This is a genomic window from Streptomyces tyrfis (genome assembly GCF_037034285.1).
GTDB lineage: Bacteria > Actinomycetota > Actinomycetes > Streptomycetales > Streptomycetaceae > Streptomyces.
Genome location: NZ_JBAGJZ010000023.1, coordinates 57,672 through 114,179, shown reverse-complemented (window position 1 = coordinate 114,179; position 56,508 = coordinate 57,672). Strand labels below are relative to the sequence as shown.

49 protein-coding genes and 3 pseudogenes (2 of these 52 running past the window's edge) are annotated in these 56,508 nt (G+C 72.4%); 26 read left to right on the top strand and 26 right to left on the bottom strand.

The window, feature by feature from the left end:
• The 5 genes and pseudogenes from WA762_RS19340 to WA762_RS19320 form a co-directional block, all read right to left on the bottom strand.
• Positions 1-85: the 5' portion of a MarR family winged helix-turn-helix transcriptional regulator gene (locus WA762_RS19340; RefSeq protein WP_335937118.1), read on the bottom strand. Its footprint begins 371 nt before the window's first position; 85 of the gene's 456 nt are visible here — the first part of the coding sequence; it begins with the start codon at positions 83-85; the stop codon falls past the left edge of the window.
• Positions 86-227: 142 nt separating this feature from the next.
• Positions 228-587 (bottom strand): DUF6204 family protein, encoded by a 360-nt coding sequence (locus WA762_RS19335; protein ID WP_335937117.1) that lies wholly within the window; start codon positions 585-587, stop codon positions 228-230.
• A gap of 92 nt (positions 588-679) precedes the next feature.
• Complete coding sequence (locus tag WA762_RS19330; RefSeq protein ID WP_335937116.1) at positions 680-1,474, bottom strand: DUF4253 domain-containing protein; 795 nt, start codon at positions 1,472-1,474, stop codon at positions 680-682.
• Positions 1,475-1,689: 215 nt separating this feature from the next.
• On the bottom strand, positions 1,690-2,358 hold the full coding sequence (locus WA762_RS19325) for a maltokinase N-terminal cap-like domain-containing protein (protein ID WP_335937115.1): 669 nt from the start codon (positions 2,356-2,358) through the stop codon (positions 1,690-1,692).
• A gap of 41 nt (positions 2,359-2,399) precedes the next feature.
• Positions 2,400-2,531 (bottom strand): annotated as a pseudogene (locus tag WA762_RS19320) (DUF397 domain-containing protein); the annotation flags it as partial.
• A 121-nt stretch (positions 2,532-2,652) separates the two neighbouring features.
• Between WA762_RS19320 and WA762_RS19315 the strand changes: the two are divergent.
• Positions 2,653-3,369 (top strand): tyrosine-protein phosphatase, encoded by a 717-nt coding sequence (locus WA762_RS19315; RefSeq protein WP_335937114.1) that lies wholly within the window; start codon positions 2,653-2,655, stop codon positions 3,367-3,369.
• A gap of 664 nt (positions 3,370-4,033) precedes the next feature.
• On the opposite strand, the gene WA762_RS19310 is transcribed toward WA762_RS19315, so the two are convergent.
• Positions 4,034-4,789: a hypothetical protein gene (locus WA762_RS19310; protein WP_335937113.1), complete on the bottom strand. Its 756-nt coding sequence runs from the start codon at positions 4,787-4,789 to the stop codon at positions 4,034-4,036.
• Positions 4,790-4,968: 179 nt separating this feature from the next.
• On the bottom strand, positions 4,969-5,718 hold the full coding sequence (locus WA762_RS19305; RefSeq protein ID WP_335937112.1) for a DUF4232 domain-containing protein: 750 nt from the start codon (positions 5,716-5,718) through the stop codon (positions 4,969-4,971).
• Between the two features lie 323 nt (positions 5,719-6,041).
• On the opposite strand from WA762_RS19305, the pseudogene WA762_RS19300 reads away from it, so the two are divergent.
• Together WA762_RS19300 and WA762_RS19295 are read left to right on the top strand one after the other, a co-directional pair.
• Positions 6,042-6,239, top strand: a pseudogene (locus WA762_RS19300) (helix-turn-helix domain-containing protein); the annotation flags it as partial.
• 531 nt (positions 6,240-6,770) lie between these two features.
• A complete protein-coding gene (locus tag WA762_RS19295) occupies positions 6,771-7,652 on the top strand; it encodes a transcriptional regulator (protein ID WP_335937147.1) in 882 nt (293 codons plus the stop codon).
• Between the two features lie 162 nt (positions 7,653-7,814).
• On the opposite strand, the gene argS is transcribed toward WA762_RS19295, so the two are convergent.
• Positions 7,815-9,581, bottom strand: coding sequence for an arginine--tRNA ligase (gene argS / locus WA762_RS19290; RefSeq protein WP_335937142.1), 1,767 nt, complete (start codon positions 9,579-9,581; stop codon positions 7,815-7,817).
• Between the two features lie 474 nt (positions 9,582-10,055).
• On the opposite strand from argS, the gene lysS reads away from it, so the two are divergent.
• The gene (lysS, locus tag WA762_RS19285; protein WP_335937111.1) at positions 10,056-11,831 is read left to right on the top strand and encodes a lysine--tRNA ligase; all 1,776 of its coding nucleotides are present in this window, start codon (positions 10,056-10,058) and stop codon (positions 11,829-11,831) included.
• A 258-nt stretch (positions 11,832-12,089) separates the two neighbouring features.
• On the opposite strand, the gene WA762_RS19280 is transcribed toward lysS, so the two are convergent.
• The 3 genes from WA762_RS19280 to WA762_RS19270 all read right to left on the bottom strand — a co-directional run bounded on the left by WA762_RS19280 (position 12,090) and on the right by WA762_RS19270 (position 16,062).
• Positions 12,090-13,811 carry a DUF2637 domain-containing protein gene (locus WA762_RS19280; RefSeq protein ID WP_335937110.1) on the bottom strand — a complete coding sequence of 574 codons (1,722 nt, stop codon included), beginning with the start codon at positions 13,809-13,811 and terminating at the stop codon, positions 12,090-12,092.
• Between the two features lie 294 nt (positions 13,812-14,105).
• A complete protein-coding gene (locus tag WA762_RS19275; protein ID WP_335937109.1) occupies positions 14,106-14,972 on the bottom strand; it encodes a DUF3558 domain-containing protein in 867 nt (288 codons plus the stop codon).
• Between the two features lie 223 nt (positions 14,973-15,195).
• Positions 15,196-16,062, bottom strand: coding sequence for a DUF3558 domain-containing protein (locus WA762_RS19270; RefSeq protein WP_335937108.1), 867 nt, complete (start codon positions 16,060-16,062; stop codon positions 15,196-15,198).
• A 170-nt stretch (positions 16,063-16,232) separates the two neighbouring features.
• Here WA762_RS19270 and WA762_RS19265 point away from each other — a divergent pair, with 170 nt between their 5' ends.
• Positions 16,233-17,426 carry an RtcB family protein gene (locus WA762_RS19265; protein WP_335937107.1) on the top strand — a complete coding sequence of 398 codons (1,194 nt, stop codon included), beginning with the start codon at positions 16,233-16,235 and terminating at the stop codon, positions 17,424-17,426.
• A 133-nt stretch (positions 17,427-17,559) separates the two neighbouring features.
• Here WA762_RS19265 and WA762_RS19260 read toward each other — a convergent pair whose 3' ends face one another.
• A complete protein-coding gene (locus WA762_RS19260) occupies positions 17,560-18,318 on the bottom strand; it encodes an SDR family NAD(P)-dependent oxidoreductase (RefSeq protein ID WP_335937106.1) in 759 nt (252 codons plus the stop codon).
• An 86-nt stretch (positions 18,319-18,404) separates the two neighbouring features.
• On the bottom strand, positions 18,405-18,740 hold the full coding sequence (locus WA762_RS19255) for a YnfA family protein (RefSeq protein WP_335937105.1): 336 nt from the start codon (positions 18,738-18,740) through the stop codon (positions 18,405-18,407).
• A 118-nt stretch (positions 18,741-18,858) separates the two neighbouring features.
• On the opposite strand from WA762_RS19255, the gene WA762_RS19250 reads away from it, so the two are divergent.
• A complete protein-coding gene (locus tag WA762_RS19250) occupies positions 18,859-19,461 on the top strand; it encodes a hypothetical protein (protein ID WP_335937104.1) in 603 nt (200 codons plus the stop codon).
• A 103-nt stretch (positions 19,462-19,564) separates the two neighbouring features.
• Here WA762_RS19250 and WA762_RS19245 read toward each other — a convergent pair whose 3' ends face one another.
• The gene (locus WA762_RS19245; RefSeq protein ID WP_335937103.1) at positions 19,565-21,022 is read right to left on the bottom strand and encodes an FAD-dependent monooxygenase; all 1,458 of its coding nucleotides are present in this window, start codon (positions 21,020-21,022) and stop codon (positions 19,565-19,567) included.
• Positions 21,023-21,147: 125 nt separating this feature from the next.
• Between WA762_RS19245 and WA762_RS19240 the strand changes: the two genes are divergently transcribed.
• Positions 21,148-21,720 carry a TetR/AcrR family transcriptional regulator gene (locus WA762_RS19240; protein WP_335937102.1) on the top strand — a complete coding sequence of 191 codons (573 nt, stop codon included), beginning with the start codon at positions 21,148-21,150 and terminating at the stop codon, positions 21,718-21,720.
• 106 nt (positions 21,721-21,826) lie between these two features.
• Here WA762_RS19240 and WA762_RS19235 read toward each other — a convergent pair whose 3' ends face one another.
• Together WA762_RS19235 and WA762_RS19230 are read right to left on the bottom strand one after the other, a co-directional pair.
• Positions 21,827-22,642, bottom strand: coding sequence for a Mut7-C RNAse domain-containing protein (locus tag WA762_RS19235; protein ID WP_335937101.1), 816 nt, complete (start codon positions 22,640-22,642; stop codon positions 21,827-21,829).
• A gap of 146 nt (positions 22,643-22,788) precedes the next feature.
• Complete coding sequence (locus tag WA762_RS19230; protein WP_335937100.1) at positions 22,789-23,601, bottom strand: helix-turn-helix domain-containing protein; 813 nt, start codon at positions 23,599-23,601, stop codon at positions 22,789-22,791.
• A gap of 133 nt (positions 23,602-23,734) precedes the next feature.
• On the opposite strand from WA762_RS19230, the gene WA762_RS19225 reads away from it, so the two are divergent.
• Positions 23,735-24,307, top strand: a complete 573-nt coding sequence (locus WA762_RS19225) for a TIGR03086 family metal-binding protein (protein WP_335937099.1) — start codon at positions 23,735-23,737, stop codon at positions 24,305-24,307.
• 148 nt (positions 24,308-24,455) lie between these two features.
• On the opposite strand, the gene WA762_RS19220 is transcribed toward WA762_RS19225, so the two are convergent.
• The 3 genes from WA762_RS19220 to WA762_RS19210 form a co-directional block, all read right to left on the bottom strand.
• The gene (locus WA762_RS19220) at positions 24,456-25,610 is read right to left on the bottom strand and encodes a hypothetical protein (protein ID WP_335937098.1); all 1,155 of its coding nucleotides are present in this window, start codon (positions 25,608-25,610) and stop codon (positions 24,456-24,458) included.
• Positions 25,611-25,786: 176 nt separating this feature from the next.
• Positions 25,787-26,704, bottom strand: a complete 918-nt coding sequence (locus WA762_RS19215; protein WP_335937097.1) for a universal stress protein — start codon at positions 26,702-26,704, stop codon at positions 25,787-25,789.
• A 112-nt stretch (positions 26,705-26,816) separates the two neighbouring features.
• A complete protein-coding gene (locus tag WA762_RS19210) occupies positions 26,817-27,827 on the bottom strand; it encodes an Acg family FMN-binding oxidoreductase (protein ID WP_335937096.1) in 1,011 nt (336 codons plus the stop codon).
• Here WA762_RS19210 and WA762_RS19205 point away from each other — a divergent pair.
• A pseudogene (locus WA762_RS19205) lies at positions 27,748-28,818 on the top strand (HAD family hydrolase); the annotation flags it as partial. The gene WA762_RS19210 and the pseudogene WA762_RS19205 overlap by 80 nt on opposite strands.
• A gap of 162 nt (positions 28,819-28,980) precedes the next feature.
• Positions 28,981-31,497, top strand: a complete 2,517-nt coding sequence (locus tag WA762_RS19200) for a glycoside hydrolase family 65 protein (RefSeq protein ID WP_335937141.1) — start codon at positions 28,981-28,983, stop codon at positions 31,495-31,497.
• Here WA762_RS19200 and WA762_RS19195 read toward each other — a convergent pair.
• Entirely contained in the window at positions 31,442-32,032 is a 591-nt protein-coding gene (locus tag WA762_RS19195; protein WP_335937095.1) for a hypothetical protein, read from the bottom strand. The two genes, WA762_RS19200 and WA762_RS19195, sit on opposite strands and share 56 nt — an antisense overlap.
• A gap of 283 nt (positions 32,033-32,315) precedes the next feature.
• On the opposite strand from WA762_RS19195, the gene hemL reads away from it, so the two are divergent.
• The 8 genes from hemL (at position 32,316) to WA762_RS19155 (ending at position 41,175) form a co-directional block, all read left to right on the top strand.
• Positions 32,316-33,623: a glutamate-1-semialdehyde 2,1-aminomutase gene (hemL, locus tag WA762_RS19190; RefSeq protein ID WP_335937094.1), complete on the top strand. Its 1,308-nt coding sequence runs from the start codon at positions 32,316-32,318 to the stop codon at positions 33,621-33,623.
• Complete coding sequence (locus WA762_RS19185) at positions 33,620-34,345, top strand: histidine phosphatase family protein (protein ID WP_335937093.1); 726 nt, start codon at positions 33,620-33,622, stop codon at positions 34,343-34,345. Before hemL ends, WA762_RS19185 begins: the two co-directional genes overlap by 4 nt.
• A 443-nt stretch (positions 34,346-34,788) precedes the next feature.
• On the top strand, positions 34,789-36,030 hold the full coding sequence (locus tag WA762_RS19180) for a polysaccharide deacetylase family protein (protein WP_335937092.1): 1,242 nt from the start codon (positions 34,789-34,791) through the stop codon (positions 36,028-36,030).
• A gap of 67 nt (positions 36,031-36,097) precedes the next feature.
• Positions 36,098-36,709, top strand: a complete 612-nt coding sequence (locus tag WA762_RS19175; protein ID WP_335937091.1) for a TlpA family protein disulfide reductase — start codon at positions 36,098-36,100, stop codon at positions 36,707-36,709.
• Between the two features lie 4 nt (positions 36,710-36,713).
• Positions 36,714-37,478 (top strand): cytochrome c biogenesis CcdA family protein, encoded by a 765-nt coding sequence (locus WA762_RS19170; protein ID WP_335937090.1) that lies wholly within the window; start codon positions 36,714-36,716, stop codon positions 37,476-37,478.
• Positions 37,479-37,484: 6 nt separating this feature from the next.
• Positions 37,485-39,407 (top strand): cytochrome c biogenesis protein ResB, encoded by a 1,923-nt coding sequence (gene resB, locus WA762_RS19165; protein WP_335937089.1) that lies wholly within the window; start codon positions 37,485-37,487, stop codon positions 39,405-39,407.
• A complete protein-coding gene (ccsB, locus tag WA762_RS19160) occupies positions 39,404-40,492 on the top strand; it encodes a c-type cytochrome biogenesis protein CcsB (RefSeq protein WP_335937088.1) in 1,089 nt (362 codons plus the stop codon). The genes resB and ccsB overlap by 4 nt, the downstream gene beginning before the upstream one ends.
• 158 nt (positions 40,493-40,650) lie before the next feature.
• Entirely contained in the window at positions 40,651-41,175 is a 525-nt protein-coding gene (locus WA762_RS19155; RefSeq protein WP_335937087.1) for an SRPBCC domain-containing protein, read from the top strand.
• A 124-nt stretch (positions 41,176-41,299) separates the two neighbouring features.
• Here WA762_RS19155 and WA762_RS19150 read toward each other — a convergent pair whose 3' ends face one another.
• From WA762_RS19150 to WA762_RS19140, 3 genes are all read right to left on the bottom strand, one after another.
• Positions 41,300-42,868, bottom strand: a complete 1,569-nt coding sequence (locus WA762_RS19150) for an ABC transporter substrate-binding protein (protein ID WP_335937086.1) — start codon at positions 42,866-42,868, stop codon at positions 41,300-41,302.
• Positions 42,861-45,173 (bottom strand): hypothetical protein, encoded by a 2,313-nt coding sequence (locus WA762_RS19145; protein WP_335937085.1) that lies wholly within the window; start codon positions 45,171-45,173, stop codon positions 42,861-42,863. The genes WA762_RS19150 and WA762_RS19145 overlap by 8 nt, the downstream gene beginning before the upstream one ends.
• A gap of 392 nt (positions 45,174-45,565) precedes the next feature.
• On the bottom strand, positions 45,566-45,973 hold the full coding sequence (locus tag WA762_RS19140; RefSeq protein ID WP_335937084.1) for a PLD nuclease N-terminal domain-containing protein: 408 nt from the start codon (positions 45,971-45,973) through the stop codon (positions 45,566-45,568).
• A 178-nt stretch (positions 45,974-46,151) separates the two neighbouring features.
• Here WA762_RS19140 and WA762_RS19135 point away from each other — a divergent pair, with 178 nt between their 5' ends.
• Together WA762_RS19135 and mqnP are read left to right on the top strand one after the other, a co-directional pair.
• Positions 46,152-47,609, top strand: coding sequence for a menaquinone biosynthesis decarboxylase (locus tag WA762_RS19135; protein ID WP_335937083.1), 1,458 nt, complete (start codon positions 46,152-46,154; stop codon positions 47,607-47,609).
• Positions 47,606-48,523 (top strand): menaquinone biosynthesis prenyltransferase MqnP, encoded by a 918-nt coding sequence (gene mqnP, locus WA762_RS19130; RefSeq protein WP_335937082.1) that lies wholly within the window; start codon positions 47,606-47,608, stop codon positions 48,521-48,523. Before WA762_RS19135 ends, mqnP begins: the two co-directional genes overlap by 4 nt.
• 84 nt (positions 48,524-48,607) lie before the next feature.
• Here the strand turns inward: mqnP and WA762_RS19125 are convergent, their stop codons facing one another.
• Positions 48,608-49,147, bottom strand: coding sequence for a rhomboid family intramembrane serine protease (locus WA762_RS19125; RefSeq protein ID WP_335937140.1), 540 nt, complete (start codon positions 49,145-49,147; stop codon positions 48,608-48,610).
• 379 nt (positions 49,148-49,526) lie between these two features.
• Here WA762_RS19125 and WA762_RS19120 point away from each other — a divergent pair, with 379 nt between their 5' ends.
• A complete protein-coding gene (locus WA762_RS19120; RefSeq protein ID WP_335937081.1) occupies positions 49,527-50,210 on the top strand; it encodes a UbiX family flavin prenyltransferase in 684 nt (227 codons plus the stop codon).
• Positions 50,211-50,227: 17 nt separating this feature from the next.
• Here WA762_RS19120 and WA762_RS19115 read toward each other — a convergent pair whose 3' ends face one another.
• Positions 50,228-50,437: a hypothetical protein gene (locus WA762_RS19115; RefSeq protein WP_335937146.1), complete on the bottom strand. Its 210-nt coding sequence runs from the start codon at positions 50,435-50,437 to the stop codon at positions 50,228-50,230.
• 58 nt (positions 50,438-50,495) lie between these two features.
• On the opposite strand from WA762_RS19115, the gene WA762_RS19110 reads away from it, so the two are divergent.
• From WA762_RS19110 to WA762_RS19090, 5 genes are all read left to right on the top strand, one after another.
• Complete coding sequence (locus tag WA762_RS19110) at positions 50,496-50,951, top strand: Lrp/AsnC family transcriptional regulator (protein WP_335937080.1); 456 nt, start codon at positions 50,496-50,498, stop codon at positions 50,949-50,951.
• Positions 50,952-51,043: 92 nt separating this feature from the next.
• Positions 51,044-52,207, top strand: a complete 1,164-nt coding sequence (gene mqnE / locus WA762_RS19105; protein WP_335937079.1) for an aminofutalosine synthase MqnE — start codon at positions 51,044-51,046, stop codon at positions 52,205-52,207.
• A gap of 139 nt (positions 52,208-52,346) precedes the next feature.
• Positions 52,347-52,871, top strand: a complete 525-nt coding sequence (locus WA762_RS19100) for a GNAT family N-acetyltransferase (RefSeq protein ID WP_335937078.1) — start codon at positions 52,347-52,349, stop codon at positions 52,869-52,871.
• Between the two features lie 293 nt (positions 52,872-53,164).
• A complete protein-coding gene (locus WA762_RS19095; RefSeq protein ID WP_335937077.1) occupies positions 53,165-53,461 on the top strand; it encodes a DUF4229 domain-containing protein in 297 nt (98 codons plus the stop codon).
• Between the two features lie 680 nt (positions 53,462-54,141).
• Complete coding sequence (locus tag WA762_RS19090; RefSeq protein WP_335937076.1) at positions 54,142-55,497, top strand: dicarboxylate/amino acid:cation symporter; 1,356 nt, start codon at positions 54,142-54,144, stop codon at positions 55,495-55,497.
• A 170-nt stretch (positions 55,498-55,667) separates the two neighbouring features.
• Here the strand turns inward: WA762_RS19090 and WA762_RS19085 are convergent, their stop codons facing one another.
• A protein-coding gene (locus WA762_RS19085) for an alpha/beta hydrolase family protein (protein WP_335937075.1) crosses the window boundary here: on the bottom strand, positions 55,668-56,508 show its 3' portion. 389 nt of this gene lie beyond the right edge of the window; 841 of the gene's 1,230 nt are visible here — the last part of the coding sequence; its start codon lies beyond the right edge, outside the window; it ends in the stop codon at positions 55,668-55,670.

Below are 56,508 nucleotides of genomic sequence, written 5' to 3'. Positions count from 1 at the left end.
GCCCTCCCAGGCTCGCGTCGAACCGCTTCACCAGCGCCGTCTGGGCCCTCATGAGACGCAGGGTCGCGTCCAGGGCATCGCTCATTGCCACCTCCTTGACTACTCAAATATGTACCAGTACGTGAGTAGTCAAGGAAATGAGATAAGGGCGGCCGTCGGATCGGACGTCTCTCATGCCCAGCGGTTCTTCCCGCGCGGGCGCGCTGAGGGCCCGGGCGTCTTCCGGCTCAGGTGTTCTTCTGGGTCGCGGCGCGGCGCTGCCGTTTGCCCAGCGGCGCCTGGGAGAGGTCCTCGGCCTGTGAGCGGAGGTTCTTGTAGCCGTACCCCCGGTCGGCCAGCCACGTCTTCGCCGCCTCCTCGGCGCGTTCGGTCGCCTCCAGGATGTCCTCCTCTTCCTCCCCGGAGTCCAGGAAGCGGAAGGTGAAGGCGGCGCGCGCCGTCAGGTCGTAGCTGAGGTGCCCCTCGGGCGTGAAGGCCGCGTGCAGGATGTCGTGTTCCGGTGCGCGGGCCAGGAGCTCAGCGCGCTGTTCGGCGCTGAGCCCGTCGAAGACGCCGCGGACCATGACACGGAAGGTACGAGTACTCATCCCGCGACCCTAGAGCAGGGGATCGGCGGGCCTCCACCCCGTTTCCGTCCGGGGCGACGACGGCATCGCCCCGGAGCGGGAGGGGGCGTGGCTCAGTCCCACCAGAACGCCCAGGTCGTCTGGTTCAGCAGGGACTTCCCGGCGTAGTCGTCGAGGTCGTAGGGCGGGGCCTGGTCGATGTTGTCCGGGCAGAACGCGAAGTGCTCGGCGGCGAGCGCGCGGGCCTCGTCGAGGGTGGTGGGCGGGCGGCCGACGGTGACGGTGAGGGTGTCGAAGCCGAGCATCAGGACGCGTATGCCGTAGCGGTCCTCCCAGGAGCGGAGCACCGCGCCGAGCCGGGCCACGTCGCTCTCGTAGTTGATCGGCCCCGACCAGCCGATCGCCGCGAGGATGTCCGCGCTGCGGCGGGCCGGGACGAGCGCCGCCCGCGTGTTCGGGAACCAGCCCTCCGGCCCGGTGAACAGGTCGGCCATCTCGGCGGCCAGGTCGTCGGGGGACCGGGGGGAGCCCGTGTCGGCCGGGGCGGGGGCCAGGCCCGGCCATTCGGCGTGTGCGGCGCCGAGCTCCTCGGGCGCGCACTCGGCCCAGTACGCGGCGAGCACCTCGTCGGGGTCGTGGTCGCCCGGGTACGAGGCGTCCTCCGGGATGAGGTCCCAGTCGGCGGGCCACTGGTCGCGCCGACCGCCGTCGATCAGCACGGGCAGCAGCCCGAGCGGCCGTCCGGCCGTGCGCAGCCGGGACCAGTCGCCGGGGGCCACGGGAGCGTCGGTGCACCAGAGCAGGGGTTCGTGCCAGGCGCCGTCGATCGTGGCATCCACCATCGAGCCGGGCGGAAGCTGAAGTCCTGACGCGGCCAGGGACGGGAGCGGGTTCGGAAGCATCGCCATGGTGCCGAGCGTACGGGCGGGCACCGACAGCCGTCCCCGACGAGCGTCTCCGACAGCCGGTTCCGACAGCCGTCCCCGACGAGCGTCTTTGACAGCCGGCCCCGACAGTCGTCTCCGACCGACGGCATCGACAGCCGGCCCCGACCGGTCTCAGGACTGCTCCCTGGTCCGGAGTGCGTCCGGAGCAGGGCGCGTTGTTCGTCGCGGGCGGTGGCCTACGGGCGCGGGTGGCTCACGACGGCGAACACGGCGCGCGCCGCCGTGCCGTCGGGCAGCGGCCAGCCCGCGGTGACGTGACCCAGGGCCGCCGCCTCCTCGTCGGCCTCCCGGCCGGGCCGGAGCACGCGGTTGACGCGGATGGCGAGAGGACCGCCGTCGGCCGCCGTCTCCACCAGGAGGTACGTGCCGTCCGGGTCGTCGGACACGGTCGTCGAGGTGATCGCCGACGCGCCGAACGAATCCGCGGACACAACGGTGACGGAGGGGTCGGGGGTGTGGCTCGTGCTCTGCATCTGCGGCTCGGCCTCGCCGAGGACGAGCGCGAACAGCTGAGCGACGAGGACCGGGTCACGCGTGCCGTCGTAGACCCACCGGGTCCCCAGCACCCCGTGTTCGGTGGTGCCGATCAGGGCTTCGTCGGCGCCCGCCATCGGCGCGCCGCGGTAGCTGAACGGCACCTGGTACGTGACGGGTCGGTCCCCCGAGGCGTCGGTGACCGCCATGAACTCGATGCCGACCTCGCCCTCGGGGTCGTCCAGCCGGAATCCTCCGGCCCTCTCCAGCTCGGGCCGTCCCTTGCCGAGGTACCAGGGCTGCGTGGGGAGCCAGGTGGTGAGGAGTTCCAGTTTGGTGGGCGTCAGCGTGGTGCGGTGGATGAATGCCATGCCGGTGGTGTCTCTCCTGTGGGTCAGCGGGCCCGTCGGCCGGCGACCTCGACGCACGCGCCGCCTTCGTCGCCGCTGTGGCTCGACTTGTGCCCGTCGTGGGCGACTTCGAGGCACTGCCCGCCCTCGCTGCCGCTGTAGCTGGACTTGGACCATTCAGGCGTGCTGCGCATCACCGTACCGCCCGTACGGAGAAGGCGTACGGATGCGCGTGCCGGGCGGCGGCCGACCGGTGGTGCGGGAGCCGGCGGGTCCGGGAAGCGGCGTGTTCGGGGCCGCCGCCTACAGTGAGGCGTGACCAGCATCGATGAACCCATGACGGAAGCGGAACGCGAGCGGGGCCAGGACCGGGACCGGGACCTGGAGCGGGACGTTCCGGTCGGCGTGAGGAACTTCCGCGACGCCGGGGGCGTGGGCACGCTGCCCCGGGGCGTGCTGTTCCGTTCCGCCGCGCTGCACGGCCTCGTCCCGGAGAGCGCGGAGGCGCTGCGGCGGCTGGGGCTGCGGACGATCGTGGACCTGCGCAGCGACCCGGAGGTGGCGGAGCGGCCGGACGCCGCCGACGTGGTGCGGGCGGGGCGCACCAGGTATCTGCACGTACCCGTCTTCGAGGAGCGGCGCTGGCCCGCGGACCAGACGGAGCTCTACCCGCTGATGGCCGAGCGCGCCGGGAGGGCGGCGGTGGCGGTTGTGCGGCGGCTGTCGGCGGACGACGGCGCGCCGGTGCTGGTGCACTGCGCCTCGGGCAAGGACCGTACGGGGGTCGTCGTCGCGGTCGTCCAGACCTTGCTGGGCGCTTCCGAGGAGGAGGTGCTCCAGGACTTCCTGCGCTCGAACACCGAACTGGGGCTGACCGGTTCTCCGGCCGCCGGGGCGGCGGTGGCGCACGGGTCCCTGCCCGTGCGCGCCACGCATCTGCGCCGGGCCATGCTGTGGATCCGGAGCCACCACGGCTCGGTCTCCGACTACCTTCTCGCCCACGGAGCCCGTTCCGACTTCATGCCGGGGTAGACCCCTCCGGAGAGAGGCCGGCCCCGTCGAACGCCGGGGCGTCGTCCTGGGCCGCGCGGCATGTGCGAACGCGCCGGGCTCCGGGGTTGGGGTTGTGTCCTACGTGGTGCGGCGGTTCGGCGGCAGGTGCGGTGGTGCCACCACTGGTGGGAGGTTGTCGGAGCCGCGTAGGATCCGGTCGGTCTTGAAAGGGACCTGTCGGCCTTGCCGGGCGCGGAGATCGCGAGGAAGCTCTCGATGCCTTCAATTGGCCTCAGGCGCCGCACACTTCGGGCATGAGCGGTCACACATCCCATAGGGGGACCAAGCTGTGAATTCAGTGCTCCCGACAATCATTGTCGTGTTCTTCCTCGTCGCGCTGGCGGCGTGGATCATATCCGCGTTCGCGGGCGGCCGGAAGAACGACAACGATGGCGGCGGAGGCGGCAGCTGACCGAGGACTCGCCGTCGCGCTCCGCCGCTGCGGACGACTCGTCCGCCTCGCCGAAACAGGGCGCCGCCTAGGGGCTGTCCCGTAATCCCTGGCGGGCGTGCGACGACAGCTGCGGCGCCTCGCGGCGTTGTCGGAACGCCCGCATACGTCCAGTATGCGGGCGCCCCTCCGCCTTGCGACGCACCACATCTGACGCCGCACGCTGATCCACCACGGATTACGGGACAGCCCTTAGAGCTTCTTGGCGCACAGGACGCGGTCGTTCTTGATCGGGTCGGAGTCGAAGAGCGGATTCTCCGTGAACACGGCGTCGGCCTTGTTGCCGCACGGGTCGGTGAAGCCGCCAATGACCTGGTCCTTGAGGATCTCGAAGATCTTGTGGGTCGCGCCGTTCTTCCGGCCCTTGGTCCGGCACGCGACCTCCTCGACCGCGTCACCGTTCTTGCCGTCGCTGTGCACGCAGTCCCCGACCTCGATCCTGGGGCCGCCGCCTCCGCCGGGGTCGCCGGGGTGCGGCGGCCTCAGGTTGCGCATGCAGGCGTATCCCGCGCCGGTCGCCTGGTCCTCCAGCAAAGCGAGGCTCACCGGCACGTTGATCACGAAGTCGGTGTGCGGGGCGCAGACCGTCTCGGAGAAGGGGTCGGCGCTGCCGCTCTCCAGCCGGAGGGTGACCTGCGCGGTGGCCCGGGCGTCGTCACACGGGACTTCGAGGTAGGCCCCCTTCTTTCCGGGGGCGGGGGCGGCGCACTCGTCGTCGTCGAGGTACAGCGCCCCGTAGGACGGGTTCACGCTCGGGCTCGGCGAGGCGGTCGGGGCGGGGCTGCCGGACTCCCCGCCCGTGGCGTCGTGGGAGCCGGTCGCCTTGCCGCAGCCGGCGAGCAGGAGCAGCGACACGGCTGCGGCGGCGGCTGTGACCGCGGTCCCGGCCGTGGCTCCGGCCCGTATGCGTGATGTGACGGCCGGTCCGTCGTCGTTGCTCCTGCGCACGCCGCCCTCCTCGGGTTTCGATCCTCAGATTTTACGGTCTACTGCCTGAGGAGGGCGGCGAGTTGACGGCCGGAATCGCCGGTGTCCCGGCCGGGCGAAGCGGCCGGGACACCGGTGCGTGGTCGGCAGGCGAGCGCGCGGTCGGCAGGCGAGCGCGTGGTCGGCAGGCCGGGGCGCGGTCAGTAGGTGAGGGCGAGGTCCATCTCGCTCTGCCAGTAGGTGACGAAGCCGTTGTCGCCCCAGTAGGTGTCGGCCGGGAGCTTCAGGTCGGCGGGGGAGCCGGTGGAGCCCGAGTTGCTCTTGGAGGTGAAGTACACCCCGAGACGGGAACCCTTGTGCAGGTCCTTCACGTCGTCCTCGCCGCTCAGCCCGATGGCGGCGTACGCGGACTGGCCCGGCTCCAGGGCGACCACGGCCTGCGGGATGCTGTCGCGCAGGACCGGGAACGCGGCCTGCGAGTCGTCGAACCGCAGCCCGGGCGCGTGGTACGCGTAGCAGGTGCGGGAGCCCGTGTTGGTCGCGGTGAGCAGCAGGTGGTTGATCGGGCGGCTCACCTTGCTGATGGTGACCCTGGTGTTGTCGCCGGTGCAGGTGACGGGGGAGCCCCCGCCGGTCTTGCCGGTGCCGCCGCCGGTGTTGCTCCTGCCGCCGGTGGCGGAGCCGTTGGAGCCGGAACCGGAGGAACCGGAGTGGGAGGAGCCCGCGGAGGCGGAGGCGACGTTCTCGGCGTCGGCGCCGGGCTTGCCGTCGTCGCCGTTCCCGGTGGCCTGGTCGCCGCCGGCCGTCCCGGTGGCCTGGGTCTCCGGGCTGCTGCTGCCCGTGGGCGTCGTGTTGTCGGCCAGGTCGTCGCCGTTGCAGGCGGTCAGCGACAGGGCGGCCACCAGGGCGGTGGCGGCGAGGGCGGTGGTGCGGATGAGGTTGGTGCGCATGGTGGTGCTCCCCGTTTGTGTAGGTGAGGTGGTGTCTGCTGAGGGGCCGTTCATCAACGGCAGATGAGGGCCACGACGATCGCGGTGGTCGCGATCAACACGCCGATGGCCGCGGCATCGATGGGCTCGATGCGGAAGCGGATTCGCACTGCGTCGTCCCGGTGGTCGCTGCGGTGTGGTCACAGACTGCGGGACCGCGGAATCCGGCCGCAACGCCGAACGGACCATTGGGGAAGCTGGAATGCCTGCGCGTACGCTGACCTGGGCAGATTCCATGTCCCTGGAACGGCGTTCCGGGACGGACAGGGAGGGGGGACGCCGTAGTGGCGACGCCGGAGGCCGAGGAATTCGGAGCTCTGCTGAAGAAACTGAAGGGCCGGTCCGGACTCAGTTACGGAGCGCTCGCCGGGAAGCTGCACGTCAGCACGTCGACGCTCCACCGGTACTGCAACGGCGACGCCGTGCCCAACGAGTTCGCGCCGGTGGAGCGGTTGGGGCGGCTGTGCTCGGCGAGCCCGGACGAACTGATGGAGCTGCACCGGCGGTGGATCGTGGCGGACGCGGCGAGACGACGTCCTGGTCCCGCCCCCGTTCCTGCTCCCGCTCCCCCTTCTTCACCCGCTTCTTCCGACGCCGCCGTTCCTTCTCCTGCGCCTGCGCCTCCTTCTGCGCCTGCGCCCGTGCCTGCTTCTGCCGACGGTTCCGCCCCGGGGGGCGGAGGGGAAGCGGGGGCGGTTTCCGGCCCTGTTTCCGGTCCCGCCTCCGAGGGCGTCCCGGGCGCCGACACCGGACGCGCCGACGCGCGGCGCGGGGATGACGGCAGCGGCGGCGACGGCGGCGGCGACGCGGGGCACGGGGAGGGAGACGGCGGAACGGCCGCGTCCGCATCCGGGTCCGCAGGCGTCGCCGCATCGGCATCCGCGTCCACGGTCGTCGCAGATCTCGGGACCGGGGCTGGGGCCGAGGCCGGGGCGGCGGGCCGGTCGCGGTGGCTCCGGTCCTCGCGGCGTACGCGGGTCCTGCTCGCCGCGGCGGCCGTGGTCGCGCTCACCGTGCCCACCACGCTCCTCGTCGGCAGGCTCTCGCACGGCGACGACTCAGCTCTGAGCAAGGCGCCCGCCGTGGTGGACGCATGGGGGGCCGGCGTGCCCGTCCAGCCCGGACGGGCGTCCGCGAGCGGGACCGCCTCCCCCGGCACGCCCGGTCCGCCGGCCGACCCCAGCGGGTCCGGGCCCGCGCGCACCCCGTCCTCCGAACCCATGGCGTCCCCCGGCCGACGGGCCGGGTCCGAAGCGGGGAGCGGCGCGCGGGCACCCGGCGGCGTACCGCTGACCGCCGCGATCAGCTCGTACAACTGGGAGGCCCCCTGCGACGAGTACTACGTCCTGAACCAGGCACCGGAGGACGTGCCGCCGCCTCCCACGCCGATGGACGGCCGCAGCTGGGCGCGGGCGCTCGGCGCGGTGGACGGCGCGCACCAGCTGATCGAGCTGACCGTGCAGGGGACGTCGCGTGAGCCCGTCGTGCTGAACGCGCTGCACGTACGGCAGGTCTCGAAGAAGGCGCCGCTGCCCTGGTCGGTGTACATGACGAGCCTCGGGTGCGGAAGCGGCGTCACACCGCAGTCCTTCGACATCGACCTCGACGACGACCGGCCGAGGACCCGGCCCGTCCCGGGCCAGCGGGGCGACACGGTGGTGCCGGCGAAGAACTTCCCGTTCAAGGTGACGTCCACCGACGTGGAGGTGTTCGACCTCAACGTGCATGTCGAGGGACACGAGGTCAGCTGGTACCTGGAACTGGAGTGGAGCAGCGGCGGCCGGAACGGGACGCTGCGCATCGACGACGGCGGGAAGCCGTTCCGCGTCAGCGCCATCAAGACCCGGCCGCAGTACACCTACTGGTATGACCAGGCCCGCTGGACGCCCAACTGAGCCTGCTGGACGCCGAGCCCGGCCCGCCGGGCGGCCGGCTGGGCTCGCCGGGCGGCCCGCCGAACCGGGCGTGGCCCGCCCCGCCACCGGAATCGGCGGCAGGGCGGGCCACGTGTGACGGCCGTTCGGGGGCGTCTCGGGCCCCGGGGTCGTTCAGGCCGTTCAGAGGCGCTCGGGGGTCCGGATGCCGAGCAGCTCCATGCCCTGGTGCAGAGTGCGGGCGGTGAGGTCCGAGAGGAAGAGGCGGTTCTCCGCCACGTCCTGCGGGACGTCCGACTTCAGCACCGGGCACTGGTCGTAGAACGTCGTGAACAGCGACGACAGCTGGTAGAGGTACGCGGCCAGGCGGTGCGGCTCGTACGCGGCGGCGACCTCGGCCACGACCTCGCCGAACTGGTCCAGGTGCAGGCCCAGCGCGCGCTCGGCCGGGGCCAGCCCCAGCTCCGGGTGCGGCTGCGGCTTCAGGTCGCCGGCCTTGCGCTTGATGGAGCGGGAACGGGCGTGCGCGTACTGGATGTACACGCTGGTGTCGCCGTTCAGCGAGACCATCTGGTCCAGGTCGAACTTGTAGTCGCGGGCCGCCGACGTCGACAGGTCCGCGTACTTCACCGCGCCGATGCCGACCTGCGCGGCGCGCTCCGCGATCTCCTCCTCCGTGAGGTCCTGCGCCTTCTCGCGCACGACGGCGGACGCCCGGTCGATCGCCTCGTCCAGCAGGTCCGCCAGGCGGACCGTCTCGCCCTCACGGGTCTTGAACGGCTTGCCGTCCTTGCCGAGGACCGTGCCGAAGGCGAGCTGCACGGCCTTCACGTCCTCGTTCAGCCAGCCCGCCCGGCGGGCCGTCTCGAAGACCATCTTGAAGTGCAGGGCCTGCCGCGCGTCCACCACGTAGAGCAGCGTGGACGCCTTGAGGTTCTGGACCCGGTCGCGGATCGCGGAGAGGTCGGTGGCCGCGTAGCCGAAGCCGCCGTTGGACTTCTGCACGATCAGCGGCACCGGCTTGCCGTCCGGGCCCTTGACGTCGTCGAAGAACACGCACAGCGCGCCCTCGGAGCGGACGGCGACGCCCGACTCCTCCAGCAGGCGGCAGGTCTCCGTCAGCATGTCGTTGTAGCCGGACTCGCCGACGATGTCGGCGTCGCGGATCTCCATGTCCAGCTTGTTGAAGACCGAGTAGAAGTAGATCTTCGACTCGTCGACGAAGCGCTGCCACAGGGCGAGGGTCTCCTCGTCACCGGCCTGGAGCGCGACGACGCGGTCCCGGGAGCGGGCCTTGAACTCCTCGTCGGAGTCGAAGAGCGCGCGGGACGCCTTGTAGAGGCGGTTCAGCGAGGACATGGCGGCCTCGCCGTCGCCCTCGCCGCCCTCGTGGTTCAGCTCGCCGGGGTGCTCGATCAGGTACTGGATGAGCATGCCGAACTGGGTGCCCCAGTCGCCGATGTGGTGCCGGCGGACCACGGTCTCGCCCGTGAACTCCAGGATCTGCACCATCGCGTCGCCGATCACCGCGGAGCGGAGGTGGCCGACGTGCATCTCCTTGGCCACGTTCGGCTGGGCGTAGTCGATGACCGTGGTGCCCGCGGCGGCGTTGTGCGGGACGCCGAGGCGGCCCTCGCCGTCGGCGTCGCGCGCGGCGAGGGTCTCGATGATCGCCCGGTCGCTGAGCGTGATGTTGAGGAAGCCGGGGCCGGAGACCTCGATCTCCTTGATCAGGCCGCCCGCCGGGACCGCGGCCGTGACCTGGGCGGCCAGCTCGCGCGGGTTGCCCTTGAGCTTCTTGGCCAGGGCGAGGATGCCGTTGGCCTGGAAGTCGGCCCGGTCGCTTCGTCGCAGCAGCGGGTCCGCGGCGCCGGCGTCCGGCAGGGCTGCCGTCAGGGCGTCCGCGAGCTGCTGCTGGAGCGTGGAAGCGAGGGAATTGACCGAGGCCATGGGCTGGCTGCCGTTTCCGTAGGGGTACAGGGGCACAGGGACGCAGCGCGGGGCTGCGAAGGATCACACCCAGTATTCCACGGTGGGCAAATCCGTTTCGGACAACCCGTTCCGGGTGCCGGTGGGGCGCCGGCGCGCCCGGGGCGCGTATGGCGGGCGTGCGGCGGGCGTGCGGCCGGGGACAAAGCCGTTTTCGTGCTGCCGGGGGGACCTGGGAGAATGGGGGAGGTCCCCGTACCGGTCCGCCGGGGCTCGCTTCGGCCCCGACCGTTTCCGGCGGGCTCCGAGCAAGTCCCGACAGGTTCGCCGAACAGGCCCCCGGCCGGTCCCCGGAAGGTTCCGCCGAGGGTTTCCACGGACGAGGGTTTCCGCAGAGGGGTCCGCCCCTACGAGTCCCCCGAGATCCCGCGAGTTCCACCAGATCCCGAAGATCCGACAAGAGATCCGACAACAGATCCGACAAGAGAGAAGGACGTGCAGACCGTGGCTCAGAGTCAGAGCGGCACCGAGACCGACTGGGTCTCCCGCTTCGCGGACGATGTCATCGCCGAATCGGAGCGTCGTGCGCCTGGCAAACCGGTCGTCGTCGCGTCCGGTCTCTCCCCGTCGGGCCCGATCCACCTGGGCAACCTCCGCGAGGTCATGACCCCGCACCTGGTCGCCGACGAGATCCGCCGCCGCGGGTACACCGTGCGGCACCTGATCTCCTGGGACGACTACGACCGCTACCGCAAGGTCCCGAACGGCGTCCCGGGCATCGACGAGTCCTGGGCCGAGCACATCGGCAAGCCGCTGACCTCGGTCCCGGCCCCGGCCGGGTCCGCGTACCCGAACTGGGCCGAGCACTTCAAGGCCGCCATGGTCGACGCGCTGGGCGAGCTGGGGGTCGAGTTCGACGGCATCAGCCAGACCGAGCAGTACACCTCGGGCGCGTACCGCGAGCAGATCCTGCACGCCATGCGGCACCGCGCCGAGATCGACGCCGTGCTCGACCGCTACCGGACGAAGAAGGACCCGGCGGAGGCGGCGGCCAAGGGCGGCAAGGGCGGCAAGAAGCCGCAGCAGCAGAAGAAGGTCGACGAGGCGGAGCTGGAGGCCGAGGAGGGCTCCGGCGCCGCCTCCGAGGACGACGGCAGCGGCGGCTCGGCCGGCTACTTCCCGTACAAGCCCTACTGCGGCAACTGCGAGAAGGACTTCACGACGGTCACGTCGTACGACGACGACAGCACCGAGCTGAACTACACCTGCACGGCCTGCGGCTTCGCCGAGACCGTCCGGCTGAACGAGTTCAACCGGGGCAAGCTGGTCTGGAAGGTCGACTGGCCGATGCGCTGGGCCTACGAGGGCGTGATCTTCGAGCCCAGCGGCGTGGACCACTCCTCGCCGGGCTCCTCTTTCGTGGTCGGCGGCCAGATCGTCCGCGAGGTCTTCGACGGTGCGCAGCCGATCGGCCCGATGTACGCCTTCGTCGGCATCTCCGGCATGGCGAAGATGTCCTCCAGCAAGGGCGGCGTGCCGACCCCGGCCGACGCGCTGAAGATCATGGAGGCGCCGCTGCTGCGCTGGCTGTACGCGCGCCGCAGGCCGAACCAGTCCTTCAAGATCGCCTTCGACCAGGAGATCCAGCGGCTCTACGACGAGTGGGACTCGCTGGAGCGCAAGGTGGCCGACGGCTCGGTGCTCCCGGCCGACGCCGCCGCGTACAGCCGGGCGGTCCGCACGGCCGGCGGTGAGCTGCCGCGCACCCCGCGCCCGCTGCCGTACCGCACGCTCGCCTCGGTCGTCGACATCACGGGCGGGCACGACGAGCAGACGCTGCGCATCCTGAGCGAGCTGGACCCGGAGAACCCGCTGGCGTCGCTGGACGAGGCCCGGCCGCGGCTGGACCGGGCCGAGAGCTGGATCACCACCCAGGTCCCGGCCGAGGCCCGCACCATCGTCCGGGACCAGCCGGACAAGGAGTTGCTCGGCTCGCTGGACGACCAGGGCCGGGAGTCGCTGCGGCTGCTGCTGGAGGGGCTGGACTCGCACTGGTCGCTGGACGGTCTGACCACCCTCGTCTACGGGGTGCCGAAGGTGCTGGCCGGCCTGGAGCCGGACGCCAAGCCGACGCCCGAGCTGAAGACGGCCCAGCGGTCGTTCTTCGCGCTGCTGTACCAGCTGCTGGTCGGCCGGGACACCGGGCCGCGACTGCCCACGCTGCTGCTGGCCGTGGGCGCGGACCGGGTGCGCAGGCTGCTGGGCGCGTGACGCGGTGAGGGCGCGTACCACGCCGTCGCGGTAGAGGACGCGCACGGCTTCGCGCCCGGGGCGCCGAGGGCGCTGAACGCCGATCGCCGGGTGGACCGAGAGTCTCGGGTCCATCCGGCGATCGGCGTTTTCGGTGGTACGGCTTCGGTCCGGCGCCGGTATGGCTTCGATCCGGGGCCGGCCCGGTGTGCGTCCTGCGGTCCGGCGGCGGTCCGATGTGCTTTCGGTGCCGTCGTCGGGCCGGCGGCCCGGAGGGCGTCAGGCGATGTGGTTCTCCGCCATCTCGTTGTCGAAGCGCTGCTTGAAGCCCGGCAGCAGCCTGCGGAGCAGGGCCGTGCTGCGGGGATGGTGCACGTTGTGCACGTCCGAGAGGTGTATGTCGAGGACCTCGGCACTCGGGTGGGCCTGGTGCGCGTGGGTGTACTCGGCGAAGACCTGGTAGGCGATCGCGCCGAACTCGACCTCGGACTCGACTTCGGACTCGGAGTCGGACCGGGGTTCGGGGGCGGTCTCCGGGGCGGGTGCGGACGCGGTCGCGGGTGCGCTCGTCGGCTCGGGCTCGGACTCGGGCTCGGGTGCCGGTCCGGGCCGGGCCTCGGCCTGGGGCTGCTGCTCCGGCTGGGGGTGCGGCTGCTGTTCGAGCTGTCCCTGCCGCTGTCCCTGCTGGGGGTGCGGGTGGGCCTGCTCGGGGACCGCGCCGGGGCCCGGCTGGGGCATCGGGTGGGCGGCCGGCCCGGGTTCCCCGGCGTGCGCGGCGGGGACGGAGCCGACCGTTCCCACGTTGCCCAGCGGGCGGGTCCGTCCGCCGGGGCCCAGCGGGACCATGACCGGCGTGGGTTCCAGGCCCTCGACGTACGTCGGGTCGTACGCGCTCCGGTACGCGTCGTTCGGCACCTGGGGCGCCGCGAACCAGGGGCTCTCGTGCGCGCCCGGGCCGCCCTGGGGCCACTGCTGGCCCGCCGCCGCCCGGTCGCCGGGATGCGTCTGCTGCTGCCCGTACTGCGGCTGCTGCGGCTGTCGGTCCTCCTGCGGGGGCCCCTGCTGCCCCTGCCCCTCCCCCTGCTCCTGCCCCTGTACCTGGGTCTTGTCCGCGTGCGGCCCCTGGTTCTCCTGGTCTCCCGGGTTCCCCTGGCGCTGCGGGTGCTGTTGTTCCTGGTGAGGCTGGGCGTGCCCCTGGCCCTGGGCCTGCGGGTCCGGCCCCGCCTGCGGCTGGGAACCGGCGTACGGCAGCTCGTGCGGGAACTCGTTCGCCTCCGCGGAGGCCAGGGCGGGGACCGGGGGCAGGAGCACCGGTTCGATGCCCGCCGCGGCGAGGCCCGCTCCGGCGGTCTCGGCCAGCGGGACGCCGTACTTCGCCAGGCGCAGCGGCATCAGGGACTCGACCGGCGCCCTGCGTCGCCAGGCGCGTCCGAACCGGGCCTGGAGCCGGGCCTGGTAGATCAGCCGGTCCTGTTCGAGCTTGATGACCTGCTCGTACGAGCGGAGCTCCCAGAGCTTCATCCGCCGCCACAGCCGGAACGTCGGCACCGGGGAGAGCAGCCAGCGGGTGAGGCGGACGCCCTCCATGTGCTTGTCCGCCGTGATGTCGGCGATCCGTCCCACGGCGTGCCGGGCCGCCTCGACGGCGACCACGAACAGCACCGGGATGACCGCGTGCATGCCGACGCCGAGCGGGTCGGGCCAGGCGGCGGCGCCGTTGAAGGCGATCGTCGCGGCGGTCAGCAGCCAGGCCGTCTGACGCAGCAACGGGAACGGGATGCGCAGCCAGGTCAGCAGCAGGTCCAGGGCGAGCAGGACGCAGATGCCCGCGTCGATGCCGATCGGGAAGACCAGCGAGAAGTCCCCGAAGCCCTTCTGCAGGGCCAGCTCGCGCACCGCCGCGTACGAACCCGCGAAACCGATCCCGGCGATGAGCACCGCCCCGGCGATCACGAGACCGATGAGTACCCGGTGGGTGCGTGTCAGCTGCATCGCGGCCACCCGCGTTTCCCCTCCCTCATTCGTCTGTTGACTGCGACAGCCTGGCACATGCGTGCGAGAAGGCGTGGAGCGGGAGGCGGGGAGCCCGGTTCACCAGCGTATGGGCGGGGGCCGTCGGCCGGCCCGGTTCGCGGCCGGTCCGGGGGACGGATTCCCCCGGTGCTCCCGGCTGTCCGGGCTGCCTTCCGTCGGCTTCCGGGCCCTCGTCGGTCGGTCTGCGGGCCTGCCCTTCCCCGGTGTCCGGGCTCCCCTCGGCCGGTCCGCGGGCCTGCCCCCTCGGCTTCCGGGCGGTCCTCAGCCGGCCTTCTTGTCCGTGGACGTCTCGGAGGGCTGGACCGACTTGCCGGATTCGGGCTTCTCGCCCGCCTTGGTCGGCTCGTTCGACTTCGCGGGCGTGCCGGTCTTGTCGCTCTTGGCCGGGTCCTCCGAGGCGCCCTGCTGCGCGCCGCCGGTGGCGACGGCCGCGACGGCCTCCTTGGCGGCCTTCTGGGCGCCCTTGACGATGTCGTCGGAGGACGGCGTCTTCGCGCCCGCGTAACCCGCGCCGTTGTAGGTGAGGGTGACGACGACGTTGCCCGTGCGGGCCACGACCGTGGCGTACTTGAAGTCCTCGCTCGTCTTGGCGAGGTCGTACGTGATCAGCGACGCCTGCTCGCCGATGCCGGAGACGGGCGCCTCGGCGACCTTCTTCGCGCCCTCGGCCGCCTTGACCTTGGTGACCTGCTTGGTGAAGTCCTGCTGGGCGCGCTCGGCGCCGCTGCCCAGGGTCTGGTCCGAGTCGAAGCGGGTGAAGCCGACGTCGAGCCAGTGGTACTGGGAGCCCTTCACGCCCTTGTCGTCGAGGCCGTTCCAGGAGCAGCCCGCGCGGTACGCGGTGTCGCTGGACTTGGCCGACGTACCGCCCTTGGACTTCACCCCGGGAACCAGGGAGCCGACCGTCTTCCCGCCGATCGACTTGCACGGCTCGGGCAGCTGGGCGAACTTCGCCGGCTCGACCGTCGCTTCCGGCTTCGGCGCGTCCGGCGTGGCGGAAGACGCGGCCGAACCCGAGTCCTTCTTCTCCTTGTCGCCGGCGTCCGACGAGCAGCCGGCGGCGACGAGCATCACCGGAACGGCGGCGCAGGCGAGTATGCGGGCGAGTCGCGGGGCTGAACGGTGCATGGTTCCTTCACTCGGTGGCGCGGCGTGCGGGCAGGCTGCCGGGGTTCGGACACGGTCTGCCGGGCGGCCGGGCTCGGTCGGTCGGCGGGCGCCGGACGGGTGTCCGGCGGGGTTCCGGAAGGCGTTCCGGAGGGCCACGGTACGACGGACGGGGCCCGGGCGTTGCCCCGGGCGAGGGCCCGGGGAACGCGTCCGCCGTCGGTCCGGGGCGCGTCGGTCGCGGCTATTCGCCGAACTTCTCCACCAGCCTGCGGGCCAGTGCCCGGGCTCTGTCCTGCAGTTCCTTGCTGTCCGGGATCGCCGAGGGGGTCGTCGGCTGCTCGGTGTACTCGATGGTCACGATGACGTTCGATGTGCGAAATACCACGCTGACCGTGCGGTTCTGGGCGGTGGAACCGGTGCGGACCAGCCGGTCGTCCAGGAACGCGCTGTCGCCGAGGCCGTCGAGGGTGCGGGGCAGCAGGCTCCCGTCGCCGCCGTCCGCGCCCCCGCCGGTCGTTCCGGCGCCGGTGTCCTCGGTCGGTTCCCCGCTCGCGCCCCCGTCCGCCTTCCCGCTCTTCCCGTCCTTCTTGTCGTCGGCGGGCGTCGAGCCGGACGCGTTGTGCGGGGCGGCGCCCGACGGGGGCGGCGTCTGCTTCGTGCCGCCGGGCGTGGCGGAGGGCGGGACCAGGCCGGCGGCGGCCTCCTTCTTCGTGTACACCTCGCGGGCCCGGTCGTCGTCGCTCACCGCGGGGTCGTACGACACGACGCGCTCGAAGTCGACGGCGAGGGCGTGCGAGGCGCCGAGGGCGTCGGCCTTCCACCGGCAGCCGACCCGGCGGTCCGTGTCGTAGGTGACGGCGGCCGTGCCCTTGTACGTCTTGTCCCGCTGGTCGTCCGGCAGTTCGGCCGCGCCCGGCAGCAGGTCCTTCAGCGAGGACACGGAGACGGCTCGGCAGGCGTCGAGAAGGGTGCGGTACCTGCCGGGGGCCGCCGAGGTGGCGGTCGCCTCGCCGGGCTTGCCGTCGGCGGCCGAACCACCGGTTCCGCTGCCTGCGCTGCAACCGACGACCAGCGCCGCCAGCAGTGCGGTGCCGGATACGTACGCCATTCGCCGCACGGTCCTGGGCTCCCTTCGTGCGAAAAGCGGTTGCCGCTCGACGGCGACCGGTGGAGACAATGTGTATCGCACGCGCAGCCGTGGATGCCGGTCGGCCGACTTGTTTGCCGATCTTGACACCGGTTTTGCGCTTTCAGACTTTTCGGGGGATAGGGGAACGTATGTCGTATGTAGAGGTGCCGGGCGCCGAGGTCCCGATACGGATGTGGGCCGACCCGGCGTCGGTCGAGGACGCCGCGATGCGGCAGCTGCGCAATGTGACGACCCTGCCCTGGATCAAGGGCCTCGCCGTCATGCCGGACGTCCACTTCGGCAAGGGGGCGACGGTCGGCTCGGTGATCGCGATGGAGGGAGCGGTCTGCCCGGCGGCGGTGGGGGTGGACATCGGCTGCGGAATGTCCGCGGTGAAGACCTCTCTGACGGCCAATGACCTGCCCGGCGACCTGTCCCGGCTGCGCTCCGGGATCGAGCAGGCCATCCCGGTGGGGCGCGGGATGCACGACGAGGCCGTGGACCCGCGCGGGCTGTACGGCTTCGGCGCGCCGGGCTGGAACGACTTCTGGGCGCGGTTCGACGGAGTGGCCGAGGCGGTCCGGTTCCGCCAGGAACGTGCCACGAAGCAGATGGGGACGCTCGGTTCCGGCAACCACTTCATCGAGTTCTGTCTCGACGAGTCGGGCTCGGTCTGGCTGATGCTGCACTCCGGTTCGCGGAACATCGGCAAGGAACTGGCCGACCATCACATCGAGCAGGCCCAGAAGCTGCCGCACAATCAGGACCTGGTCGACCGTGACCTGGCGGTGTTCATCGCCGGCACCCCGCAGATGGCGGCCTACCGCAACGACCTGTTCTGGGCGCAGGAGTACGCCAAGCACAACCGCGCCATCATGATGGCGATCTTCCAGAACGTGGTCCGCAAGGAGTTCAAGAAGGCCAAGGTCACCTTCGAACCGGTCATCTCCTGCCACCACAACTATGTGGCGGAGGAACGGTACGAGGGCATGGACCTGCTGGTCACCAGGAAGGGCGCGATCCGCGCGGGCTCCGGCGACTTCGGGATCATCCCGGGCTCGATGGGGACCGGTTCGTACATCGTGAAGGGCCTCGGGAACGAGAAGTCCTTCAACTCGGCCTCGCACGGCGCCGGCCGCAAGATGAGCCGGAACGCGGCGAAGCGCCGCTTCTCTACGCGCGACCTGGAGGACCAGACGCGGGGCGTGGAGTGCCGCAAGGACTCCGGCGTGGTGGACGAGATCCCGGCGGCCTACAAGCCGATCGAGCAGGTCATCGAGCAGCAGCGGGACCTGGTGGAGGTCGTCGCCAAGCTCAAGCAGGTGGTGTGCGTGAAGGGCTGACCTTCGAACCGCACCCCGGCCCGCCCGCCCCCGGGACGGCGGCCGGGGCGAGGCGCGATCGGCCGAGGACGCGGCCGGCCGGACGCGGGGGACGAGGCATGGGGGACGGCGGCCGGCCGGGTGCGATCGGTGGTCAGGCGGTGCGGTGGACCTTGGAGTTGGAGGCCTGGGCGCGGGGGCGGACCACCAGGAGGTCGATGTTGACGTGGCTGGGGCGGGTGACGGCCCAGGTGATGGTGTCGGCCACGTCGTCGGCGGTGAGCGGGGCGTCGACGCCCTCGTACACCTTGGCCGCCTTCTCGGTGTCGCCGCGGAAGCGGGTGGTGGCGAACTCGTCCGTCTTGACCATGCCGGGGGCCACCTCGATCACGCGGACCGGGGTGCCGACGATCTCCAGGCGGAGGGTCTCGGCCAGGACGTGTTCGCCGTGCTTGGCGGCCACGTAACCGCCGCCGCCCTCGTAGGTGGCGTGGCCCGCCGTGGAGGAGAGGATCACGATCGTGCCGTCGCCGCTCCCGGTGAGCGCGGGCAGCAGGGCCTGGGTGACGTTGAGCGTGCCGATGACGTTCGTCTCGTACATCTGGCGCCAGTCGGCGGGGTCGCCGGTGGCGACGGGGTCGGCGCCGAGCGCGCCGCCCGCGTTGTTGACGAGGACGGCGAGGCTGCGGAAGGCGGTGGCGAACTCGTCCACGGCGGCGCGGTCGGTCACGTCCAGGGCGTAGGCGGTGGCCTGGTGGCCCGCGGCCTTGATCTCGTCGGCGAGCGCCTCGATGCGGTCCTTGCGACGGGCGGTCAGCACCACGCGGTAGCCGGCGGCGGCCAGCTGCCGGGCGGTCGCGGCGCCGATGCCGCTGCTCGCTCCGGTGACGACGGCGATCGGGGTGGCGGCCATGGCGGGCTCCTCGGACAGCTGATCGGTACCGGGCCAGGATAGGCGGACGCGCGGGGAGCGCCGTCGGCGGTCGCCGGGGCGGGTGGTCAGTGGTTGCGCGGGGCGTACATGATCACGGCCATGCCGGCGAGGCAGATCAGGGCGCCGGTCACGTCCCAGCGGTCGGGGCGGTAGCCGTCGGCGACCATGCCCCAGGCGATCGAGCCCGCCACGAAGAGGCCGCCGTACGCGGCGAGGATGCGGCCGAACTCGCCCTCCGGCTGGAGCGTGGCGGCGAAGCCGTAGGCGCCGAGCGCGAGGACGCCCGCGCCGATCCAGGCCCAGCCCCGGTGCTCGCGTACGCCCTGCCAGACGAGCCAGGCGCCGCCGATCTCGAAGAGGGCGGCGAGGACGAACAGGACGATGGAGCGGACGACAGTCATGGACGCAGCGTTTCACGGCGAGTCGCCGGGGCGGCGGGCGCAGGGGCGGCGGGTGCGGAAGGCGCGCCGAACTAGTGGGTAAATATGGATATTTCCGGGCAATCGGTATCTTCGGGGCATGGTGATGACACGTAGGGCCGCACCCGGGTTGTCCGGCGTCGGTGTGGCCGTGGTGGTGGCTCTGGCCGTGGCCGTGGTGTTGGGAACGGGCCGTGCGGCCGCGAGCGGGACGGTGAATCAGGCCGTGAACGGTCCGGTGGGGAGCGCGGAGAGGGCGGGGAGCGCGGGGAGGCCGGTGAATGCGGCGGGTGGGCCCGGGACCGGCGGTATCGCGCCCGAGGCCGATGTGTCGCACCACGGGCATGTCTCGCTGTGGGGCACGGGTCTCGGGATCTGGGTACGGAGCCGGAACCGCGGCCCCTCGAACCTCGACAGCGTGACCGTGCGGGTGCGCACGTCCGTCCCGCTCTCCGGGCGGCAGGAACTGTCCGAAGGCTGCCTGCAGGCCGACCGGCAGACCGTGCTGTGCCGGACGGGCCCGCTGCGCGCGTACGCCGACGAGGAACGGCAACTCGCCCTCGAACTGCAGCTGACCGGCCGGCCGGACGAGGTCGTCGTGCGCATCGACACCCTGTGGAACGGAGGGGCCACCGACCGGAACCCGGAGAACAGCGAGCACGAGGTGCTGGCTCCGGCCACCGGGGACGAGTACGTCTTCTGACAGACGCGTATGTCTTCTGGCGGACGCGTACGTCTTCCGGCGCCGGAGTCGCCGGGGGTGGTTCGCTCCCTTCGCGCGCGAGGGGGGCGAGGGGCGAGGCGGCTCATTGGGCGAGGGCGGCGCGCAGGGGCGCCGGGTCGGGGTGGTCGCCGGCCCAGGCGATGTAGCCGTCGGGGCGGATGAGCAGGGCGGTGGCGCGGTCGTTCCTCCAGTGGGCGTGGACGAGTGGGGCGAGCGAGTCCGGGGTCGGGGTGTCCGCAGGGGTCACGAGGACGAACGCGCCGGCGCGGAGCAGTTCGTGGAGCCGTCCCTCCCGCAGGCTCAGGTCGGGTGCTCGTTTCGCGGTCAGGGGATGGGCTCCGCGCGGGGCCGGGTAGGAGATCGAGAGTCCGGAGACCATGCCGATGACTCTGGCGGAGGCCGGCCGGAGCGTGGACAGCGCGGTCGCGACGAGGGCGCGTCCCGCCCGCTGGAGCGGCGTTCTCGCCATGGCGAGGCGGATGAGTGCTCCGCTGGAGTGAAGCACCTGTGTGCCGACCGGGTGGCGTTCCGTCTGATAGCTGTCGAGGAGCGCCTCGGGGGAGGCCGTGCGCCCGCGCAGGACCGCGGCGAGTTTCCAGGAGAGGTTGGCCGCGTCCTGGAGGCCCGTGTTCATGCCCTGTCCGCCCGCAGGGGAGTGGACGTGCGCGGCGTCCCCGGCGAGGAAGACCCGCCCCGTGCGGTAGGCGGGCACCTGGCGCTCGTCGCTGTGGAAGCGGGAGATCCACCGCGCGTCGTGCATGCCGTAGTCCGTGCCGAGGGCGCGGCGGGCGATCCCGCGCAGCTCGTCGAGATCCACGGGGGCACTGTCGGCCGGCTGGTGCGAACGGTCCCAGCCCATGACGCGGTACCAGCCGTCGCCGAAGGGGGCGATGAAGGCGAAGGCGTCCCCGTCTCCGTCGATCGTCAGGACTTCCGGGGGCTCCTCGGTGAAGCGGACGTCCGCCAGGACCATCGACCGGATCACCGAGGCGCCGGGGAAGGGGAGGCCGAGCGCCTCGCGGACCCCGCTGTGCACCCCGTCGGCGCCGACGAGGTAGCGGGCGTCGATCGCGCTCGTGCCGCCGTCGGCCTCGCGCAGCTCGGCGGTGACGGTGTCCGACGCGGGGCTCTGGCGGAGCGACGTCAGCCGCGTCTCGTACCGGAAGCGGACGCCCGCGGCGCGGGCGCGGCGCTCCAGCAGCTGCTCCACCTCGTACTGGGGGGTGACCAGCAGGAAGGGGAAGCGGGTGTGCATTCCGGAGAGGTCGAGCGAGAGTCTGCCGAAGAAGCGCAGGGAGGAGCGCGGGATGCCCGACGCGATGAGGGGGTCGGCCAGACCGCGGGCGTCGAGCATTTCGAGGGTGCGGGCATGCACCGCGAACGCGCGCGTCATGTTGCTGATCCCGGGCGGGCGGCGCTCCACCAGCGTGACCGAGAGGCCCTGGGAGGCCAGGTCGCCCGCGAGCAGCAGGCCGGTGGGACCGGCGCCCACGACGAGCGCGTCGACGGGGTCGGGTGTGGTGCTCGGGGTGCTGGTCATGACTGCCTCCTGGGCCCGGTCATCAACGGTCACCTTCGCGCCAACGGGTGTTGGTCAACGCTTGTTGGCAACGGTAACTCCGCCGGGATTGGAATGTCAACGCTTGTTGGCCTACAGTTGTTGGCGTGAAGACCAAGCACGCCGCTCCCCGGCGTTCGGACGCCACCAGGGCCGCGATCCTCGAAGCCGCGCGCGAGCGGTTCGCCGCCGACGGCTATGAGCGCGCCACCATCCGGGCCATAGCCCGGGACGCGAACATCGACCCGTCGATGGTGATGCGCTACTACGGCAACAAGGAGGGGCTGTTCGCGGCTGCCTCCGCGATCGATCTGCGGTTGCCGGAGCTGGGGGCGTTGCCGGGCAAGCACGTCGGCGCCGTGCTCGTGGGCCATTTCCTGGACCGCTGGGAGGGCGACGACGTGCTCAACGCCCTGCTCAGAGTCGGCGTCACCCATGAGGCGGGGGCCGAGCGCGTGAAGGAGATCATCGCCGAGCAGATCGGCCCGGTCGTGGCCGGCGTGTGCCCCGACCCGGCCGACGTCCCGCGCCGGGCGGCTCTCGCCGCCTCGCAGATCCTGGGCCTGGCCCTCACGCGCTATGTCCTGCGGCTGGAGCCCGCCGTCTCGATGTCGCGCGAGGAAGTGATCGCCTGGGTGGCCCCGACCATTCAGCGGTATGTGACCGCCGAGCAGCCCTGAGAGCTGTCCCGATCATCCCCGGCGGGCGTCCGGCGGCGGCCGGGGCGCCTCGCCGTGTTGCCGGGCGCCCGGCCGGGTGCTTCCGGGGCCGTCGGCGCCGGCCGCGCTACCGGGGGTCCCCGAGGGCGGGATCCTCGGCGTTGCCGGGGGTGGGTTCCTCGGTGTTGTCGGCGTTGTCGGCCTTGTCCCGGGTGGTGTCGGGGGCGAAGTCGCGGAGCGCCTGCGCGACGATGGCGTCCAGGTGGGAGTGGTGGGCGCCCCGCCAGTAGACGCGGTCGCACTCCGTGCACTGGGCGAAGACGTCGTACGAGTGCCAGGTGCCGTGTTCCAGATGAGCGCTGACGGACTCCTTGGCGGCCGGCTTCAGCGGACCGTTGCAGGCGGTGCACCTGGTCCAGGGGGCCAGGCGCGGGGCGAACCGCTCCAGGACGTCGCGGAGTTGGTCGTCCGGCCGATCGCTGTACACGTATGCCCCGGCCCAGAGCTCGCGCCGGTGGAGGAGCCCGCGGTCCCGGGAGAGCAGCACCCGGCGCTCGTCCGCCGACCGGGTGGCCAGCGCGGCGTCACCGATGTCCTCGTTCTCGTACGCCGCGTCGACTCCCAGCAGCCGCAGCCGACGGGCGAGCGTGCCGAGATGGACGTCGAGCAGGAACCGCAGGGGTGCGCCGGGCACGCGCTGGGGGCGCTCGACGGCGCACACCCGCACGGATTCACCGGCGGCCGGGATGTGCGAGACGGATACGGGGCGGTCGTCGACCAGGAGCTGTCCGGCTTCGGTGAGCGGGATTCCGAGGGACTCCACGACATGGCCGAGGGTGGAGGCGCCGTCGGTGGTCACGGTCGAGCGCCCACGACGGCGCTCATGGGAGACGAAGAGCCGCAGCTCGGGGGCGACTTCGAAGTGGATCTCGGGTCCGTTCACCTCGCCAGGATGTCATCGCGCACGGCAAGTCAGCCAGGGGATTCCGGGACCGGGGCGGGGGAGGGCGGCCCCGGCAGGAGGCGGGGATGAAAGTGCGGGAGGGGTGGGGGGAAGGGGCGGTGCGGGAGGGGAGGGGGAGCGTCGTTTCAGCGTCGGGGGAAGGCCGTGGGGGATACGCCGACCGTCGCCGTGAAGTCTCTGATCAGGTGGGCCTGATCGCTGTATCCGAGCTCCGCGGCGAGGGCCGCCCAGTCCACCCCCGGTTCCGACTCGGCCCGTTCCAGCGCTTCGTGGATGCGGTAGCGGAGGATGACCCACTTCGGGCCGACCCCGACGTACGCGGCGAAGAGCCGTTGCAACGAGCGCGACGACAGCCCCTCGGCGCGGGCGAGTTGGCCGACCCGGCGCAGCGTGCGGTCCGCGCGCACCAGGTCGACCAGGGCCATCGCACGGTCCGCCTGCGGGTCCGGTCGCGGGCCGAGCGCCAGCAGGTACGCGTCGAGCGCCGCGATCCGGGCGTTCTCGTCGGCCGGGTCCAGGACGGCCGACGGCGCGACGGGCGGGGTGAAGACCTCGGCGGCGGGAAGCCGCCGCCCCGTCCAGTCGGAGACCGGCCGTTTTGGGGCGAACGGGCGGAACCCGCCGGGCCGGAACTGCGCGCCGCACACCCGTCCCCGCCCCTCCAGCCGCTGCGTGAAGAGCTCCAGCCCGATGCCCGAGACCTCGGCGTACGCGGCGCCGTTCGCCGGCGGCCCCGCGTAACGCTGGAAGACCAGGTTCATGGACGGGTGGGGCACCAGATGGGAGACGTACGGCCTGGTGAGGTCCCAGTCGATGAGCCAGTAGTGCTCCAGGTACGGGCGCAGGGCTGGGGCGGGCTCGCGGCGCCGGAAACGCACGCGCGTGAAGAGTTCGGAGGCGTCGACGATGCCCCTGGTGTCGCGTCGGGGACCTGCCATGCGGCGATCCTACGGGCGCGGAATCCTCGCGGCCGGGATGAGCACGACCGCCCGGTCCGGACGAGGCGTGAAGCCCGGTCCCCGTGTCGCGTTTTTTCAAGCCTCTGGCGACGGCCGCGTGCAGGCTCGACGCATGAAGAAGATCAGTGAGTTGCTCGAAACGGCTGCGGAACGGGCCGTTCCCGTGCTGGACGGGATCGTCGACGACCGTCTGGGAGATCCCACGCCCTGCGCGGAGTACGACGTGCGGGCCCTCATCAACCACCTCTTCCAGGTCGTCGTCAACTTCCAGGCCCTGGCGGCCGGGGAGGCGGCCGATTTCGGGGAGACGCCGGAGTTCGTGGTGGGCGACTGGCGGGCCCGCTTCCGGGAGGAGACGGCGAAGCTGGTGGCGGCCTGGGCCGCGCCCGGCGCAGAGGAGGGGACGAAGGGGGCCATGGGGTTCCCGGCCAGGACCGTCGGGAACATGGTGCTGGGCGATCTGACCGTCCACGCCTGGGACCTGGCCCGGGCCACCGGCCAGAAGTTCGTCCCGGACGCGTCCGTGGTGGACGAGTTCGGCCCGGCGTTCGCCGAGCTGGCGCCCGGGGGCCGGGAGGCGAAGGTGTTCGGTGAGCCGCACCCCGTGGCGGAGGGGGCCGGTCCGTTCGAGCGCGTGCTGGCGCTGACCGGCCGCGACCCGGGCTGGAGGCCGCCCGGCGCGTGATCGTTGGGGCGGCCGGGGCGGTTGGGGCGTGGGACACGGGGCACGCGTCGCGTGAAGTGCGGTGCGGTGCGTGCGATGTCGGGTGCGGACGCGGATGCGGGTGGGGAGCCGTGGGCGGGGGCCTCTCGCGTGTGCGGCCCGCCGGGGCCTACCGGCTCCAGATGTGCAGGGCGTCGCCGTCCTCCGGGACCGTGTACCAGGTGCCGTCGTCCAGAGCCGTGACGCCGCCGGACACCGGGAAGGGGTACGCGATCCGGGCGCTCACCCGCAGTCCGGCCGCGTCCGCGCGCACCAGCCAGTGGCGCTGCTCGCCGTACTCCTCGTCCCGTGCCGACGTTCCCGCGACGATGGTCTCCTCGTCGAGGAAGCCGCACGCGTAGTCCCAGAGCGTCACGTCGGCGTCCTGGTCGTCGGGGTCGGCCTCGGGGTGACGGGGGACGCTGCCCCCGGCGTCGAGCTCGCACAGCGCCGAACCGTCCTCGATCCGGTGCACGCCGAGCGTCTCCTCGCAGTGGGTGACGGTGAGGAAGCGGTCGCCCGAGGGGCTCACCGACGTCAGCACCCGTTCGTAGGCGCAGAACCCCTCGACGGAGAGCCGTCGCCCGTCCCACCGGCCCCACAGCAGCGGCACGCCGTCCTGGCCCTCGCCGACGCACAGCCCCATGCGGGCGGGGTCCGGGTGCGGGACGTGCTCCGAGCCGATGGCGGCGGTATCCGTTCCGGCGCGGCCCAGTATGCGGCCGTCGGCGGCGTCGATCACCAGCCATTCCTCCAGCACATCGGACCCGGGGGACGCATCGGGGCCGGGCAGCGCCTCGGGGGCGTCGGGTCCGGCCGAGGCGACGGGGCCGCGTATATGGGCCCAGACGAGCGTCCCGTCCGCCGAGAACGCGGCCGAGCCCCGGTCGGCGTACTCGTGCGAACGGTCGGACGCGTACTCCTCGTACGCGGTGTGGAGCGTGCGGCAATCGCCGTCCCAGCAGCCGTGCCGGATCTCCCAGCGCACCGCGCCCGTCGCGTCCACGGCGCGCAGCGCGTGCACCCCGGAGAAGACCGCGAGCTCGCCGCCCGGCGCCACCGTGCACGTACCGAAGCGGCGAGGCCAGGGCGCGGGAAAACGGACCACCGGGGCGTCCTCGGCGTTCGCGTCGACGACGGCCAGTTCGGCGTCGCCGCGCTGGACGAGCAGACGACTGCCCGGCCGGCACAGGAGCAGCGGGGCGTCCGCCGTGTCCTCGCCGCGCCGGGCAGGGCCCAGTGGCGCCGGCAGTGTGGCGACAAGACGTGCGACGAACTCGGCCATGGTCCGGCCCTCCCCCTGGTGCGACGGCGTGTCGTGACGACGAGCGGAGCGGCGCGACGACGAGTAGAACCGTACGGCCTCGCACTGACAGTCGCGGAGTCGCGGAGTCGCGGAGCGGAGTCGCGCAGCCGGGCGACGTGGTCGCGTCGTGAGGGCTCGGCGGTGTGCGTGAGGGCTCAGGCGGTGCGGTCGTCGACGCCCGGGCCGCCGGGGGCGTTCGGGAGGTTCGGAACGACCGCGACCGGGCAGGGCGCGTAGTGCAGCATCGCGTGGTTCACCGGGCCCAGGTGCTGTCCGTGACGGCCGCCGGACCGGCTCGCGCCGACGACCAGGAGCTCCGCGCCCTCGGCTGCTTCAAGCAGTTTCTGGTGCGTCGGCCCGCGTGCCACCGACCTCTGGACGACGACGCCGGAGGAGTCCGTCGGGTCCAGCCCGGCGAGCACGGTCTCCAGGTGCTCCTCGGCCTGCCGGTGGTAGGCGGCGGCGGGGGAGCCGGCGAGCAGCGGATGGCTCATGGCCTCGTGCGCGGGGCAGCGCCAGGCCCGTACCGCGACCAGCTCGCCGTGCCGGGCCGCCGCGTGGGCGAGCGCGAAGAGGGCGGCCGGCGTCGGCCGATCGGCGTCGCTGATCCCGACGACGACCCGGCCCGGGTACAGCGGTGTGGCCGCGGCCCGCGCCGGTACGACCACGACGGGGCAGTGCGACCGGTTGGCGAGCGCCAGACTGACGGACCCCAGGAGCATCCCGGCGATCCGGCCCCGGCCGCGCGAGCCGAGGACCACCATGGCGGCCGCGTGGCTCTCCCTGACGAGCGCGGCCACCGGGTCCTCGGGCTCCACGGCGGCCACCACGTCCAGCGAGGGGCCGAGCCGGCGCGCGCGCTCCCGGGCCTCGTCGACGAGGCGCTCGGCCAGGACCTCCTCGGTGGGGCGCTCGGCGTCGCGCTCCGGGTGCACGCCCTCGTAGTGCTCCCACAGCGAGGCGTGGAGGACACGCAGGGGCAGCCTCCGACGCGCCGCCTCCGCCGCCGCCCAGTCGAGCGCGCGGAGGCTGCCCTCCGATCCGTCCACTCCGACGACCACGGGGCGTCCCATGGCTTCCACCACCTGTCGACTGCTGTTCTGCCGGCTGCCGCCTGTCGTCGCGTTCCGCCGCCACGGTTCGTTTCCCCGGTTCGTTTCCAGGGGGCGCTTCCAGGGTTCGCCTCTAGGGTTCGATCGTCAGCACCTGGTTCGTGGGGCGACGCGGCGTACGCGGTCCCGCGGGCCCGTACCCCAGGCGGACGATCATCTGGGCGTGCCCCGAGCCGAACACCGGGTCCCGCAGCACCCAGCGCAGATCGGGCCATTCCACGGGCTGGGTCGAGAACGACGTGGACACGCCGTGAAGCGTGGCCACGAGCAGGACCCGTTCCAGCGCCTGGCCGGCGTGCAGCCAGTCGACGGGGTGGTCGCTCGGGGTGGTCAGCAGGGCCAGCTGGGGCCGTTCCTCGAACGGGACGCGCGCCCGGCCGGGCAGGACGCCGGTGCCCACGAAGTCGCGGGTGGTCGCGTGCTCCGAGGCGTCCCGGGGGCCGAAGGCGTAGTCCGGTATCCCGTCGACGGGCGCCTCGGACTTCGTGTCGCGGATCCAGCGGCGCTGCTCCGCCTCCCGGGCCGGGTCCCCGCGGTCGTAGGCCTCGGCGTCCCGGATCAGGTCCAGCACGGTCTCCAGGTGCGGCGAGGCCAGGAACGAGAAGTCCGCGCCCTCGCCCCGGGCCGCCTCAGAGAGAAGCGTGCGGACGTCCTCCGGGACCGGCCGGTCGTCGAACGGATAGCGGCTGGTGTGCCGCTCGGGGATCGCGGGGTGGAGCGCGGCGAGCGCCTCGTCCCCGGGGGCCGGCCCGTCACCGGCGCGGGCCCCGAGCCGGACGGAGGCGAGCACAGCGGGCGCCGACGGATCGGGCAGCAGCGCGGTCAGCGCCTCCAGGCTCCGGTGCGCGGCGGACACCCGCAGGTTGAACAGGGCCGCGCCACAGCCCATGTGCAGCGCGCGGGTCGCCGGGTCGGCCTCCGGCAGCGCGCGGTCGAGGTCGGCCAGAAGGGTGAGCGTGTGGCCCGCGCGCGTGTAGCGGAACTGCCAGGGCTGGGTGTTGTGCATGGACGGGGCGGCGGTGGCATCGGCGACGAGGCCGGTCAACGTCGCGTCGTCGAGTGGCCTGGGCAGTGACCTGGGCATCGTGACTCCCGGGTGTCCGGAGCGGCCGGGCGGCAAGGCTGTATGCCCCTGTTCAGGGCGCATGCGTTTTCAGAGTTTCAGGGCGAATGTGTTTTCAGGGTGTGGTGCATATGGTTTTGGGGTGTTATGGGGCTTTTATTCCCCCTGGTACGCACTCTCCCACGTTCTGGTTGCTTTGACGTCTCGGGCGGCCCTCGCCCACCGGGCGCCGTCCCGCCCCGCATGGCGCCCCGCCTCCGCACGGCCCCCGGACACGCCCGGCCGCGCGCGGCCGCCGGGGAGACATGCCGCGCCCCCGTGCCGGAACCGTGGTGCCATGGGAGGAACCCCTGAGGAAGGGAACGCTCCGCTCATGGCAGCCGCACCGCCCCTGCCGCCGTGCCTGCGCTCCGTACGGGCCGTCGTCTTCGACACCGACGGAGTGATCACCGACTCCGCCGGGAGCCACGCGGCGGCCTGGAAGAAGGCGTTCGACGCCGTGCTGTCCGGGGTGGAGGGGCAGCGGCCCTTCGACGCCGTGGACGACTATCTGCGCCATGTCGACGGCCGGTCGCGGCGGGACGGCGCGGCGGCGTTCCTGGCGTCCCGGGGGCTGGACCTGCCCGAGGGCGACCCGGGCGACCCGCCGGGCACCGGGACGGTGTGGGCCGTGGCCGCCCGCAAGGACGAACTGTTCACGCGGTCCCTGCGCACCGGGCACGTCGACGTCTGGCCCGGCACGGTCCGGCTGCTCGACACGCTGCGCGAACGGCGGACCCCCTGCGCGGCGGTCTCGGCGTCCCGGCACGCGACGGAGCTGCTGTCGAGGGCCGGCGTCGCCGACCGGTTCGCCGCGGTGGTCGACGGGAACGAGGCGGGACGGCTGGGGCTGCCGGGGAAACCGGACCCGGCGCTCTTCGTCGAGGCGGCGCGGCGCCTCGGGGTCCCGGTCCGGGACACGGCCGTGGTGGAGGACGCGCTGGCCGGTGTCGAGGCCGGCCGGCGCGGCGGCTTCGGGCTCGTGATCGGCGTGGACCGCACCGGCGGCCCCGACAGCGCCGCCGCCCTGCGCCGCCACGGCGCCGACCTGGTGGTGTCCGATCCCGGCGACCTGCTGACCGGCGGGACGACCGCCGGGGACGAGGCCGACGCCGCGACGGCCGCGGTCGCCGGGATCCCCGCCTGGACCTGGTCGTACGAGGGGTACGACCCGCGGAAGGAGCGGCTCCGCGAGGCGCTGTGCACGCTGGGCAACGGCTACTTCGCGACCCGGGGCGCCGCCCCCGAGACGACCGAGGGCCCCGCGCACTACCCGGGCACCTACGCGGCGGGCTGCTACGACCGGCTGGCCTCCTCGGTGGAGGGCCGCACGGTGGAGAACGAGGACCTGGTCAACCTGCCGAACTGGCTGCCCCTGCGCTACCGCGTCCGCCCCGAGGGCGCCGCGCCCGGACCATGGCTGACCCCGGACCACGCGCAACTCGTGGAGCACGCCCAGTGGCTCGACCTGAAGGGCGGCACCCTGACCCGGCGGTCCGTGTACGAGGACGGGGCCGGGCGGCGGCTCCGGGTGGAGCAGTGCCGCCTGGTGCACATGGGCGACCGGCATCTCGCCGCGCTCCGCACGGTGTTCCGGGCGGAGGGGTGGACGGGCGTGATCGAGGTGGAGTCGGGGATCGACGGGGACGTCCGCAACTCCGGGGTCGAGAGATACCAGGGGCTGGCGAACCGGCACCTCACCGGCTGGGCGACCGGCACGGACCACGACGGCGTGGTGTCGCTGAGGTGCCGCACGTTCGAGTCGGACATCGGGATCGCGCTGGCCGCCCGCACCCGCGCCGGGCACGAGGCGGGCCCCACCGGCGCGGTACGCCCCGAGGAGCCCGCGGGGCACGGGGGGCCGGCGGCGTACGACTTCCGGCAGACCCCGACCTCGGTGTTCCGGCGGCTGGCGCTGCCGCTGGGCCCGGGGCGCGACGCCGTCGTCGACAAGACCGTGGCCCTGTGCACCAGCCGCGACCGGGCTATCGGCAGTCCGCTGCGGGCCGCGTCGGCGGAGGTCCGGCGGGCGCCGGGCTTCCCGGACCTGCTGGCCTCGCACCGGCGGGCCTGGGCCGAGCTGTGGCGGCAGGTCCGGCTGGAGGTCGCCGGCCAGGCGGGGCGGGTGCTGCGGCTGCACCTCTTCCACGTGCTCCAGACGCTGTCCCCGCACACCGCCGAACTCGACGTGGGCGTTCCGGCGAGGGGGCTGCACGGCGAGGCGTACCGGGGCCACGTCTTCTGGGACGAGCTGTTCGTCCTGCGGTTCCTGAACCTGCATCTGCCGGAGGTCTCCCGGGGGCTGCTCGACTACCGCCACCGGCGGCTGCCCGCCGCGTGCCGGGCGGCGGCCGAGGCGGGCCGGGCCGGGGCGATGTACCCCTGGCAGAGCGCCGACACCGGCCGCGAGGAGACGCAGGAGATCCATCTCAACCCGCGGTCGGGGCACTGGCTGCCCGACCACTCCCGTCTCCAGCACCACGTCGGCTCGGCCGTCGCGTACAACGTGTGGCAGTACTGCCAGGCGACCGGGGACACGGACTATCTGCACTCCAAGGGCGCGGAGATGCTGCTCCAGATCGCCAGGTTCTGGGCGTCCGGCGCCACCTGGGACGACTCCCTCGCCCGGTACCGCATCCGGGGAGTCGTCGGCCCCGACGAGTACCACGACGCCTACCCGGGGGCCCGGACGCCCGGACTCGACGACAACGCGTACACGAACGTGACGGCCGCGTGGGTCCTGTCGCGTGCGCTGGAGCTGTACCGGGAGCTCCCGGAGGGCCGCCGGCGGCGGCTGCTCGACCGGTTCGGGCTCGACGCCGACGAGACGGAACGCTGGGAGGACGTCTCCCGCCGGCTGCACGTGCCGTATCACCGGGGCGTGATCAGCCAGTTCGCCGGTTACGGGGAACTGGCCGAGCTCGACTGGGAGGGATACCGGAGGCGGTACGGGGACATCAGGAGGCTGGACCGGATCCTGGAGGCGGAGGGCGACACCGTCAACCGCTACCAGGCGTCCAAGCAGGCCGACGTGCTGATGCTGGGCTATCTCTTCTCGCCGCGCGAGCTCGCCGGACTCTTCCGGCGGCTCGGACACCCGCTGGACGACGACGGCTGGCGGGCCACCGTCGACCACTACCTCGCCCGCACCAGCCACGGGTCCACGCTCAGCTCACTGGTCCACGCCTGGGTGCTGGCCCGGGTCCGCCGCGACGAGGCGTGGGCGTACTGCGAGGAGGCGCTGATCGGGGACGTGGCCGACACCCAGGGCGGCACCACCGAGGAAGGCGTCCACCTGGGGGCGATGGCGGGCACCCTCGACTTCGTGCAGCGCGGGATGACCGGGCTGGAGACCCGCGAGGACGCGCTGTGGCTGGACCCGGCCGAACTGCCGCAGCTCTCGAAGTTCGGGGTGCGCATCCGGTTCCGCCGGCACTGGGACGTGGACCTGCGGTTCCGGGCGGGCCGCGTCCGGATCGCCGTGCCGGGCTCGCACCACCCGGCGGTCCGGGTCGTCCTGGGCGGGCACACCCATGTCATCGCCCCGGGCACGGCCCGGTGGCTCCACCTGCCGCCCGGCCCTCCGTCGCCCTCGCTCAGGGCCACACCAGGCAGTACGCCTGATGTCCCGCGTCATGCAGGCGGTGGCTGAAGTCCTGCCACTCGTGCAGCAGCCGGTAGACGTTGAACGCGTCCTGCGGGCCGCCGCGGTCGGGGACCGTGGACCAGATGAAGGCGGCGGCGCCCACCGACTCCTCGCCGACGCCGCGCAGCGGGTCGACGACCGTCATCGGGAGCTTCACCACCGCGTAGTCGGGGTGGAGCACGACCAGCTCCAGCGGGGGGACCCGGTGCAGCGGGATGCCCTGGATGCCGGTGAGGACCATCGCGGCCACCGTCTCCGGCTTGATCTTGGTGAACATGCCGCCCATGCCCAGCTCGTCGCCGCCGAGCTCCTCGGGGCGCATCGAAATGGGCACGCGCGCCGCGGTCGCCCCGTCCGGGGCGCCGAAGTACTTGTACGTCACCCCCATCCGGCCACCACTCCCGCTTCCGGATCCGCCGCCCTGCGCACCGCCGGGCCGCACGCCCCGGCGCCGTTCCCCATCGCGCCGGTGCCGACCCCGCCGGGCAGGCTCGGGCCCCAGGTCGTCGGTCCCTTCGCCCACTCCGCCACCGCGATGCATATCTCATCCACCCGACTACTACTTAGGAGACACGGACCCCGCCGTGCAACCCGATCATCGTGTCAGTGACCTCCCCCGCGGGCGTGCGGTGAAACACCTGTTCCGCGAGACGGCGCGCGCCTCTGACACCATGGCTTGTGTGAGCTTCCCCCGTCACGCCCCAGTTTCGCAGACGCGAGGGGGCTGAGCCCTTCCCTCACACGAGGAGAACACGTTCCCCGCTCACCGCGGCCAAGATTTCCGGCCCGGCCGACCGACCCCCGAATCGCAGATCAGGACCAAAGTGGCGTATTCATATCAAGCCCCCGTTTCGCAGACGCTCTTCGACCGCGCGTCCCTCGTGACGCCCGGTGGCGTGAACTCTCCCGTGCGTGCCTTCCGGGCCGTGGGCGGTACGCCCCGCTTCATGGTGTCCGGTACCGGTCCGTACCTCACCGATGCCGACGGCCGTGAGTACGTCGACCTCGTGTGCTCGTGGGGACCGATGATTCTCGGCCATTCCCACCCCGAGGTGATCGCGGCGGTGCAGGAGGCGGTGGCGCGCGGCACCTCGTTCGGGACGCCCGGCGAGGGCGAGGTCGCGCTCGCCGAGGAGATCGTGGCCCGGGTCGAGCCGGTGGAGCAGGTGCGGCTGGTGTCGTCCGGCACCGAGGCGACCATGTCCGCGATCCGTCTCGCCCGCGGCTTCACCGGCCGCGCCAAGGTGGTGAAGTTCGCCGGCTGCTACCACGGCCACGTCGACGCGCTGCTCGCCGCCGCCGGGTCCGGGGTCGCGACCTTCGGGCTCCCGGACACCCCCGGCGTCACCGGCGCGCAGGCCGGCGACACGCTCGTGCTGCCGTACAACGACCTGGAGGCCGTGCGGGCCGCGTTCGCCGCGCACCCGGGCGAGATCGCCTGTGTGATCACCGAGGCGTCGCCGGGCAACATGGGCGTGGTGCCGCCGCTGGACGGCTTCAACGCCGGGCTCAAGGAGATCTGCGCCGCCGAGGGCGCCCTCTACATCTCCGACGAGGTCATGACCGGGTTCCGCACCTCGAAGGCGGGCTGGTTCGGCGTCGACGGCGTGCGCCCCGACCTGATGACCTTCGGCAAGGTGATGGGCGGCGGCTTCCCGGCGGCGGCCTTCGGCGGCCGGGCGGACGTCATGGCGCACCTGGCCCCGGCCGGCCCCGTCTACCAGGCGGGCACCCTCTCCGGGAACCCGATCGCCACCGCCGCCGGGCTCGCCCAGCTGCGACTGCTCGACGACGCGGCGTACGCGAAGGTGGACGCGGTCTCCGCGGAGATCCGCGGCCTGGTCGGCGAGGCGCTCACCAAGGAGGGCGTGGCGCACACCGTGCAGGCGGCGAGCAACATGTTCTCCGTCTTCTTCACCGACCGGCCGGTGCGGAACTACGAGGACGCCAAGCGGCAGGAAGCTTTCCGCTTCACCGCCTTCTTCCACTCGATGCTGTCGCAGGGCGTCTATCTGCCGCCGTCCGCCTTCGAGTCGTGGTTCGTCTCCACCGCCCACGACGCGCGGGCCGTCGAGCGGATCGCCGCCGCCCTGCCCGCCGCCGCCCGTGCCGCTTCGGAGGCCACCGCATGAGCGAGAACGGAACGAACGGGAAGAGCGGGAACGGCCGGAACGGGGGCCGCGGGGACATCACCGTCGTCCATCTGATGCGGCACGGGGAGGTGCACAACCCGGAGGGCGTGCTCTACGGACGCCGCCCCGGCTACCACCTCTCCGAGCTGGGCCGGAAGATGGCCGACCGGGTCGCCGAGCACCTGGAGGGCCGCGACATCACCCATGTCGTCGCCTCCCCGCTGGAGCGCGCCCAGGAGACGGCCACGCCGATCGCCGCCGCGCACGGGCTGGAGCTCGCGACCGACGAGCGGCTCATCGAGGCGGCCAACGTCTTCGAGGGCAAGACCTTCGGCGTCGGGGACGGGGCGCTGCGCAAGCCGGACAACTGGAAGCACCTGACGAACCCGTTCCGGCCGTCGTGGGGCGAGCCGTACATCGAGCAGGTCGTCCGGATGATGGGCGCCCTGGACGCGGCCAAGGACGCGGCGCGCGGCCACGAGGCCGTGTGCGTCAGCCACCAGCTGCCGATCTGGATCGTGCGGAGCTTCGTGGAGCGGCGGCGGCTGTGGCACGACCCGCGCAAGCGCCAGTGCACGCTGGCGTCGCTGACCAGCTTCACGTACCAGGGCGACAAGATCGTGTCGGTCGGATACAGCGAGCCGGCCCGGGACCTGGTGCCGCCGCACCTGCGGGCCGGGGCGAAGCCGGTGAAGGGGAAGTCGAAGGCGTTCGGCGCCTGAGCCCGCCGGCGAGGCGGCTCGACGCGAGGCGGTTCGAAGCGACGCGAGTCGAAGCGGCGCGAGTCGACGCGAGGCCACGCGGGGCGAGTCGAGGCGGGGGAAGTCGGGGCGGGGCGGGACGTGGGGCCGGGTGGGCCTCATGTCCCGCCCCGCCCCGTTCCGTTCGCGGCCTCCCGTCCCCGGGGCGGGGTCCCGCCCGTCCTCGTACGCCCTCCCCGTATGCCGTCCGCGTGCGCCGTCCGCGCACGCCGTTTCCGCGGCGCGGGCGTGCGGGGCGGACACGACCCGGCGTACCAGGATTCGGTTGTGTGTTTGGTCACATCCGGGGGTTGATACCTCACAGAACTTTGTGCTAAATCGCGGAACCCCCGTGTTGTTTCCGCCATCTAAGCCTTCGCCAGTTTGTATGGACTTGAGGCAAAACGACCGCAGATGGGGAACGCATGCGCGAGATCAGCCGAAGGGGATTGCTCGGAGCCGGCCTGGGGGCCGCGGCCGCGATCGGTGTCGCGGGGTGCAGTTCCTCCGGGACGAGCCGGCCCCGGGGGGACGGCGGGAAGGGCGCCGACGGGCACGACCGGGGGAGCGGTCCCGCGAAGAAGGACGTCCGGCTGATCGGAGACGGTTCCACCGCGGACACCGGCAAACAGCCGCACCAGCCCCCGGCGCCGGTTCCGCTCGAACCCGGCCAGACGCCCCCGCAGTTCGTGATCTTTTCCTGGGACGGGGCGGGCGAGGTCGGCAACGGGCTCTTCCCGCGCTTTCTCGAACTCGCCAAGAACCATGACGCGGCGATGACCTTCTTCCTCTCGGGCCTCTATCTCCTCCCCGAGTCCAAGAAGTCGAAGTACCGGCCGCCCAACAACCCGGTCGGCGCCTCCGACATCGGATATCTCACCGATGACCACATCAAGCAGACGCTGAAGTACGTCCGCCAGGCGTGGTTGGACGGACATGAGATCGGCACGCACTTCAACGGGCATTTCTGCGCCGGTTCCGGGTCGGTCGCGAACTGGACCTCCGCCCAGTGGCAGAGCGAAATCGACCAGGCGATCTCCTTCGTCACCGAATGGCGCACCAACAGCGGCTGGACCGATATCGATCCGCTGCCCTTCGACTACCGCAAGGAACTGGTCGGCGGCCGTACCCCCTGCCTGCTCGGCCAGGACAATCTGCTGCCCACGGCCGCCAAGCTGGGATGGCGCTACGACGCCAGCTCCCCCGGCGGCAGGCAGGTCTGGCCGGAGAAGCGGAAGGGGGTCTGGGACCTTCCGCTCCAGGCCATGCCCTTCCCCGGGCACAGCTTCGAGGTCCTCTCGATGGACTACAACATCCTCGCCAACCAGTCGCAGAACTCGACCAAGGGAATGCCGTCGCGCTATCCCGGCTGGCGCAAGCAGGCGACCCAGTCGTATCTCGCCGGATTCAACCGTGCGTACACGACCAACCGCGCGCCGTTCTACATCGGAAATCACTTCGAGGAATGGAACGGCGGCATCTACATGGACGCCGTCGAGGAGACGCTGAAGCAGGTCGCGGGAAAGCCGGACGTGCGGCTCGTCTCGTTCAAGCAGTACGTCGACTGGCTCGACGTCCAGACCCCGGCCGTCCTCGACAAGCTCCGTACCCTGGGTGTCGGAGAGGCGCCCCAGGGCGGCTGGAACGCCTTCTTTAAACAATCCTGACAAGGGGCGTTACGGGCATCCAGGGGGGTGCCCGAGATCGCCGGAACCGTCATGCGAAACTTTTCACATGACCTATGGCCGGGCATCTCGACGCCGTTTCCTCCCGCTCGCCGCGCCCGCAGCGGCCGTCGCACTCGCGCTCACGCTGACCGCGTGCGGCGGGAACGACAACAAGGCCGGCGGCGGTGGCAACACCAACTTCGTCGCGGGCAGCGGCGGAGTCACCACCGTGGACAAGGGCGACCGCAAGCCCGCCCCGAAGCTCGACGGCGAGACCCTCGACGGCAAGCAGCTCGACGTGGCCGATCTCAAGGGCAAGGTCGTCGTGCTGAACATCTGGGCCTCCTGGTGCGGTCCCTGCCGTCTGGAGGCCCAGTACTTCTCGCGGGTGGCGAAGGAGACGAAGGACAAGGGCGTCGAGTTCGTCGGGATCAACACGCGGAATCCCAAGAAGGACGAAGCGGTGAAGTTCGAGGAGGACTACGGCGTCCCCTACCCGAGCATCTACGACCCGACCGGCAAGCTGATGCTCCGCTTCCCCAAGGGCACGCTGAACCCGCAGGCCATCCCGTCCACCGTGGTCCTGGACCGGGAGGGTAAGATCGCCGCCCGCTCGCTGGCCGCGCTCGACGCCGAGACGCTGCACCAGACGATCGACCCGCTGATCGCGGAGAAGTGACTCCGTGATCACCCTCGCCGCACTCACGGGGCAGAACGAGACCGTCCTGAGCGGGGCGCTCCTGGTCGCCCTGCCCGTCGCGGTGCTCGGCGGGCTCGTCTCGTTCTTCTCACCGTGCGTGCTGCCGCTGGTGCCGGGCTACCTCTCCTACGTCACCGGCGTCAGCGGCACCGACCTGGCGCAGGCCAGACGGGGCCGCATGGTGGCGGGCGCCTCGCTGTTCGTGCTCGGCTTCACCGCCGTGTTCGTCTCCGGCGGCGCGCTCTTCGGCTACTTCGGCCAGACGCTCCAGCAGTACAGCGAGGTCCTCTCCACGATCCTCGGCGTGCTGATGATCCTCATGGGGATCTTCTTCATGGGGCTGATGCCCTGGATGACCCAGCGCGAGTTCCGCATCCACCGGCGGCCGGTGAGCGGACTGGCCGGGGCGCCCCTGCTGGGCGCCCTCTTCGGGATCGGCTGGACCCCCTGCCTGGGTCCGACGCTCAGCTCGGTGAACATCCTCGCGATGGACCAGGGCACCGCCGGACGCGGGGCGATTCTGACCATCGCCTACTGCGCCGGTCTGGGCGTGCCCTTCGTGCTCGCCGCGGTCGCCTTCCGCAAGGCGCTCGGCGCGTTCGGCTGGGTCAAGCGCCACTACGCATGGGTCATGCGGATCGGCGGCGCGATGATGATCGTGACCGGTCTGCTCCTGCTGACCGGTCTGTGGGGCAGCCTGGTGCAGACGATGCAGAGCTGGTCCGACGGCTTCACGGTGGGGATCTGAGGTTCCATGAGCAACACCAAGTCCAACGCGACCGACGCGCGCCGCGACCGGAACGGGCCCGCGCCCGCCGACGGGAACGACGACGCGCACGAGAACGACGCCCGCGACCCGGGCCCCGGGGAGAACGCCCGGGAACTCGACGCGGCGGGCTCCCGGCTCTCCACCGCCCCCCGCGAGGAGACCGCGGCGGCCCCGCCCGCCATGGGCGTCATCGGCTGGGCCCGCTGGTTCTGGCGGCAGCTCACCTCGATGCGGGTCGCGCTGATCCTGCTCTTCCTGCTGTCGCTCGGCGCCATCCCCGGCTCGCTGATCCCGCAGAACAGCGTGGACGAGCTCAAGGTGCGGACCTTCAAGGAGGCCCACACCACCCTCGCGCCGATCTACGAGAAGCTCCAGTTCTTCGACGTCTACAGCTCGGTGTGGTTCTCCGCGATCTACATCCTGCTGTTCGTCTCGCTCATCGGCTGCATCGTGCCGCGCACCGGCCAGTTCATCGGCCAGCTGCGCGGCCGCCCGCCGGGCGCCCCCCGGCGCCTGACCCGGTTGCCCGCGTACACCACCTGGCGCACCGAGGCCGAGCCCGAGCAGGTCCGCGAGGCCGCGCTCGCCCTGGTGCGCCGGCGCCGCTTCCGCGCCCACGTCGTGGGGGACGCGGTCGCCGCCGAGAAGGGTTATCTGCGCGAGGCCGGGAACCTCGCCTTCCACGTCGCGCTGATCGTGATGCTGGTGGCGTTCGGCTACGGCCAGCTCTTCAAGTCCGAGGGCGGAAAGCTGATCGTCGAGGGCGACGGCTTCTCCAACACGCTGCCCCAGTACGACGACTTCAAGTCCGGCTCGTTGTTCGACAACGGGGCGCTGACCCCGTTCAGCTTCCGGCTCGACGACTTCATCGGCACGTACGAGCGCAGCGGCCCCCAGGTCGGGACGGCACGGACCTTCGAGGCCCATGTGACGTACGAGAAGGGCGCCTACGGCAAGCCGCACAAGACCGTCATCAAGGTCAACGAGCCGCTCGTCGTCGACGGCACCAAGGTCTATCTGAACGCGCACGGCTACGCGCCGGTCGTCTCCGTCAAGGACGCCTCCGGCGAGGTGGTCTACCGCAGCGCGGTGCCGCTGCTGCCCATCGACAACAACGTCACCTCGACCGGTGCGATCAAGGTGATGGACGGCTACCGCGACAAGAACGGCAAGAAGGACCAGCTGGGCTTCCAGGCGTTCTTCGTGCCGACCTTCGCCGGCGACGGCAAGGGCACGATGTTCTCCCAGTTCCCGGCCGCCGACATGCCGGTGCTCGCGCTCAACGCCTACCACGGAAGCCTCGGCGTCGACTCCGGGCTGCCGCAGAACGTGTACCAGCTCGACAAGACGAAGATGAAGCCGTTCAACGACGCCAAGGGCGAACCGCTCAAGCAGCGCCTCGCGGTCGGCGACACGATGAAGCTGCCCGACGGCTCGGCGTCGATCACCTTCGAGGGCGTCGAGGAGTGGGCCAGCTTCCAGATCACCGAGCAGCCCGCCAGCGGCTGGGCGCTCGGCGGCTCGGCCACCGCGATCGTCGGCCTCGCGGGCTCGCTGTTCATCCAGCGGCGGCGGGTCTGGGTGCGGGCCGTGCGCGGCGCGGACGGCGTCACCGTCGTCGAGATGGCGGGCCTCGGCCGCAGCGAGTCCGCCCGGCTCCCCGAGGAGCTCGCCGAACTCGCGGCCGCGCTGCACACCGAAGCGCCCGGCGCGCCCGACCCGGACCCGGCGTCCGACGCGGCCGAACCGGACCCCGTGGCCGCCGCGGCGGCCACGGCCGAAGGACCCGCCGCGCCCGACCCGGACACGGTGACCGACCCGGACCCGGTGACCGACGCGGCCCCCGCGTCGGCCCCGGACACCGCCGAAGAATCCTCCGTAGAACCCGCCGAAGGGGCTGAGAAGTGAATCTCGCCGCCGCAACCAACGAGAGCCTGGCGCAGACCAGCAATGTGCTGATCTATTCGTCCATGGCCGTCTACACCCTCGCCTTCTTCGCGCACATCGCGGAGTGGGTGTTCGGCAGCCGCAGCAAGGTCGGCCGCACCGCCGCCGCCCTGACCGGCGCCGAGGGCGAGGGGACCGCCGCCGCGGCTCCGGCCCGGGCGGCCCGGCAGGGCGGCGGCACCGCCGTGCTCGACCGCCCGAAGATCGTCACGCGCGCCGCCGCGGGCTCCCGCGACGTCCCGGACGGGCCGGGCGCGGCCGGCGGCACGTTCCAGGGCGACCTGTACGGCCGCATCGCGATCTCCATGACCGTGCTCGCCTTCCTGGTGCAGGCGGGCGGCGTCGTCGCCCGCGCGCTCTCCGTGCAGCGCGCCCCCTGGGGCAACATGTACGAGTTCTCCATCACCTTCTCCACGGTGGCGGTCGGCGCGTACCTGCTCCTCCTCGCCCTGAAGAAGAACGTCCGCTGGATGGGGCTGCTCCTGGTCACCACCGTCCTGCTGGACCTGGGCATCGCGACCACGCTGCTCTACACCGCCAGCGACCAGCTGGTGCCCGCGCTGCACTCGTACTGGCTGTGGATCCACGTCTCCACCGCCATCCTCTGCGGCGCCGTCTTCTACATCGGCGCGGTCGCCACCCTGCTCTACCTGTTCCGCGACAGCTACGAGGCCAAGCTCGCGGCCGGCCGGCAGCCCGGGGCGTTCGCCCGGTCCGTGCTGTCCCGGCTGCCCGCCGCCGGGTCGCTCGACAAGTTCTCGTACCGGATCAACGCCGCGGTCTTCCCGCTGTGGACGTTCACGATCATCGCGGGCGCGATCTGGGCCGGTGACGCGTGGGGCCGCTACTGGGGCTGGGACCCCAAGGAGGTCTGGTCCTTCATCACCTGGGTCGCCTACGCCTGCTACCTGCACGCCCGCGCGACCGCCGGCTGGAAGGGCCGCAAGGCCGCCTATCTGGCGCTCATCGCCTTCGGCTGCTGGCTGTTCAACTACTACGGCGTGAACATCTTCGTCAACGGCAAGCACTCCTACGCCGGCGTCTGACCCCTCCCCACGCCCGCCGGCCCATGCCCGGCGACCCGCACCCGCCGGCTCACGCCCGGCGACCCGCGCCCGTACGGACCGTGTCCGTGCGGGCGCGTGCCGTACCGGCGCCGGGCGGTACGGGTGCGGACCGGGCGCGGCCGGGCCACGCTGGAACCATGACCGACGCCACCCCCGCCTTCGAGCACGGCACCAGCGAGACCGAGGGCGACCTGCACACCCTGCGGTTCCTGCTGCGGCTGCCGTATCCCGTCCCCAGGGTGTGGACGGCCGTCGCCGGCGCCGAGGGCCTGGCCGGCTGGCTGGCCGCCGCCGACCCGTTCGAACCGCGCGTCGGCGGGGCGGTCACGCTGCACCGGCTCACCACCGACCGGGAGGGGAGCGCCGCGGTCGCCTCCGGCACCGTCACCGCCTGGGACGTCGAACGGGTCGCCGAATACACCCTCGGGGAGCCGTGCGGCCGGATCCGCTTCCATCTGGAGCCGCCGCGCGGCGACCATGTGCTGCTGCGCTTCACCCACGAGATCCGGGGCGACGACGAGCTGCGCCTGGACTGCCTGGCCGGCTGGCACGACCACTTCCTCTACCTCCTGGACGCGCTCGACGGCCGCCCCGCCGACTGGTCGGCGTGGACGCCGGTGCGCTGGGCGGCACTGCGCGAGGAGTACGCCGCCGGGGCGTGAGCCGGGACCGCCGCGGTGCGAGCGGGGCGTGGGACCGGGCGTACCTGGCGAGCGCGCCGTCGCGGGGGCGCGGGCCTTGGCGTGCCCGGCGAGCGCGGCGCATGGCAGCCCCTCGCGCGCCGCCTCACGGGGCCGAGGACGGCGGCAGGCACCTCGGATCCGGCGGCGTCCGCTGCGGCCAGGCGATCGCCACGAACCGCTGACGGGCGTCCTCGGGCGCCAGCTCCACCACCGGCACCGCCTTGTTGTACGGGTTCCCGTGGTTGTCCAGGCAGATCCAGCCACTGGCCCCCGGCACCCGCAGCGAACCCTTCACCCTCGGCCACTGCTCGCCCACGTCACCGGGGTCCGGCAGCCGCTTGCCCTCCGGGGTCGCCTGCCGGATGCCGTGCACCGCCAGCGTCATCGCGTCGTGCGCGATGATGATCTGCCCGTCCGTCAGGTCCTGGTGCCCGACCGGGCCGATCGGGCCCGCGGGCTTCTTCCCCACCACGGCCAGCAGGTCCAGGAAGCCCTGGTAGTCCGCCGGGGAGCCGCCCGTCGCCGCCCCGGGCCCGCGGCCCGCCGCCGGCGCCCAGGTGTCGGGGTGCGCCAGCGAGGCGTAGCGGACCGTCACCCCGCGCCGCAGCGCGCCCCGGTCGAGCTTCCGGTCGTCGCCGAGGTAGGAGCCCTCGTCGCCGGTCAGGATCGTGAACGGGCGGTTCTGGCAGCCCCGGGAGCCGAGCGCGTTGATGAACTGCCGCAACTGGGTGTGGCGTCCGGCGAAGAACACCGTGTCCGCGTCCGTGTCGCAGATCAGATGCGTGATCTGCTGGAAGGTGTTGGCCGTGGTGCCCTCGTCGTTCGGGTCGCGGCGCGAGGTGAACAGCTGCGGTTCGTAGCGGGTGCCCTTCAGCAGCGCGGTGAACGCCGTCCGCAGCGTGTCCGTGTAGTGGTCACCGGTACGGGTGTCCTGGACCAGCAGCGCCTTGTCCGCCTTGACCCGACCGAAGTGGGCCAGCGCCCGCGCCTCGTCCTGGTTGGTCGGCGACACCCGGGCCAGCCCCGGGAACGGGTCGCGGTCCGGGCCGTTGGCGATGTCGTCGGCGGTGATCGTGGTGCCGACGACCGCGATGTGCGCCGCGGTCAGCTCCTTGACCGCGTCCCTGACCTGGGTGCTGCTGGTGGCCACCCCGGACACGGCGCGCAGATGGTCCGGCGCCCCGGTCATCCGCTTCAGCCGTTCCACCGTCGGCCGCCACAGCAGGTTGTTGTCGCCGGTGTTGGCGAGCACCAGCCGGATCCCGGACACCTGGCCGTTCGACAGATGGTTGGCCCGGTACTGCGCGGCGAACGCGCCCTGGAGCTCGCGCCGCATCTTCGTCTGCATCGCGTCGTCCCGCGACGTCAGCGGCAGCAGCAGCGCGACCGTCGCGTACCGGCCGGGCTTCAGCGCGGCGTTCTCCCGGGCGATGGCCGCGGCGACCGCGGTGAGCTTCGGACGCCCGAAGTCGTAGCCGTCGCCCGCGACGCCCACGCACTCCTCGCTGCCCGTCGGCCGCGCCACGCCCGGCGCGCAGGAGCGGTCCTCGGGAGCGGTGAGCCGGCCGATGCCGTACCAGCCGGACGTGACGAGCAGGGCGCCCGCCACCACCGAGGTGACGACCCGCTGCCGCGCCGTGTACCAGAGGCGGTACCGCAGTGGATTACGCATCCGAGCCGTCCTCCCCGGACCGGCGGCCGCCGGTCCCGCCCGCTCCGCCCGTGCCCGCCCCGCCTGTGCCCGGGCCCGTGGTGTTGCCCGCACCGCCCCCGCCGCCCGTCATCCGGCCCGGCGGCCCGGGCGGCGCTCCCGGCGGCATGGACAGCGGCCGCCAGGCCCTGATGTCCCTGGGCCAGTGCGTCGCCGCGTCCCACAGCACGCTGTTGCCCGACGGGTGCCTGCCGGACAGCTGCCGCAGTTCGTACGCCATCCGCTCGATCACCTCGTCGTCCGGCAGGACCAGCGGATCGGACAGCAGCCACACCGCGTGCAGCAGCCTGCGCAGCAGCGACTGGAGCTCCGCGGCCCGTTCGTCGAGCCCCGCGAGCCCGGTCTCCGCGTCCGGCAGCGCCGCCGTCGCCTCCCGGCCCAGCGCCACCGCCCGCCGCGGATCGGGTCCGCCGCGGCCGGGCACGCGCGGGTACGGAGCCGAGGCGATGAACCGCAGCGCGTCGAGCCAGCCCGTCACGTCCGGGCCCGGGAACCGCTCCCGCAGATGGGTCACGCAGTCCCGGGGCCGGCCCAGCACCAGCTCCTGGTGCAGCCGGTGCGGCACGCTCGGCAGACGGCCCCCGGGCGCGTACGCCGTACGGAGCGTCTCGTGCACCGCGCGCCACACCGCGTAGTCCGGGTGGTCGTCGTCCTGGAAGCGCAGCCGGTGCAGCAGCAGCGCGCGCAGCAGCGGATCGGCGACGAAGAACTCGGGGCCGACCGGCCAGTCCTGCGCCCGCAGCGCGTCCCGCACCCGCAGCGCCGCGTCGCCCTCCGGCGACCGGCCGCGCAGCCGGTCCGTCGCCAGCAGCCGCGCCGACTCCTCACCGTGCGCGGCGGCCAGCACGCACAGCACGTCGAGCGACTGCCCCGGCACCAGCCGCGCCAGCAGCTCGCCGGCCACCCGCACCGGCGGCCGGTCCTCGCGCAGCTCCACCGCGAGGTCCAGCAGCGCCCCCGGCACCAGGGCCGCCGCCGGACCGCCGTCCGCCCCTCCCGCCGCGGGCGCCCCTCCCGTCGCGCCCGGGCGCGACGTCTCGCGGGCCAGCGCCTCGCCGGTGGCCCGGGCCAGCAGCGCCACCCCCAGCGGCCGCCCGCCGGTCAGCCGGTGCACCCCGCGCGCCAGCCCGGCCGGGGCGCGGCCCGCCGGGTCGTGCCGGTCGAACGCCGCCCGCACGTCCGCCGGGCCCAGCGGCGTCAGCTCCACGGCCAGGATCCCCGAGGTCACCTCCGAACCGCGTGCCCAGTGCGAACCGTGCGCCACCTCGGGCAGCCGCCTGCGCGCGGCGTGGCTCAGCCCCTCGTGGTCCCGGGTCCGGGAGGCGGCGAACACGGCGATCCGGTCCCGGACCCCGGCGGCCCGCTGCCGCAGCAGCGGCTCGACCAGCCGACGGCCCAGCTCGGTGTGCGCGTTGTCCAGCAGCAGCACCGGGCGGCCCCGCCGGGCGCCCCAGGCCAGGCCCTGGTACGCCCGCACCAGGTCCGCGACCAGCGCCAGCACCAGGTGGTCCTCGGCCCGGCGACGCAGATCGCCGCCGCGCTCGAAGTCGACCGCCAGCTGCCGCAGCCCGATCCGGCCGTTGCCGCCCGCGTGCGGATAGCTCCCGTACCAGTCCGCCGACCGCCGCTGGAACCGGCCGAACGACTCCTCCAGCACCGTCTCGACCGTGGCCTCCGCGACCAGTCCGGCCAGCGGGGCCACCGCGTCGAAGGCGCTGGCCGCCAGCTTCGTCAGCACCTTGGCGACCCAGCCGGTCGCCGCGTCGCCCCGGGTGTCGACGGTCGCCAGCACCGGGCCCAGCGCCTGGAGGTCCCGCCGCGCCCGGGTCTCGTCCTCCCGGGTCCAGGAGATCGAGGCGACCGCCACCAGGCCCAGGCCGAGCCGGGGGAACGGCACCGGCCGCGCCGCCCGCACCCGCGCCGTCAGCTGCGCGGCGAGCTCCGGCAGCGCACCGGTCACGGGGGTCCAGCCCGGCCCGGGGTCGGCGGGCGGCTCGACCGCCTCGCAGTCGAGCAGGGCGACCGGGGTGATCTCCCGGTACTGCTGGCGCAGCTGCTTCAGCACGGCCGTCTTGCCCATGCCGCGTCCCCCGGTGAACACGGCGACCGGTGGATCGTCATGGTGCTCGTAGGCGACCCGCGCCGAGCCGTACGGGGCGAGACCGGTCAGACGCGCCGCGAGCCCGTCGTCGTCGAAGACCGGCTCACGACCGTACAGCTCTCTCTCCACAGCACCCCCCGCGCCGTTGCCGAGACGATCTGTCATACCGTCAACACAAGGATATCGACGGGGAGTTGAGCCAAGAAGAGGATTTTCGAACGCGTGTCGCGAGCGGGGCGCAGGGCGAGAAGGACGGAAGAGGAAGGACCGAAGGGCCGAAGGCAGGCAAGGACCGAAGGCGGGGAAGGGCAGGGGAGGCCGGGGAGGGCCGGAGGCGGAGGACTGCCGGTGGGGGCCGGGGTCCGTCCGGGGCCGGCCGGAGAACAACGACGGCCACCGGGCGTCGGGCGACACGCGGTGGCCGTGGTGGTGACTGCGGCGGTGTCCGTGACCGCCCGGACCGGGCGCGGGACCGGAGCGCTCCGGTCGACCGCCCGGACCGGGCGCGGTACGACCGGAGGGCTTCGGTCCGGGCGGAGGGCTTCGGTCCGGACCGGTCAGGAGGCGGGCGGCGCCGACTCCTCCGGCCCCGAGGACCCGCGCTCGCGGCGCTTGAGCTCCTCCTCGCGGCGGCGCAGATCCGCCTCCCAGTCCTTGAGGACCGACTCGTCCTTCTTGTTCTCCTCGCGCAGCGTCTTCAGGAACTCCGGATTGTCGTCCGGGGCCACCCACTGCGTGCGGTGGTTGCGGTGCCATTCGGACGGCGTCCGGCCCCCGGCGGGCGCCGTCCGCATCTTGCCCGCGGCCAGCCACACGATCGGGCCCACGATCCAGAACAGCAGGATGATGAAGACCCAGGCGATCTTCGGCAGATGCTTGGCCTCGTCCTCGGGGGTGTTCAGGCAGTCGATGAACGCGTAGATCGTCAGAGCCAGAGGCAGGAGATACATCAAGGCCCGGAACATGATGGAAGGTCCCCCTGAGGAGAGTTGGCAGGGCTTGTCCGCCCCGGTGGTGGGCCCAGGGTAACCGGTACCACCGACGGCCCGGCCCGGAGCCGGGCATCCGCCACCGGGCACCACGCCGCCCGCCGGGACCGGCCCACCCCCGGTGATCGGGGGCGGTGATGACAAACTGGACGGCATGGCTTATGACGATCTTCGTTCCCTGCTCCGGGCGCTGGAGCGCGAGGGCGACCTCAAGCGCATCAAGGCCGAGGTGGACCCCTACCTGGAGGTCGGCGAGATCGTCGACCGGGTGAACAAGGCGGGTGGTCCGGCCCTGCTCTTCGAGAACGTCAAGGGGTCCTCGATGCCCCTGGCCATGAACGTCTTCGGGACCGACCGGCGGCTGCTCAAGGCGCTCGGGCTGAAGTCGTACGCCGAGATCGGCGAGAAGATCGGCGGGCTGCTCAAGCCGGAGCTGCCGCACGGCTTCGTCGGGGTGCGGGAGGCGTTCGGCAAGCTCGGCTCGATGGTGCACGTGCCGCCGAAGAAGGTGAAGGCGGACAGCGCCCCGGTGCAGGAGGTCGTCCTGACCGGGGAGGACGTGGACCTCGACCGGCTGCCCGCGCTCTTCACCTGGCCCAAGGACGGCGGCTCGTTCTTCAACCTCGGGCTCACCCACACCAAGCACCCCGAGACCGGCGTGCGGAACCTGGGCCTCTACCGGCTCCAGCGGCACGACCGGCGCACCATCGGGATGCACTGGCAGATCCACAAGGACAGCCGCAACCACTACCAGGTCGCCGCCCGGCGCGGCGAGCGGCTGCCGGTCGCGATCGCGTTCGGCGCGCCGCCCGCGGTGACGTACGCCTCCACGGCCCCGCTGCCGGGGGACATCGACGAGTACCTGTTCGCCGGGTTCGTCCAGGGCAAGCGGATCGAGATGGTCGACTGCAAGACCGTGCCGCTCCAGGTCCCGGCGCAGGCGGAGGTCGTCCTGGAGGGCTGGCTGGAGCCGGGGAAGATGCTGCCGGAGGGGCCGTTCGGCGACCACACCGGCTTCTACACCCCGCAGGAGCCGTTCCCCGCGCTGACCATCGACTGCGTGACCATGCGGAGGCGTCCGCTGCTCCAGTCGATCGTGGTGGGCCGGCCGCCGACCGAGGACGGGCCGCTGGGGCGGGCCACCGAGCGGTTCTTCCTCCCGCTCCTCAAGATCATCGTGCCGGACATCGTGGACTACCACCTGCCGGAGGCGGGCGGCTTCCACAACTGCGCGATCGTCTCGATCGACAAGAAGTACCCCAAGCACGCCCAGAAGGTCATGAGTGCCGTCTGGGGGGCGCACATGATGTCGCTGACCAAGCTGATCGTGGTGGTGGACTCCGACTGCGACGTCCACGACCTGCACGAGGTGGCGTGGCGGGCGCTGGGCAACACCGACTACGCGCGCGACCTGACCGTCGCCGAGGGGCCGGTCGACCACCTCGACCACGCCTCCTACCAGCAGTTCTGGGGCGGCAAGGCGGGCATCGACGCGACCCGGAAGTGGCCCGAGGAGGGATACACCCGGGACGGCGGCTGGCCGGACATGGTCGAGTCCGACCCGGAGACGGCGGCGAAGGTCGACCGCCGGTGGAAGGAGTACGGACTGTGAGCGCCGCCGACGCCGCACTGGGCTCGGAGCCCGTGCGGCCGAACAGCAAGGTGAAGGCGTTCCTGCGGCTGGTGATGATCGAGCACTCGGTCTTCGCGCTGCCCTTCGCGTACATCGCGGCGCTGACCGCGATGTTCCGGGCCGACAAGTCGGTCCACTGGGTCGAGCTGCTGCTCGTCACCGTCGCGATGGTGGGGCTGCGGACCTTCGCGATGGCCTGCAACCGGATCATCGACCGGGAGATCGACGCCCGCAACCCGCGCACCGCGAGCCGTGAGCTGGTCACCGGCGCGGTCTCGGTGCGCTCGGCGTGGACGGGCGCGCTCGTCGCCGTCGTGGTCTTCCTCGGGGCGGCGGCCCTGCTGAACCCGCTCTGCCTGGCGCTCGCGCCGATCGCCGTCGTACCGATGGTGGTGTACCCGTACGGCAAGCGGTTCACCACCTATCCGCACGCCATCCTGGGCATCGCCCAGGCCATGGGGCCGATCGGCGCCTGGCTGGCGGTCACCGGCAGCTGGTCCTGGGAGGCGGTGATCCTCGGTCTCGCGGTCGGGATCTGGATCGGCGGCTTCGACCTGATCTTCGCCTGCCAGGACGTGCAGGCGGACCGGGCGCACGGGGTGCGGTCGGTGCCGGCCCGGTTCGGGATCCCGGCCGCGCTGTGGGGGGCCCGGGTCTCCCACGTGGTGACGACCGGGCTGCTGGTCTGGTTCGGCCTGGCCACCGGGGCGGGGGTGCTGTACTGGATCGGCATGGCCGTCGTCGCCGTCGCCTTCGTCTACGAGCACCGGGTGGTGCGCCCGCACGACCTGTCCCGGCTGAACCGGGCGTTCTTCTCCGTCAACGGCTTCATCGGGATAGCGCTGTTCGTGTGCGCTCTGCTGGATCTGGTGGTGCGCGGCCTGACGGTGTAGGCGGCCTGACGGTGTAGGAGGAGGGCGGCCCGCCGTCGAGGGCGGGGACACCCGCGACCCTCGCGGGTCGCGGGCCGCCGGCCGTCACAGGCGGGGGGCCGGCAGCGGGCGGCGGCGGAAGACGAAAGCCGCGGCCACGCCCGCGATCAGCCCGAACAGGTGGCCCTGCCAGCTGACCGAGGCGTCGGTGGGGGTGATGCCCAGCAGGACCGACGAGCCCCAGGTCGCGCCGACCAGCAGGCCGACGACGATGTCGAGGGGTCTTCGGTCGACGAAGCCGCGCACCAGCAGGTAGCCGAAGAGGCCGAAGATCAGCCCGGAGGCCCCCGCCGTGATGGAGTGGGCGGGCGAGACCAGCCAGACGCCCAGGCCGTCCACCACGATGATCAGCGCCGCGACGGCCAGGAAGCGGCGGATGCCGCTCAGCGCGGCCAGGAAGCCGAAGACCAGCAGCGGCACGCTGTTGGCCGCGACATGGTCGAAGCCGAAGTGGATGAAGGCGGCGGGCACGATGTCCAGAAGCTCGGCGGGGCGGCGCGGCTCGATCCCGTAGGCGTCCAGGGCGTTGCCCGTCGCCGCGTCCACGGCCTCCAGCAGCCAGAGCAGGGCCACCCAGCCCAGCATCAGTCCGGCCGCGGCCCTCACCCGGCCGAGCGGGCGCGGGGGCGGCCCGGTCGGGCGGCCGGGGGCGGCCCCGCGTTCCGGCCATGCGGTCATCGTGTCCGTCCCCCGTTCTTCGCGTTCCGTCCGGTCGTCGCGGCCGGCCTCGGCGGTCCCGCGTCCTGCTGGTCCCGCGTCCTGCTGGTCCCGCGTCCTGCTGGTCCCGCATCCCGGGGGGCTCGCGTCCCGGGGGGGGCTCGCGGGTCTCGCGCCGCTCAGAAGGTCAGAACGTCCGGGAGCCCCGCGCGGTTCCGGCTGTCCGGTTCCGGCTGTCCGGGTCCGGGCGCACGGCTGCGGGGGCAGGGGGCCGGATAGGCTCGGAGATGTGGATTCCGGGACTTCAGTGAGTCAGCAGCGGCGGCAGCCTTGGATTGTGGGGGTTTCCGGCGCTTCAGGCACCCCTTTCGCCGCCGCGGTGCTGCGCGGTCTGCTGGCCGCGGGGGAGAGCGTGGACCTGGTGGTGAGCCGGGCGTCGCGGCTGACCCTGCTGGACGAGACCGGGATCGCGTTCCGGGACGGGCACTGGCGGGAGGACCTGCGGACCTGGCTGGCGCGGGGCGCGGACGGGAAGCCGCACACCTTCGACGTGGGCGGGGCGGAGCTGGACCGGGTGCGGCACTGGGCGGCCGGCGACCTCGGCGCCGGGCCGTCCTCGGGCTCGTACCCGGCGAAGGGGATGCTGATCGTGCCGGCCTCGACGGCGTGCGTGGCCGGGGTGGCGTTGGGGCTCTCGAAGGACCTGCTCCAGCGGGCCGCGAGCGTGACGCTCAAGGAGCGGCGGAAGCTGGTCGTCACGGTGCGGGAGGCCCCGTTGAACGGGCAGACGCTGAAGCATCTGGTGAGCCTGGACGAGGCGGGCGCCGTGGTGCTGCCCGCCTCTCCGGGCTTCTACGCGGGGGCGACGCACATCCAGGATCTGGTGGACTTCGTCGCGGGGCGGGTACTGGACGCGGCGGGGGTGCCGCACGGCCTGTACCGCCGATGGGAGGGAGAACTCGGTGGCGGCTCCGCCGGCCCATCGGACTGAGCCCGCGCAGCCCGTGGTCAGCGCTTCTTCGGCGCGCGTCCGGTGCGGGCCCGGTCGAGGCGACGAGCGGCGGCGGGTTGGTGGGCACGCGAGCGGTTGGCCAGATCCTGCAGCTCGCGCATACGGGCGTAGGCCATCTCGATCGAGTACACGGTGTTCTCACTCCTGAAGATTCGAAAGCGTTTTGTGGGATGTTCGAGAAGTTTTGCAGGCGATGAAGCCTGCATGCCTTAGATTCTACACGTAAACTCGCGATACTGCTGAACAATGGAAGGTTTCAGTCACATGGACGCGGTGGACAGGCAGCTCATCCAGGCACTCAGGGAGAACGGCAGGGCCTCGTACGCCGAGCTGGGGCGGCTGGTGGGGCTCTCCGGGCCCAGCGTCACCGACCGCATCAACCGGCTGGAATCCGCCGGTGTCATCACCGGGTACCGCGCCACCGTCGACGCCGCGGCCCTGGGGCTCGGGGTCACGGCCCTGATCGGCATCTCGCTCTCCGACGCGGCCGATCACGAGGACGTGGCGCGCCGGCTGAAGGACCTGGCGGAGATCGAGGACGCCTGGTTCATCGCGGGCGACGACTCGTACATGCTCAAGGTGCGCGTCGGTGACGTGGACGGGCTGGAGCGGACCATCCGCCGGCTCAGCGGCACCAGGGGCGTCTCGCGCACCCGCACCACGATCGTGCTCTCCACCAAGTGGGAGAACCGGGTCGGGGAGCTCCCCGAAGAGGTGTAGGCGTAACGTGGTGGAACCCCCGGCCGGCCGGGGGTTTCGCCCGGTAGGCGCCGGGATGAGGCACAGAACGTCGACACCTGGGAGGCAGCCGCATGGACGTCGGGCTCAAGCGCGAACTGGAGGAGAAGGTCCGCGCGGGGGAGCGGCTGACGCGGGAGGACGGCATCGCCCTCTACGAGTCGGACGACCTGGCCTGGCTCGGTGGCCTCGCCCACGAGGTGCGCACCCGCAAGAACGGCGACGTGGTCCACTTCAACGTCAACCGTCACCTGAACATGACCAATGTGTGCACCGCCTCGTGCGCCTACTGCTCGTTCCAGCGCAAGCCGGGCGAGAAGGACGCGTACACGATGCGCATCGAGGAGGCGGTCCGCCTCGCGAAGGCCATGGAGGGCGAGAACCTCACCGAGCTGCACATCGTCAACGGGCTCCACCCCACCCTGCCGTGGCGCTACTACCCGCGCTCGCTCAGCGCGCTGAAGGAGGCCCTGCCGCAGGTCTCCCTCAAGGCGTTCACCGCCACCGAGATCCATCACTTCGAGACCATCTCCGGGCTCTCCGCCTCCGAGATCCTCGACGAGCTGATCGAGGCCGGTCTGGAGTCGCTGACCGGCGGCGGCGCGGAGATCTTCGACTGGGAGGTCCGCCAGCACATCGTCGACCACGACACCCACTGGGAGGACTGGTCGCGCATCCACCGCCTGGCGCACGAGAAGGGGCTCAAGACCCCGGCGACCATGCTGTACGGGCACATCGAGGAGCCCCGGCACCGGGTCGACCACGTGCTGCGGCTGCGCGAGCTCCAGGACGAGACGGGCGGCTTCCAGGTCTTCATCCCGCTGCGCTACCAGCACGACTTCGTGGACATGAAGGACGGCAAGGTCCGCAACAAGCTCCAGGCGCGCACGACGATGGCGACCGGCGCGGAGGCGCTGAAGACCTTCGCGGTCTCGCGGCTGCTGTTCGACAACGTCCCGCACGTCAAGGTGTTCTGGGTGATGCACGGCGTGCAGACCGCCCAGCTCGCGCTCCAGCACGGCGCCGACGACATGGACGGCTCGGTCGTCGAGTACAAGATCACGCACGACGCGGACAACTACGGCACGCCGAACAAGCTCGGCCGCGAGGACCTGCTCGACCTGATCCGCGACGCGGGCTTCCGGCCCGTCGAGCGCAACACCCGGTACGAGATCATCCGCGAGTACCCGGGCCCGGACGCGGAGCGGCGCGAGTCGCCCCAGCCGATGCGCGTCTGACGCGGGACGGCGCGCGGAGCCCGACGGCTTCGCGGCAGAGCCCCGGCTGCCCCGGTACGGGCGGCCGGGGCTTTCGCGTGCCCGCCCGCCTCCGCGGCGGCGCTTGAGGCGAGGAACGAGTAATGGTTAATCTTCGCCTATGGCGCTTACCTTTGAGTTGGATCCCCAGGTCGACGGCATACTGCGGGACGGCATCACCGAACTGTGGACCGACGTCTCCAACGCGGGCGGCGCGGTCGGCTTCGTGCCTCCCGTCACCGCTGACGACATCCGGCCGGAACTGGCCAAGCACCTCGACGCCCTGGTCGGGGGGCGCAGCCGGCTGCTGGTCGGCCGCGACGAGGACGGCGCCGTGGCCGCCACGGCCTTTCTGACCCTCAACACGCACCGGCTCATGGAGCACTGGCTCTGGCTCTACACGGTGATGGTCCACCCGCGCCACCAGGGCAAGGGGTACGGGCGCGACCTGATGGACGCCGCGGCCGAGGCCGCCCGCGGGATACCGGGGATCGAGGCCGTCCGGCTCACCTGCCGGGGCGGCGCCGGAATCGAACGGTTCTACGCCTCGTGCGGGTACAAGGAGGTCGGGCGGGTGCCCGACGCGATCCGGGTCGCCGCCGGGGACGACCGTGACGAGATCATCATGCTGCTGCCGCTCGGCTGACGGCGGCGGAGGGGCCTGCATGGCCCATGTGCCCCGAGCGGCCCATGTGCCCCGAGCGGCCCATGTGCCCCGAGCGGCCCATGTGCCCCGCGCGGCCCATGTGCCCCGCATGCCCCGTGCGCCCCGTGCCCCCGCGCCCGCCCTCCCGGTGCGGGCTTCCGGCGCCGGTTCTCGTACCGGCCCGGCCGCCTTTTCGGCCCTTTGGCGCAGCCCTCCGAACTGCTCGATTCCGGGGCATGCTTCACTGGTCGGGCGGGATCGCAGACCGTCATACGCCGAGAGAGGGGCCAACTGTGTCCGTTGCAAGGCCGAGCGCGACCATTCGGTACACCGCGATGCGCCTCAGCATCTTCATCGGCTGCTTCCTCGTCGCAGCCGTGGCCGTGCACTTCGGCCTGGCCCCCGCCGGGGCTCGCGACTCCTACGTCGTGTGGGTGATCCTCCTCGCCCTCGTCCTCTCCGCGCCGCTCAGCTACGTGCTGCTGCGCAAGCAGCGTGACGAGATGTCCGCCCAGATCGCGCCGAAGATCGAGCGCGTCAAGGAGCGCCTTGAGGAGAACCGGACCCGCGAGGACCACGTCGCCCCCTGACGAGCGGGCCGGGACGGCCCGGGCCCGCGCGCTCGGGCCGCGTGCGCGGCGTCGTTCGGACGACGCGCCGGTCCCGCGGCACGTCGCGTACGTCACATTCGTGTGCGTCGCACCGTGAGTGTCATGTCGTGCGCGTCACCTGTCTCGCACGTGCCCGGATTCCTTCTCGGAGCCCCGGCGCCGGAGTCACCGACCCGGTGCCGGGGCTCCGTCGTTCCCGCCGCGGCCGCTCCGCGCGCCGTGTCCGCCGCTGTTTCCCGGTGGGCACGGGGACTTCGGCGGCCGACGTGGGCCGTTGCGCGCGCCCGTCTCCAGCGGGCGTACGCCGTCCCCGCGTGCGGTCCCGGGCTCGGACCGGCACCGGACCTGACGGCCCCTCTCAAAGAAGACCTTTGAGGTCCTCAAAGTTCAAGTGTTAACGTACTTGCCATGAAGACAGCAGTGCGCACCCTCGATGCCGCGAGCGTCCCGCTCGTGGAGCGCCTGCATGTCGATCTCTGCCGCTGTATGTCCGCGGTCTGTTGCCGTCACGCCTGATCGCCGCCACGTCTGACCGACATCCGTACCGGCACCATGCAGCGGCGCCGCCCCGACGCGGGCGCCGCACCCCCCGTCCCCGTACAACGTCCCCTCGCACAGCGCCCCCGTGCGCCCCGATGCGTCACATCTGGAGTGTGTCCGTGTCCGCGAACCCCGCGTCCGCCGCCGCGACCGGGAGCCCGTCCGGCTCCGGTTCCGGTTTCCGCATACCCAAGGCCCCGTTCTGGGCCCAGATCGTCGCCGGTCTGGTCCTCGGCGTCGTCCTCGGGTGGCTCGCCCGCAGCTACGACATCGGCTGGCTGTACACCACGCTCGACAAGGTCGGCCACATCTTCATCCAGCTGCTGAAGCTGGCCGTGGCGCCGCTCGTCTTCTTCGCGATCCTGGTGTCCATCACCAACCTGCGCAAGGTCAACAACGCGGCCCGGCTGGCCACCCGCACCCTGCTCTGGTTCATGATCACCTCGTTGATCGCGGTCGTCATCGGTCTCGTGATCGGCCTGCTGACCAACCCGGGTTCCGGCACCGGCCTCACGCCGAAGGACGGCAAGCTGCCGCAGCACGCCGGCTCCTGGCTCGACTTCCTCACCGGCATCATCCCGAACGACGTGATCACCCCGTTCACCGAGCTGAACGTGCTCCAGATCGTGTTCATGGCCGCCGTCGCCGGGATCGCCGCGCTCAAGCTCGGTGAGAGGGCCCAGCCGATCCTCTCGCTCAGCGAGTCCGTCCTGGAACTCCTCCAGAAGGCCCTGTGGTGGGTCATCCGGCTCGCCCCCCTCGGCACCGTCGGCCTCATCGGCTACGCGATCGCCGACTACGGCTGGGACCTGATCGGCAAGTACGCGACGTTCACCGCCGACGTCTACATCGGCTGCGCCCTGGTGCTGTTCGGCGTGTACCCGCTGCTGCTGGCCACGGTCGCCAAGCTCAGCCCGCTGCAGTTCTTCCGGGGCGCCTGGCCGGCGATCCAGCTCGCGTTCGTCTCGCGCTCCTCGGTCGGCACGATGCCGGTCACCCAGAAGGTCACCGAGCGCCTCGGCGTCCCGAAGGAGTACGCCTCCTTCTCGGTCCCGTTCGGCGCCACCACCAAGATGGACGGCTGCGCCGCGATCTACCCGGCGCTGGCGGCGATCTTCATCGCGCAGATCTTCGATGTGCAGCTGAACGTCGGCGACTACCTGCTGATCGCGTTCGTCTCGGTGATCGGTTCGGCGGCCACCGCCGGTCTCACCGGCGCGACCGTGATGCTGACCCTGACGCTGTCGACGCTGGGCCTGCCGCTGGAGGGCGTCGGCCTGCTCATGGCCATCGACCCGATCCTCGACATGATGCGGACCGCCACCAACGTGGCCGGGCAGGCGCTGATCCCGGTGATCGTCTCGGCCCGCGAGAAGATCCTCGACCACGAGGCGTACGCCACGGCCTCCTCCTCCCCGGTCGACGAGGACGAGGCGCGCGACGCCGAGCCGCAGGGCGTGCCGGTCGCCGCGTGACCGACGGGCGCGACGCGGTTCGCGCCGGCCGTGGGCCCCTCCTCCGATCCGGAGGAGGGGCCCACGGCCTTTCCGCGCCAGGGGCGCTTCGTCGGGGACGCCGAGCCGGAGAACCCCGGAATCCCTTGTCAGGAACGCCGCGTCGCGGATGCCTCGTGGTGGACGCCGCGTCAGGGCCGCTGGAAGACGACCTCCGGGTTGTCCGCCGAGGGCCCGTTCAGCAGCGGCTGCTGCCGTCCCTTCAGGTGCAGGTCCATGAAGGCGGCGACATAGGCGCGGGTGATCCTGGTCGAACGCTCCCCGGAGAGCGGCGCGTCGGGGTCCGTCGGCAGGCCGAGCTGTTCCCCGAGCGCCGGGACGTCCGTGAAGCTGAAGTGCCCGGAGCCCTTGACGCTCAGCCACCGCTTCCAGCCGCCCAGCCGGGGCCAGCCCTCGTCCCAGGACTCGTCGCCGCCGCCGGGGCGGTGGAGGTCGTCGGTGCCGATCATCATGAACGGGCGTCCGCCGAGCCCCTGGGCGGGGATGCGCTCCTGGAACCCGCCGTCCATGTTCACCCCGGCGTCGAAACGGCTGTCGGTGAGCATGACGGAGGCCGCCGCGCTCCCGCCGATGGAGTGGCCGGCGGCGGCGACCCGGGAGGCGTCGATCATTCCGGAGTGACGCCAGGCCGGACGGTGGCCGGTCAGCCGGTCCAGTACGAAGGACAGGTCGGCGGCCCGACCGGTGGAGACGGCGTTCAGCAGTTTCCGCTGGGCCTCATCGGTCGGCGCGGATTCGAGCCGTTCACAGGCCGCGCAGGCGAGCACCCGCCCGCCGGGGAAGGAGGTGCCGCTCGTCTCGTAGGCGTGGTCGACGCTCGCCACCACATAGCCCCGGCTCGCCAGGTCCTCCGCCAAGGAGGTCAGGGTGGCCCGCGGGGTGCCGAAGCCGGGGGAGAGCAGCACCAGCGGGAACCGGCCCCGCTCGGCCGGGGCGGCCGTGCGGGCGTGGGTACGGGTGCCGCTGACGAGT

What these genes read in the sequence shown, in the direction of transcription:
- WA762_RS19230 (WP_335937100.1), bottom strand. Translation starts at nt 23,601, where the DNA reads ATGGCAGGTCCCCGACGCGACACCAGGGGCATCGTCGACGCCTCCGAA.
- WA762_RS19255 (WP_335937105.1), bottom strand. Translation starts at nt 18,740, where the DNA reads ATGACTGTCGTCCGCTCCATCGTCCTGTTCGTCCTCGCCGCCCTCTTC.
- WA762_RS19175 (WP_335937091.1), top strand. Translation starts at nt 36,098, where the DNA reads ATGACCTATGGCCGGGCATCTCGACGCCGTTTCCTCCCGCTCGCCGCG.
- WA762_RS19195 (WP_335937095.1), bottom strand. Translation starts at nt 32,032, where the DNA reads ATGCATCGCGGTGGCGGAGTGGGCGAAGGGACCGACGACCTGGGGCCC.
- WA762_RS19125 (WP_335937140.1), bottom strand. Translation starts at nt 49,147, where the DNA reads ATGCTGGGCTGGGTGGCCCTGCTCTGGCTGCTGGAGGCCGTGGACGCG.
- WA762_RS19305 (WP_335937112.1), bottom strand. Translation starts at nt 5,718, where the DNA reads ATGCGCACCAACCTCATCCGCACCACCGCCCTCGCCGCCACCGCCCTG.
- WA762_RS19135 (WP_335937083.1), top strand. Translation starts at nt 46,152, where the DNA reads ATGGCTTATGACGATCTTCGTTCCCTGCTCCGGGCGCTGGAGCGCGAG.
- WA762_RS19140 (WP_335937084.1), bottom strand. Translation starts at nt 45,973, where the DNA reads ATGTTCCGGGCCTTGATGTATCTCCTGCCTCTGGCTCTGACGATCTAC.
- WA762_RS19325 (WP_335937115.1), bottom strand. Translation starts at nt 2,358, where the DNA reads ATGGCATTCATCCACCGCACCACGCTGACGCCCACCAAACTGGAACTC.
- mqnE (WP_335937079.1), top strand. Translation starts at nt 51,044, where the DNA reads ATGGACGTCGGGCTCAAGCGCGAACTGGAGGAGAAGGTCCGCGCGGGG.
- WA762_RS19265 (WP_335937107.1), top strand. Translation starts at nt 16,233, where the DNA reads ATGTCGTATGTAGAGGTGCCGGGCGCCGAGGTCCCGATACGGATGTGG.
- WA762_RS19110 (WP_335937080.1), top strand. Translation starts at nt 50,496, where the DNA reads ATGGACGCGGTGGACAGGCAGCTCATCCAGGCACTCAGGGAGAACGGC.
- WA762_RS19145 (WP_335937085.1), bottom strand. Translation starts at nt 45,173, where the DNA reads ATGACAGATCGTCTCGGCAACGGCGCGGGGGGTGCTGTGGAGAGAGAG.
- WA762_RS19335 (WP_335937117.1), bottom strand. Translation starts at nt 587, where the DNA reads ATGAGTACTCGTACCTTCCGTGTCATGGTCCGCGGCGTCTTCGACGGG.
- WA762_RS19250 (WP_335937104.1), top strand. Translation starts at nt 18,859, where the DNA reads ATGGTGATGACACGTAGGGCCGCACCCGGGTTGTCCGGCGTCGGTGTG.
- WA762_RS19155 (WP_335937087.1), top strand. Translation starts at nt 40,651, where the DNA reads ATGACCGACGCCACCCCCGCCTTCGAGCACGGCACCAGCGAGACCGAG.
- WA762_RS19100 (WP_335937078.1), top strand. Translation starts at nt 52,347, where the DNA reads ATGGCGCTTACCTTTGAGTTGGATCCCCAGGTCGACGGCATACTGCGG.
- WA762_RS19260 (WP_335937106.1), bottom strand. Translation starts at nt 18,318, where the DNA reads ATGGCCGCCACCCCGATCGCCGTCGTCACCGGAGCGAGCAGCGGCATC.
- WA762_RS19185 (WP_335937093.1), top strand. Translation starts at nt 33,620, where the DNA reads ATGAGCGAGAACGGAACGAACGGGAAGAGCGGGAACGGCCGGAACGGG.
- WA762_RS19215 (WP_335937097.1), bottom strand. Translation starts at nt 26,704, where the DNA reads ATGGGACGCCCCGTGGTCGTCGGAGTGGACGGATCGGAGGGCAGCCTC.
- WA762_RS19210 (WP_335937096.1), bottom strand. Translation starts at nt 27,827, where the DNA reads ATGCCCAGGTCACTGCCCAGGCCACTCGACGACGCGACGTTGACCGGC.
- WA762_RS19150 (WP_335937086.1), bottom strand. Translation starts at nt 42,868, where the DNA reads ATGCGTAATCCACTGCGGTACCGCCTCTGGTACACGGCGCGGCAGCGG.
- WA762_RS19220 (WP_335937098.1), bottom strand. Translation starts at nt 25,610, where the DNA reads ATGGCCGAGTTCGTCGCACGTCTTGTCGCCACACTGCCGGCGCCACTG.
- WA762_RS19275 (WP_335937109.1), bottom strand. Translation starts at nt 14,972, where the DNA reads ATGCACCGTTCAGCCCCGCGACTCGCCCGCATACTCGCCTGCGCCGCC.
- WA762_RS19245 (WP_335937103.1), bottom strand. Translation starts at nt 21,022, where the DNA reads ATGACCAGCACCCCGAGCACCACACCCGACCCCGTCGACGCGCTCGTC.
- WA762_RS19225 (WP_335937099.1), top strand. Translation starts at nt 23,735, where the DNA reads ATGAAGAAGATCAGTGAGTTGCTCGAAACGGCTGCGGAACGGGCCGTT.
- resB (WP_335937089.1), top strand. Translation starts at nt 37,485, where the DNA reads ATGAGCAACACCAAGTCCAACGCGACCGACGCGCGCCGCGACCGGAAC.
- WA762_RS19180 (WP_335937092.1), top strand. Translation starts at nt 34,789, where the DNA reads ATGCGCGAGATCAGCCGAAGGGGATTGCTCGGAGCCGGCCTGGGGGCC.
- WA762_RS19330 (WP_335937116.1), bottom strand. Translation starts at nt 1,474, where the DNA reads ATGGCGATGCTTCCGAACCCGCTCCCGTCCCTGGCCGCGTCAGGACTT.
- WA762_RS19270 (WP_335937108.1), bottom strand. Translation starts at nt 16,062, where the DNA reads ATGGCGTACGTATCCGGCACCGCACTGCTGGCGGCGCTGGTCGTCGGT.
- argS (WP_335937142.1), bottom strand. Translation starts at nt 9,581, where the DNA reads ATGGCCTCGGTCAATTCCCTCGCTTCCACGCTCCAGCAGCAGCTCGCG.
- WA762_RS19115 (WP_335937146.1), bottom strand. Translation starts at nt 50,437, where the DNA reads ATGCAGGCTTCATCGCCTGCAAAACTTCTCGAACATCCCACAAAACGC.